47 protein-coding genes, 14 pseudogenes and 1 other annotated feature (1 of these 62 running past the window's edge) are annotated in these 57,671 nt (G+C 45.9%); of the genes and pseudogenes, 7 read left to right on the top strand and 54 right to left on the bottom strand.

The window, feature by feature from the left end; all coding sequences use genetic code 11:
• From JCM19037_RS13635 to JCM19037_RS13630, 4 genes and pseudogenes are all read right to left on the bottom strand, one after another.
• Positions 1-1,056, bottom strand: a pseudogene (locus JCM19037_RS13635) (hypothetical protein); it reaches 77 nt to the left of the window's first position.
• A gap of 5 nt (positions 1,057-1,061) precedes the next feature.
• Positions 1,062-1,520, bottom strand: coding sequence for a hypothetical protein (locus tag JCM19037_RS27420; protein ID WP_238544729.1), 459 nt, complete (start codon positions 1,518-1,520; stop codon positions 1,062-1,064).
• Positions 1,495-2,046 carry a hypothetical protein gene (locus tag JCM19037_RS23040; protein WP_052363896.1) on the bottom strand — a complete coding sequence of 184 codons (552 nt, stop codon included), beginning with the start codon at positions 2,044-2,046 and terminating at the stop codon, positions 1,495-1,497. The genes JCM19037_RS27420 and JCM19037_RS23040 overlap by 26 nt, the downstream gene beginning before the upstream one ends.
• Positions 2,043-3,500, bottom strand: coding sequence for a chromosome segregation SMC family protein (locus JCM19037_RS13630; RefSeq protein WP_052363895.1), 1,458 nt, complete (start codon positions 3,498-3,500; stop codon positions 2,043-2,045). The genes JCM19037_RS23040 and JCM19037_RS13630 overlap by 4 nt, the downstream gene beginning before the upstream one ends.
• A gap of 71 nt (positions 3,501-3,571) precedes the next feature.
• Here JCM19037_RS13630 and JCM19037_RS30155 point away from each other — a divergent pair.
• Positions 3,572-3,840: pseudogene (locus JCM19037_RS30155) on the top strand (DUF1128 family protein).
• A gap of 32 nt (positions 3,841-3,872) precedes the next feature.
• Here the strand turns inward: JCM19037_RS30155 and rnc are convergent.
• The 12 genes and pseudogenes from rnc to JCM19037_RS13570 all read right to left on the bottom strand — a co-directional run bounded on the left by rnc (position 3,873) and on the right by JCM19037_RS13570 (position 15,010).
• Positions 3,873-4,643, bottom strand: coding sequence for a ribonuclease III (rnc, locus tag JCM19037_RS13625; protein WP_042401998.1), 771 nt, complete (start codon positions 4,641-4,643; stop codon positions 3,873-3,875).
• Positions 4,644-4,714: 71 nt separating this feature from the next.
• Positions 4,715-4,951 (bottom strand): acyl carrier protein, encoded by a 237-nt coding sequence (gene acpP / locus JCM19037_RS13620; protein ID WP_042401995.1) that lies wholly within the window; start codon positions 4,949-4,951, stop codon positions 4,715-4,717.
• Positions 4,952-5,054: 103 nt separating this feature from the next.
• Complete coding sequence (gene fabG / locus JCM19037_RS13615; RefSeq protein ID WP_042401992.1) at positions 5,055-5,801, bottom strand: 3-oxoacyl-[acyl-carrier-protein] reductase; 747 nt, start codon at positions 5,799-5,801, stop codon at positions 5,055-5,057.
• Positions 5,801-6,744: pseudogene (fabD, locus tag JCM19037_RS13610) on the bottom strand (ACP S-malonyltransferase). The gene fabG and the pseudogene fabD overlap by 1 nt, the downstream one beginning before the upstream one ends.
• Positions 6,745-6,756: 12 nt before the next feature.
• Positions 6,757-7,746 carry a phosphate acyltransferase PlsX gene (gene plsX / locus JCM19037_RS13605; RefSeq protein ID WP_042401990.1) on the bottom strand — a complete coding sequence of 330 codons (990 nt, stop codon included), beginning with the start codon at positions 7,744-7,746 and terminating at the stop codon, positions 6,757-6,759.
• A complete protein-coding gene (fapR, locus tag JCM19037_RS13600; protein ID WP_042401987.1) occupies positions 7,743-8,348 on the bottom strand; it encodes a transcription factor FapR in 606 nt (201 codons plus the stop codon). Before fapR ends, plsX begins: the two co-directional genes overlap by 4 nt.
• A gap of 83 nt (positions 8,349-8,431) precedes the next feature.
• Positions 8,432-10,465, bottom strand: a pseudogene (recG, locus tag JCM19037_RS13595) (ATP-dependent DNA helicase RecG).
• A 5-nt stretch (positions 10,466-10,470) separates the two neighbouring features.
• Entirely contained in the window at positions 10,471-11,358 is an 888-nt protein-coding gene (sdaAA, locus tag JCM19037_RS13590; protein ID WP_042401984.1) for an L-serine ammonia-lyase, iron-sulfur-dependent, subunit alpha, read from the bottom strand.
• Positions 11,359-11,375: 17 nt separating this feature from the next.
• Positions 11,376-12,038 carry an L-serine ammonia-lyase, iron-sulfur-dependent subunit beta gene (gene sdaAB / locus JCM19037_RS13585; RefSeq protein WP_042401981.1) on the bottom strand — a complete coding sequence of 221 codons (663 nt, stop codon included), beginning with the start codon at positions 12,036-12,038 and terminating at the stop codon, positions 11,376-11,378.
• A gap of 24 nt (positions 12,039-12,062) precedes the next feature.
• Positions 12,063-12,935: a DegV family protein gene (locus tag JCM19037_RS13580; RefSeq protein ID WP_042401979.1), complete on the bottom strand. Its 873-nt coding sequence runs from the start codon at positions 12,933-12,935 to the stop codon at positions 12,063-12,065.
• 30 nt (positions 12,936-12,965) lie between these two features.
• Positions 12,966-14,621: a DAK2 domain-containing protein gene (locus JCM19037_RS13575; protein ID WP_307189812.1), complete on the bottom strand. Its 1,656-nt coding sequence runs from the start codon at positions 14,619-14,621 to the stop codon at positions 12,966-12,968.
• Positions 14,622-14,647: 26 nt separating this feature from the next.
• Positions 14,648-15,010, bottom strand: coding sequence for an Asp23/Gls24 family envelope stress response protein (locus JCM19037_RS13570; protein WP_042401978.1), 363 nt, complete (start codon positions 15,008-15,010; stop codon positions 14,648-14,650).
• A 166-nt stretch (positions 15,011-15,176) separates the two neighbouring features.
• Here JCM19037_RS13570 and rpmB point away from each other — a divergent pair, with 166 nt between their 5' ends.
• Positions 15,177-15,365 (top strand): 50S ribosomal protein L28, encoded by a 189-nt coding sequence (gene rpmB, locus JCM19037_RS13565; protein WP_042401976.1) that lies wholly within the window; start codon positions 15,177-15,179, stop codon positions 15,363-15,365.
• An 87-nt stretch (positions 15,366-15,452) separates the two neighbouring features.
• On the opposite strand, the gene spoVM is transcribed toward rpmB, so the two are convergent.
• The 16 genes and pseudogenes from spoVM to JCM19037_RS13490 all read right to left on the bottom strand — a co-directional run bounded on the left by spoVM (position 15,453) and on the right by JCM19037_RS13490 (position 29,727).
• Positions 15,453-15,533 (bottom strand): stage V sporulation protein SpoVM, encoded by an 81-nt coding sequence (gene spoVM / locus JCM19037_RS13560; protein WP_042401972.1) that lies wholly within the window; start codon positions 15,531-15,533, stop codon positions 15,453-15,455.
• A gap of 115 nt (positions 15,534-15,648) precedes the next feature.
• Complete coding sequence (gene rpe, locus JCM19037_RS13555; RefSeq protein ID WP_042401970.1) at positions 15,649-16,296, bottom strand: ribulose-phosphate 3-epimerase; 648 nt, start codon at positions 16,294-16,296, stop codon at positions 15,649-15,651.
• Between the two features lie 2 nt (positions 16,297-16,298).
• The gene (gene rsgA, locus JCM19037_RS13550; RefSeq protein WP_042402042.1) at positions 16,299-17,162 is read right to left on the bottom strand and encodes a ribosome small subunit-dependent GTPase A; all 864 of its coding nucleotides are present in this window, start codon (positions 17,160-17,162) and stop codon (positions 16,299-16,301) included.
• Positions 17,163-17,177: 15 nt separating this feature from the next.
• Positions 17,178-17,396 carry a hypothetical protein gene (locus JCM19037_RS23035; protein WP_052363894.1) on the bottom strand — a complete coding sequence of 73 codons (219 nt, stop codon included), beginning with the start codon at positions 17,394-17,396 and terminating at the stop codon, positions 17,178-17,180.
• Between the two features lie 2 nt (positions 17,397-17,398).
• Positions 17,399-19,120 carry a Stk1 family PASTA domain-containing Ser/Thr kinase gene (gene pknB, locus JCM19037_RS13545; protein ID WP_052363893.1) on the bottom strand — a complete coding sequence of 574 codons (1,722 nt, stop codon included), beginning with the start codon at positions 19,118-19,120 and terminating at the stop codon, positions 17,399-17,401.
• A complete protein-coding gene (locus JCM19037_RS13540) occupies positions 19,120-19,854 on the bottom strand; it encodes a Stp1/IreP family PP2C-type Ser/Thr phosphatase (RefSeq protein ID WP_052363892.1) in 735 nt (244 codons plus the stop codon). The genes pknB and JCM19037_RS13540 overlap by 1 nt, the downstream gene beginning before the upstream one ends.
• Before the next feature lie 2 nt (positions 19,855-19,856).
• Positions 19,857-20,893, bottom strand: a pseudogene (gene rlmN, locus JCM19037_RS13535) (23S rRNA (adenine(2503)-C(2))-methyltransferase RlmN).
• A 59-nt stretch (positions 20,894-20,952) separates the two neighbouring features.
• Positions 20,953-21,969: a 16S rRNA (cytosine(967)-C(5))-methyltransferase RsmB gene (rsmB, locus tag JCM19037_RS13530; protein ID WP_081829318.1), complete on the bottom strand. Its 1,017-nt coding sequence runs from the start codon at positions 21,967-21,969 to the stop codon at positions 20,953-20,955.
• Positions 21,885-22,307 (bottom strand): transcription antitermination factor NusB, encoded by a 423-nt coding sequence (locus tag JCM19037_RS23030; RefSeq protein WP_052363890.1) that lies wholly within the window; start codon positions 22,305-22,307, stop codon positions 21,885-21,887. The genes rsmB and JCM19037_RS23030 overlap by 85 nt, the downstream gene beginning before the upstream one ends.
• A pseudogene (gene fmt / locus JCM19037_RS13525) lies at positions 22,297-23,240 on the bottom strand (methionyl-tRNA formyltransferase). The gene JCM19037_RS23030 and the pseudogene fmt overlap by 11 nt, the downstream one beginning before the upstream one ends.
• Before the next feature lie 58 nt (positions 23,241-23,298).
• Positions 23,299-25,688: pseudogene (priA, locus tag JCM19037_RS13520) on the bottom strand (primosomal protein N').
• Positions 25,663-26,889, bottom strand: coding sequence for a bifunctional phosphopantothenoylcysteine decarboxylase/phosphopantothenate--cysteine ligase CoaBC (coaBC, locus tag JCM19037_RS13515; protein WP_307189811.1), 1,227 nt, complete (start codon positions 26,887-26,889; stop codon positions 25,663-25,665). The pseudogene priA and the gene coaBC overlap by 26 nt, the downstream one beginning before the upstream one ends.
• An 846-nt stretch (positions 26,890-27,735) precedes the next feature.
• Positions 27,736-27,933, bottom strand: coding sequence for a DNA-directed RNA polymerase subunit omega (gene rpoZ / locus JCM19037_RS13505; protein ID WP_042401962.1), 198 nt, complete (start codon positions 27,931-27,933; stop codon positions 27,736-27,738).
• Positions 27,934-28,551 (bottom strand): guanylate kinase, encoded by a 618-nt coding sequence (gene gmk, locus JCM19037_RS13500; RefSeq protein ID WP_042401960.1) that lies wholly within the window; start codon positions 28,549-28,551, stop codon positions 27,934-27,936. It lies immediately after the preceding gene.
• Positions 28,552-28,569: 18 nt separating this feature from the next.
• Positions 28,570-28,830 carry an extracellular matrix/biofilm regulator RemA gene (gene remA / locus JCM19037_RS13495; RefSeq protein ID WP_042401957.1) on the bottom strand — a complete coding sequence of 87 codons (261 nt, stop codon included), beginning with the start codon at positions 28,828-28,830 and terminating at the stop codon, positions 28,570-28,572.
• A gap of 27 nt (positions 28,831-28,857) precedes the next feature.
• Positions 28,858-29,727: a YicC/YloC family endoribonuclease gene (locus tag JCM19037_RS13490; protein ID WP_042401954.1), complete on the bottom strand. Its 870-nt coding sequence runs from the start codon at positions 29,725-29,727 to the stop codon at positions 28,858-28,860.
• 242 nt (positions 29,728-29,969) lie between these two features.
• Here JCM19037_RS13490 and JCM19037_RS13485 point away from each other — a divergent pair, with 242 nt between their 5' ends.
• Complete coding sequence (locus JCM19037_RS13485) at positions 29,970-30,875, top strand: VanW family protein (RefSeq protein ID WP_052363889.1); 906 nt, start codon at positions 29,970-29,972, stop codon at positions 30,873-30,875.
• Between the two features lie 147 nt (positions 30,876-31,022).
• Here JCM19037_RS13485 and JCM19037_RS13480 read toward each other — a convergent pair.
• Positions 31,023-33,718: pseudogene (locus JCM19037_RS13480) on the bottom strand (calcium-translocating P-type ATPase, SERCA-type).
• Positions 33,719-33,815: 97 nt separating this feature from the next.
• Here JCM19037_RS13480 and JCM19037_RS13475 point away from each other — a divergent pair.
• The 4 genes and pseudogenes from JCM19037_RS13475 to JCM19037_RS13465 all read left to right on the top strand — a co-directional run bounded on the left by JCM19037_RS13475 (position 33,816) and on the right by JCM19037_RS13465 (position 37,235).
• Positions 33,816-35,518, top strand: a pseudogene (locus tag JCM19037_RS13475) (NFACT family protein).
• Between the two features lie 13 nt (positions 35,519-35,531).
• Positions 35,532-35,978 carry a cation:dicarboxylate symporter family transporter gene (locus JCM19037_RS29405; protein WP_307189810.1) on the top strand — a complete coding sequence of 149 codons (447 nt, stop codon included), beginning with the start codon at positions 35,532-35,534 and terminating at the stop codon, positions 35,976-35,978.
• Positions 35,927-36,694, top strand: a complete 768-nt coding sequence (locus JCM19037_RS13470) for a cation:dicarboxylate symporter family transporter (RefSeq protein ID WP_307189809.1) — start codon at positions 35,927-35,929, stop codon at positions 36,692-36,694. The genes JCM19037_RS29405 and JCM19037_RS13470 overlap by 52 nt, the downstream gene beginning before the upstream one ends.
• A 292-nt stretch (positions 36,695-36,986) precedes the next feature.
• Positions 36,987-37,235 (top strand): hypothetical protein, encoded by a 249-nt coding sequence (locus JCM19037_RS13465; protein ID WP_042401952.1) that lies wholly within the window; start codon positions 36,987-36,989, stop codon positions 37,233-37,235.
• 410 nt (positions 37,236-37,645) lie between these two features.
• On the opposite strand, the gene pyrE is transcribed toward JCM19037_RS13465, so the two are convergent.
• From pyrE to JCM19037_RS13360, 21 genes and pseudogenes are all read right to left on the bottom strand, one after another.
• Positions 37,646-38,275: an orotate phosphoribosyltransferase gene (gene pyrE / locus JCM19037_RS13460; RefSeq protein ID WP_042401950.1), complete on the bottom strand. Its 630-nt coding sequence runs from the start codon at positions 38,273-38,275 to the stop codon at positions 37,646-37,648.
• Between the two features lie 13 nt (positions 38,276-38,288).
• Positions 38,289-39,002, bottom strand: coding sequence for an orotidine-5'-phosphate decarboxylase (gene pyrF / locus JCM19037_RS13455; RefSeq protein WP_042401948.1), 714 nt, complete (start codon positions 39,000-39,002; stop codon positions 38,289-38,291).
• 7 nt (positions 39,003-39,009) lie between these two features.
• Positions 39,010-39,921, bottom strand: coding sequence for a dihydroorotate dehydrogenase (locus tag JCM19037_RS13450; RefSeq protein ID WP_042401946.1), 912 nt, complete (start codon positions 39,919-39,921; stop codon positions 39,010-39,012).
• The gene (locus JCM19037_RS13445) at positions 39,918-40,691 is read right to left on the bottom strand and encodes a dihydroorotate dehydrogenase electron transfer subunit (protein WP_042401943.1); all 774 of its coding nucleotides are present in this window, start codon (positions 40,689-40,691) and stop codon (positions 39,918-39,920) included. The genes JCM19037_RS13450 and JCM19037_RS13445 overlap by 4 nt, the downstream gene beginning before the upstream one ends.
• Positions 40,691-43,905: pseudogene (gene carB / locus JCM19037_RS13440) on the bottom strand (carbamoyl-phosphate synthase large subunit). The gene JCM19037_RS13445 and the pseudogene carB overlap by 1 nt, the downstream one beginning before the upstream one ends.
• Positions 43,906-43,907: 2 nt before the next feature.
• Positions 43,908-44,991: pseudogene (carA, locus tag JCM19037_RS13435) on the bottom strand (glutamine-hydrolyzing carbamoyl-phosphate synthase small subunit).
• Positions 44,992-45,894 (bottom strand): aspartate carbamoyltransferase catalytic subunit, encoded by a 903-nt coding sequence (locus tag JCM19037_RS13430; RefSeq protein WP_042402038.1) that lies wholly within the window; start codon positions 45,892-45,894, stop codon positions 44,992-44,994.
• A gap of 11 nt (positions 45,895-45,905) precedes the next feature.
• A pseudogene (locus JCM19037_RS13425) lies at positions 45,906-47,257 on the bottom strand (uracil-xanthine permease family protein).
• Between the two features lie 132 nt (positions 47,258-47,389).
• The gene (gene pyrR / locus JCM19037_RS13420) at positions 47,390-47,929 is read right to left on the bottom strand and encodes a bifunctional pyr operon transcriptional regulator/uracil phosphoribosyltransferase PyrR (RefSeq protein ID WP_042401941.1); all 540 of its coding nucleotides are present in this window, start codon (positions 47,927-47,929) and stop codon (positions 47,390-47,392) included.
• Positions 47,930-48,126: 197 nt separating this feature from the next.
• Entirely contained in the window at positions 48,127-49,035 is a 909-nt protein-coding gene (locus JCM19037_RS13415) for an RluA family pseudouridine synthase (protein WP_193744766.1), read from the bottom strand.
• Positions 49,028-49,576, bottom strand: a complete 549-nt coding sequence (gene lspA / locus JCM19037_RS13410) for a signal peptidase II (RefSeq protein ID WP_307189808.1) — start codon at positions 49,574-49,576, stop codon at positions 49,028-49,030. Before lspA ends, JCM19037_RS13415 begins: the two co-directional genes overlap by 8 nt.
• Entirely contained in the window at positions 49,567-49,821 is a 255-nt protein-coding gene (locus JCM19037_RS13405; RefSeq protein ID WP_152549073.1) for a hypothetical protein, read from the bottom strand. The genes lspA and JCM19037_RS13405 overlap by 10 nt, the downstream gene beginning before the upstream one ends.
• Positions 49,822-49,865: 44 nt before the next feature.
• Positions 49,866-50,171, bottom strand: coding sequence for a TraR/DksA C4-type zinc finger protein (locus JCM19037_RS13400; RefSeq protein WP_052363888.1), 306 nt, complete (start codon positions 50,169-50,171; stop codon positions 49,866-49,868).
• 69 nt (positions 50,172-50,240) lie between these two features.
• Positions 50,241-52,993, bottom strand: a pseudogene (gene ileS, locus JCM19037_RS13395) (isoleucine--tRNA ligase).
• A gap of 37 nt (positions 52,994-53,030) precedes the next feature.
• Positions 53,031-53,257: a binding site (T-box leader), on the bottom strand.
• A 49-nt stretch (positions 53,258-53,306) separates the two neighbouring features.
• Entirely contained in the window at positions 53,307-53,825 is a 519-nt protein-coding gene (locus tag JCM19037_RS13390) for a DivIVA domain-containing protein (protein WP_042401933.1), read from the bottom strand.
• Between the two features lie 18 nt (positions 53,826-53,843).
• Positions 53,844-54,617 carry an RNA-binding protein gene (locus JCM19037_RS13385; RefSeq protein WP_042401930.1) on the bottom strand — a complete coding sequence of 258 codons (774 nt, stop codon included), beginning with the start codon at positions 54,615-54,617 and terminating at the stop codon, positions 53,844-53,846.
• A gap of 35 nt (positions 54,618-54,652) precedes the next feature.
• Entirely contained in the window at positions 54,653-54,874 is a 222-nt protein-coding gene (locus JCM19037_RS13380; protein WP_307189807.1) for a YggT family protein, read from the bottom strand.
• Between the two features lie 22 nt (positions 54,875-54,896).
• Positions 54,897-55,310, bottom strand: a complete 414-nt coding sequence (locus tag JCM19037_RS13375) for a cell division protein SepF (RefSeq protein WP_042401927.1) — start codon at positions 55,308-55,310, stop codon at positions 54,897-54,899.
• Positions 55,311-55,323: 13 nt separating this feature from the next.
• A complete protein-coding gene (locus JCM19037_RS13370) occupies positions 55,324-56,016 on the bottom strand; it encodes a YggS family pyridoxal phosphate-dependent enzyme (protein ID WP_042401924.1) in 693 nt (230 codons plus the stop codon).
• Positions 56,013-56,845 (bottom strand): annotated as a pseudogene (gene pgeF / locus JCM19037_RS13365) (peptidoglycan editing factor PgeF). The gene JCM19037_RS13370 and the pseudogene pgeF overlap by 4 nt, the downstream one beginning before the upstream one ends.
• Before the next feature lie 90 nt (positions 56,846-56,935).
• Positions 56,936-57,181: a YlmC/YmxH family sporulation protein gene (locus JCM19037_RS13360; protein WP_042401922.1), complete on the bottom strand. Its 246-nt coding sequence runs from the start codon at positions 57,179-57,181 to the stop codon at positions 56,936-56,938.
• Between the last annotated feature and the right edge of the window lie 490 nt (positions 57,182-57,671).

Here is a 57,671-nt window from a genome sequence, read left to right as displayed (position 1 = left end):
CTTCCATTGTGACCCCATACAGTGCGTCACAAGACGCCATCGTCCTTTTCTGTGTGTAATGACGATGAATTGGGTTTGGTGAGCGAACGACTGTAAATAGTTTGCAAACCGAGTGACGTTCGCTTCATCTAACGCGGCTTCCACTTCGTCCAATATGCAAAACGGCACCGGTCTCACGTTCAAAATCGCGAACAATAGAGCAATGGCAGTGAGCGCTCGCTCTCCACCAGAGAGTAGGGATAGCGCCTGGCGTTTCTTTCCTGGTGGTCGAGCAAAAATATCAATCCCACTCTCGAGCAGATCATCTGGGTCGCTCAGCTCGAGGTCAGCCTCTCCTCCCCCAAACATTTTCCGGTACGTTTCTTTAAATTGTGCGCGGATTTGCACGAACGTCTCACGAAACTTCCGCGTCATCTCCTCATCCATCTCGCGAATCGCTTCTTGAAGAGTGCGTCTCGCTACTAATAGATCTTCTTGCTGGCTTTTAAGGAAATCGTGACGTTCGGAAATCCGTTCAAACTCATCAATCGCTCCAAGGTTGACAAACCCAAGCTCATCAATCGCTTTTTTTAGCAGCTTCACTTTCGTACGTGCTTCGTCCACAGGAATGGACAGCTCATAGTCACGTCTTGCCGCTTCATAACTTTGTTCATATTCGGATTGCAGACGGTTTAGCAAGTGGTCGAGTTCAATGTCTAACCGGTGAAGGCACAGTTCCTCATCTTGCTTTTTCGTTGCCTCTTCACTTACCCGCACTTCGTAACGTTGAACTTGCTCTTCTAACAATTGAAGTTGTTGTTTCACTTGCTCACGTTTTGCTTTGCCATCCTCAACCTTCGCCTGCTCAGTTTTCTTTTCCTCAGATGTCAACTGAATATCATCATCAATCGTCGATGAGCCTTCTGATAAGTCACCGAGTCTTGATTCTAATGTTTTCCGCTCATCTTTGGCGGCTTCAAGACCTTTCTGATGTTCTTTTACATCCGCTTGCAACCGTTTGACGGTTTGTTGCTGACTTTCGAATTGTTCTTTTTGTTTCGCCCGCTCAATTCTCATCTCCGTCACACGCTCTTGGAGATCTTTCTCCGAGGACTCTTCTTCTTTTTTGAGCGCTTCTTTTTGTTCGATCGACTGCTGGAGTTGTTGTACACGTGTGACGAGTGACTGCTCTTTTTCTTCGGTTCGTTCCACATGCTCTTCGGTATCGGTAAGCTCTTGTAAATAGCTTCTCGCTCTTTAATATACAAGGAATGATGCGCCCCGTCCCGCTCCTTTTGCTGGGCAAGTTTTTGGGCTTGTTCTTTTGCTGTTTCCAACTCTAAACGAATGGTTTCACTTTGAAGGAGTTGTTCCTGTTTCTTTTCTTCAAGTTGAGCGAGTGTCTCTTTTTCAGTCGCAACTCGTTTTTCAAGAGATTGAATCGCTTCCTCAATAGACGTTTGCTTTTCTCGTAGCTCTTCTCGTTCACGCTTCCTACCGAGCAGCTCCATTCCTTTACGCTTCTCGCCCCCGCCAGTCATCGACTCCAGGGTTGATCACGTCACCGTCCATCGTAACAATTCGGTTTTTATAGTTGACCATTTGCGCTAATTGATTTCCTGCTTTTAAATCTGTCGCAATAATGACGGCTCCGAGCAAGTTGCCAATGACCGGTTCGAGCTGTTGTTCATACTGAACGTTTTCTTTAGCCGTCCCTAAATAGCCATCATGGGTTTGCAGCTTTTGTACGAGAGCTTCAGGAATTGTACGCGCTCGCATGACGTCTAACGGTAAAAATGTTGCCCGACCTTCTCGGTGGTTTTTCAAATACTGAATGGCTTGACGACCTGAACGTTCGGTATCAACGACGACGTGTTGGAGCGCACCGGCAAGTGCCGTCTCAATCGCCGTCTCAAACTTCTTATCAGAAGAGACGAGGGATGCGATCGGACCGACAATCCCTGTCAGGTTCTCACGGTCCTTTGCTTGAAGAACAGCTTTAACTCCTTGAAAGAAGCCAGCGTGTTCTTGCTCCATTTGGTCTAGCAAAGCGAGTCGTGACGTCACATCTTCCTCGATCGATACCCACGATAGAGATGATCTTCTGTGTCTACCTTCTTTTGGGTCGCCTGCTCAATCTCTCCATCCAACGATTGCTCATCATCATTGGCTGCTTCGCGCTTGGCTTGAAGTGCTTTCACACGTTGAATCGCCTCTTGATGCTGCTTATCCTGAGCTTTTAACTCCTCATCTGTCCCTTTATTCTCTTCATCCAAGATGCGCAAGCGATGGCGTAGCTTTTTTCGTTGTTCATCGTGATAACGCAACTCATTCTTTGTGGCAGCTTGTTCATTCAAAACATCGATATACGTCGTTTTTAATGTTTCAATCTCTTCTTCAAGATCCTCTTTCGAACGGCTTGCACGGTTCGTTAACTCTTTCCACTGTTCGTCTAACGCCGTTAATTGATTCGTCTTTTCTCGAAGATCCTGATCTTCATCATCCAACTCTGTTTTCTTTCTTTTCCATTCACTTTCAATCGCCGTAATCCGTTTGTCCAACTCATCCAAACGGGTATAGGCATTCGTCCCTCGTTCGTCCATGAGCTTCTTGTGGCCTTCTTGTTGCTGAAGACGTTCACTAGCTTCTAACAATTTCGTCTGAGCAGATTCTAAGTTTTGTTCAATGTTTTGAAGTTTATTTGTTTCTTCTTTTCTCGCATCCGTATACGAAGCCAACTGTTTCTCTTCTGTTTTCAGACGTTCCTGTAAGGTTTCGACATCTTGTTTGGAAACAGACCATTTTTTATGTTTGTCTTCAATGTCAATCGCAAGAAGTGCGACATCTAGCGCAGTTAATTCTTCTTTTTTCTCAATGTATTCTTTTGCCGTTGACGCTTGGATTTCTAAAGGCTCAATTTGCTGCTCGAGCTCATGCAAAATGTCTTCTACCCGATCCAAATTCTCCATCGTTTCTTGAAGTTTCTTTTCTGATTGCTGTTTACGAGATTTATACTTCAATACGCCTGCCGCATCTTCAAACATCGCTCTACGCTCTTCAGGTTTAGAAGAGAGAATCTTTTCTACTTCTCCTTGCCCGATCATGGAATACGCTTCTTTGCCGAGCCCAGAGTCAACGAGTAAATCTACGAGATCTTTTCTGCGACAACTCGTCCCGTTTAACTTATATTCGCTCTCCCCACTCCGAAACAATTTACGCGTCATACTAATCTCCGTATAGTCCGATTGTAAATGACCGTCTTCATTGTCTAACACGAGTGTAACTTGAGCGAGGTTCACTCGTTTTCGCGATTCACTGCCAGCAAAAATGACATCTTCCATTTTTGATCCACGAAGCTGTTTGGCGGACTGTTCTCCTAGCACCCATCTCACGGCATCCGCAACATTGCTTTTGCCGCTACCGTTTGGGCCGACAACGGCGGTAATTCCTCGGTCAAAGTCTACGGTCAGCGGTGACGCAAAAGACTTGAATCCTGAAATTTCCAGTCGTTTTAAATGCATACATGTACCCTCAATTCAACCTTACCCCTTATTTCCTGATCTGACTTTTTTTACGTCTCACCTTTTCAAACATGAAAATCGCCTCTAAAATAAAAGAGAAAAGGAGGCTATTCATGGAACTTCAAGAAGCAACAAAAGAGAATATGACTTACATGTTTGAAAAGCTGCAGGAACGATTAAACGTCGTCAATCGGGCGATTCTAGACCAGATGGCTATTCGTTATCACGATATGATGATATTCGTGATGTGTACGATTACGTCATTCATCATCCTAATCTAAGCGTAAAAGAGATCGATGCGCTCGTTTCTGAGCTTGGGTCCATTAAGGTTAAGAAATAATTCTCAGCACTAACCATTTTCTTAGAAATTGGTTAGTGCTGTTTTTCTACCACATCTTTGCTTAATTCTGCAAGTGCAAGTTGCGCAGCATGCTGTTCTGCAGCTTTCTTCGTCTTTCCTCTTCCTTCACCGTGCAATGCTTTATTTACATACACTTGTGAAACGAACTCTCGACTATGTGCAGGTCCTTCCTCAGCGACAATCTCATATTGAATTCTAGCGCCACTTTCTTGCTGAACGAACTCTTGCAATTGACTTTTAAAATCCATCACATGTGTATAACTGCCACTTTTAATCTTCTGATAGACCGTCTCTTCAAGGAATACGTACACCGAATCCATGCCTTGGTCAAGATAAAGTGCACCGACAAACGCTTCAAACACATCAGCGAGCATGGCTGGGCGTTCGCGGCCTCCACTCATTTCTTCCCCTTTACCTAAAAAGATAAGCGTTCCGAAGTTCAAACGCTCAGCTAAGTCTGCAAGGGATGGCTCACATACAACTGCTGCTCGGAGTTTCGTCATCTCCCCTTCTTGCATCGTCGGGAACCGTTTAAATATATGCTGGGATACGGCAAGCTCAAGTACAGCATCTCCAAGAAACTCCAATCGTTCATTATCTTGGTCCGAACGAAACCTCTGTTCATTCACATAGGATGAATGAGTAAATGCTTGATAGAGAATTTGTTTATTCGTAAACGTAATCGATAAACTTTCAATTAAATCATCAAACCGCCTTGCCAATTGCGGGTGAACATTCGTCTGAGCTTTACGTTTTGGCTTTCGCTCCGTTTGCCGCCGCATAAGCACACTCCTTTCAAAGATCCTAACCGGAAAACAAGTTCTGCACCTTTGTGCAGAACTTGTTCGTTCAGTTACTGTGCATCTATGTAATTGACGACATCAGCAACCGTTGAAATTTTTTCAGCTTCTTCATCAGAAATTTCAAGTTCAAACTCATCTTCAAGTTCCATAACGAGTTCAACAACATCAAGGGAATCTGCTCCGAGATCGTCTTTGAATGTTGCTTCCATTTTTACGTCTGCTGCTTCTACGCTTAGTCGATCTACGATAATCTTCGTTACACGTTCAAGTGTGTTATTCTCTGCCATATTTATTCGCCTCCATTAATCATCTTTCTCTTTTAAGAAAAAGATGGCAATCCTTTTGTTATTATAGATGAAACTTCGAAAAAAAACTAGTGAATATCGTCCTTTATCCCATGTACATACCGCCGTCTACATGCAGGGTTTGCCCTGTCATATAACGACTTGCATCACTGGCAAGAAAAACGACGGCTTCTGCAATGTCCTCTGGCTTTCCGAGTTCATTTAGCGGAATGTTTGCCAACAAACTAACTCGCGTTTGTTCATCAAGTTGGTCGGTCATTTCCGTTGCGATGAACCCAGGAGCAACCGCATTGACACGGATGTTCCGTGCCGCAAATTCTCGAGCTAGCGTCTTTGTTAGACCGAGAACACCTGCTTTTGCCGCTGTGTAATTCGCTTGGCCCGCGTTCCCAATGGAACCAACAACCGATGCAATGTTAATGATCGCTCCGCTCCGCTGCTTCATCATTGGTCGGGATGCCGCTTTGGAGCATAGAAACACCCCCTTTAAATTTGTATCGATGACTGCGTCCCAATCGTCACTTTTCATGCGCATAATGAGGTTGTCTCGTGTAATCCCGGCGTTATTAATGAGCAGGTCAATGCCCCCGAATTGAGATTGCACTTCTTGAAACATGTTCTTGACGTCATCTTCACTCGCAACATCTGCTTGAATGGTGAAAGCCTCAACACCTTCAGCTATACATTCATTTTTTACTTCGTCTGCTTTGGCAGCATTTCCAGCATAGTTAATCGCAACATCTGCCCCTTGTTTTGCAAGAGCGACTGCAATGGCGCGACCAATTCCTCGTGAACCACCAGTAACAAGTGCTTTTTTGCCATTTAACGTCATTATCTCACCGCCTTTACTGCTTGTTTAAATTGTTCAGCTTCTTCGAGGTTGCTGATGGAGAAAACATTCACATCTCGGCGTTGAATCTTTTTTACGAGCCAGACAAAACTTGACCGCTCCCAAATTCAACGAACGTATCTACCTTCACGAATCATAAAGCGGATCGTGTCCTCCCAATACACCGGTGAGGTGAGCTGCTCTACTAGACCTTGCCGCAACTCTTCTCCGTTTGAAACTGGTGCAGCATGAATGTTCGTTACAACGGGGACACGTGCATCTTGGAATTCAATCGCTGTGAGTACGTCTCGCAACTGCCCTTTTGCCGGTTCCATTAACGCTGAATGGAATGGACCGCTCACGTTTAATGGCATCACTCGTCTTGCCCCTTCTTCTTTAGCAGCCGCAGATGCAACTTGTACCCCTTTAACCGTCCCAGAAATGACGATTTGACCAGGAGCATTCAGATTTGCCAATTGAACAGCGTGGCCTGACTCACTTACTCGCTTTGTGATCTGCATGAGCGGCTCACGCTCCATCCCGATGACGGCCGCCATCGTCCCCTCACCCGTAGGAACAGCTGCTTGCATAAGCTTGCCTCGCTCATGAACCGCATAAACTGCGTCATCAAAACGAAGGCACCCGCTGCAACAAGCGCGCTATACTCCCCAAGACTATGCCCAGCCATGTAACTAGGCTCAATCTCGGCATCTTCTAAAAGGGAAAGACTTGCAATACTCGCTGTTAGAAGCGCTGGTTGCGCGTTTGCCGTTTCTTTCAATTGTTCTTCAGGTCCATCTTTCATTAACTCGCTTAAAGAAAATGGCAGCCTGTCATCCGCACGGTCGAGAATTGCTTTTGCACTGTCACTGTCACTCGCTGCAGCATGTCCCATTCCGAGCGCTTGAGAACCTTGACCAGGAAATAAATATGCAATGTTTTTCATCGTTTCCACTCCCTATTCCTCTGAAGAAGTTAGTTCACGTTCAATCACTCCGGGTACTTGTTCTTCAACCATTTGCATCGCCTGTCTGATTGCATGAAATACCGCAGTATGATCCGATGAACCGTGCGCTTTAATAACGGGGGCACGCAGTCCGAAAAGCCCAGCTCCACCATAGTGGGAATAACTCATTTTTTCTTTAATATTTTTGAAGGAAGGTTTCAATACTCCGGCGGCGAGCTTGTTCATCGTTGAAGAAGTGAGCTCGGTTTTTAGTATAGAAAACAATGACTCCGCGGTTCCTTCGATCGTTTTTAGGAGAATGTTACCTGAGAAACCGTCCGTGACGACGACGTCACAAACGCCGTTTAACACGTCCCGTGCTTCTACATTGCCAATGAAATTAAAATCGGCTTCTTGCAAGCGGGCAAACGCCGCTTTACTTAACTCATTGCCTTTGCCTTCTTCTGTTCCAACATTCAATAGCCCAACACGTGGGTTTTTACGGTTTTTTACTTGTCGCAAGTAAACGTCACCCATCACCCCATACTGATAAAGGTGTTCCGGCCGCGCATCAACATTCGCCCCGACGTCTAGCAACAAAAACCCTTCACCGTCTAGCGTCGGAAGCATCGGTGCGAGTGCTGGTCGCTCTACCCCTTCAATGCGCCCAACGTGTAAAAGTCCAGCTGTCATTAATGCCCCGGTATTGCCCGCTGAAATACACGCTTTCGCTCTTCCTTCACGTACTTCTCGAACTGCGAGCACCATCGACGCTTCTTTTTTTCTTCTCACTGCTTTTGTTGGAGAATCTTCAGAAGTGATCACTTCTGTCGTATGCTTTACTTCAATTCTTTCGTGATCTGTTAGGTGAGGCTTGATCAATTCTTCGTTTCCGATCAGTTGGATCGTAATATGATCAAACGCTTTAACCGCAGCCAGGGCTCCAGCTACTTGTGCTTTAGGAGCGTGATCTCCACCCATGGCGTCTACCGCTATTTTCATTGCCGATCCCCTTTTCTCCGCATCTTGTTTGATAAGTTTTCCACTTCAATCGCCTGTCCTCGTGACATAATAAACTCACCGGAAAACACAACCGATTGGTCGACTGTGCTCGTCACTTCGACGACCGACCAGCCGTCATCTGTCTTGACTACCTTTGCTTTAGCGATGACACGGTCCCCTGCTTTTACTGGCTGAGAAAACCGAACTTTTGCACTGCCGGTAACGACAAACTCATTATTAATAATGGCCACTGCAAGTGAATTCGCTTGGGCGAACATATGGTGCCCCCGAGCAATCCCATTTCTTGAGAATACTTGTTCATTCGTAATTTCCATAATTGAAATGGCTTTCTCATCTAATTCTAGATCAACGACCTCACCGATAACTTCTTCGTTTGTCAGTGCCTTCACGTCATCGTGGTGACCTCTAGCTACAGACTTTATTCGCTCCCGAAGTTCTGGAATTTGTAGTTCCATACGGTCCAAACGGATCGTTTGAATACTAACAGAAAACCGTTCCGCCAACGCCTCATCTGTAATAAATGGATCGGCTTCGATCGTTTCTTTCAGTTCGCTTTTTCGAATATGTTTAGGCTTTTTCATTCTTAAAGAGCACCGCATTTCTATGACTAGGTCCTAATAGTAGTTTGCAACAGTCCAAAGATAAAATCAACCGTTGAACATTGTTAATCAAGCTTGTCTTCTGACAACGCTCCTGAAGTGACCAAGTCCGTTCGCAACGCTTCGTACTCAGGGTCTTCCCAAAAAGAGGAGGATTCAAACAGCGATTTTGCATCTTGTCTAGCCGTTTCTAACGCCCGGTAATCATGCACCGGATCGGCAAGTCTAAACTTCGGCATGCCACTTTGCTTTTTCCCGAGTAACTCACCAGGTCCACGTAATTTCAAATCTTCTTCGGCAAGTACAAATCCGTCAGTCGTTTCTGTCATAATGCGCATACGCTCTTTCCCGGTCTCTGATGACGGGTTGGCGAGCAAAATGCAATACGACTGGTTGTGACCTCTACCGACGCGACCACGAGCTGGTGCAACTGCGCTAGACCAAATCGATCTGCATCATAGATGACCATGCATGTTGCATTTGGAACATTCACACCGACTTCAATCACTGTCGTCGCAACGAGAACATCCAAATTTTGGGATGTGAATTGTTCCATCACTTCTCGTTTTTCATCATTGTGAAGGCGTCCATGAAGCAAACCGACGTGGTCCCCCGAAAGAATTGCTTGTAACTGCGAATGCAAATCGATGGCATTTTGGACATCGAGCTGTTCTGACTCCTCGATGAGCGGGCAAACGAAATACACTTGCCGTTTGTTCTGAATCTCTCTCTTAATGAAGTTAACAACCCGCTCAAACAAAGACATGTTCACCCAATACGTTTCCACTGCTTTTCGACCCGTAGGTAACTCATCGATCCTTGATACGTCCATGTCACCATACGCCGTAATCGCCAAAGTTCGAGGAATAGGTGTTGCGGTCATGAATAAAACATCAGGGTCGCCTTTTTCTTTTAGGGCGCGACGTTGCTTCACCCCAAACCGGTGTTGCTCATCAGTGACGACAAGACCTAACTTCGGAATTGGAACATCTGGCTGAATGAGCGCATGCGTTCCAATAATCATGTCCACTTCTTTGTTTTCCAGTTGTTCAATGATGTCGCGACGCTCCGCCGCTTTCGTTGACCCTGTGAGCACCGAGACATTCACTGGATCGTCAGCAAACATCTCTTTAAAAGCTTCATAATGTTGACCTGCTAGAATTTCTGTTGGAACCATTAATGCGGCTTGCTTCCCAGCAGTAACAGCAGCATACATTGCGATGGCTGCAACTGCTGTTTTGCCTGATCCTACATCCCCTTGTAAGAGACGATTCATTCGATGCCCACTGCGCATATCAAATAGAATTTCTTGTAGAGAACGCTCCTGCGCTCCTGTGAGTGTAAAAGGAAGCCCTTGAATAAACGTGCTCACTCGCTCTTGGTCATCTTGTAATCCTTCTAAGTATTCACTTTTTCTTAGCGCATGCTATAGGCGTGCATGCGTAGCTGAAACGTCAAAAACTCTTCATAAATAAACCTGCGCCTTGCATGCTTTAGTTGCTCTGCATCTTGTGGTTGATGCAGTTGCCTTAACGTTTCTTCTATTGATGGCAGCTTGTACTTCTCTCGAATAGAGAAAGGAAGCATCTCCAAAGGAAATACTTCTCTATTACGGGAAAGATCCGCAATCCATGTTTTTAATTGTCGATTTGTAAGTTTGCCTGTCAATTGATAGATCGGATCATACGGAGTACGTTCTTGACGCTCCCCGATTTCAATGTGTTTGGCTGTTACTTGTGCACGGCTTCGATTCCATTTCCCGGTTACTGTGATCGTCATCCCTGGTGAGAGTTTCCCTTTTAGGAATGCACGATTAAAAGCAGTCACCTCTATTGCGTGACCGCCGCTGTCCAATCGAAAGGTAAGAATGTTTTTTGCTTTACTGTAGCGGCGCACTCGCGCCTCACCGATCATCTCACCGGAGATGGTTGCCTGTTCATTATGTTCAATGTCTTCAATCGGTCTGATTTCGATATTTTCATAACGAAAGGGGATGTGAAACCATAAATCTTCGATTGTGGATATGCCGAGCGCTCCAAATCTTTTTCTGCTTCTGGTCCGACACCTTTTAATTGCTGGACTTCTGAGTGGCGATCCATCCCATTCACGACCGCTCTAGCGATATATTAAAGATTTTGGTCTCAAGTTCTCTACCTGTCGGTGTCGCGGCCAGACCACCCATTGCTGTTTCTTTGAGTGACTCAGACATACTTTCGCCAATCCGGTACATTGCATCAATGACCTCATCACATGGAATTCGGCTTTCAATACCTGCTAGAGCCATGTCAGCAGCTACCATAGCAATGGCCGCTCCAGCTGCATTTCTTTTAACACAAGGAACTTCTACGAGTCCAGCTACAGGGTCACAAACGAGGCCGAGCATATTCTTTAACGCCATCGCCATCGCTTCAGCAGATTGCCTTGGTGTCCCTCCAGCAAGTTCAGTCGCTGCCGCAGCAGCCATACCTGCTGCCGAACCGACTTCAGCTTGGCAACCACCTGCTGCACCAGAAATGGATGCATTGTTGGCGACAACAAGTCCGAAAGCACCTGACGTTAATAAATACCTTTGCATCGCTTCTCTTGAAGGGTTTAGCTTGTCCTTAAGACTAAAAAGCGTACCGGGTACAACTCCAGCAGACCCCGCTGTTGGCGTCGCACAAATCATGCCCATAGCGGCGTTCACTTCATTGGTCGCCATCGCACGACTGACGGCATGGAGCACCGTGTCCCCACTTAGCCCTTTGCCTTCGGCAATGTATTGTTCGAGCTTCTTACCATCACCACCGGTGAGTCCAGACACAGAACGAATATCCTCTTCTACCCCACGCTTTGCCGCATCTTCCATGATCTTTAATTTCTCATCCATATCTTCTAAGACCGCTTCTCGACTTCGTCCGGTCACTTCAACTTCTTGGCGAATCATCGCCTCTGAAATCGAGATCTGGTCACGATCCGTGCGTTCGATCAATTCAGCTACATTCCGAAACATTAGTGATCACCTCAATATCATTCATTCAGCTTCGCTACTTGTGTAATGTGTTCGAGACGTTCTAACGATTCAATCATGTCATCTGTGACGGATTGATCCATTTCAATCACCATTAACGCTTCTCGACCTTTTTCTTTACGTGAAACTTCCATATGCCCAATGTTTACTTTGTGCGCTGCTAAAAGGTTGGCGACGTTAGCAATTACGCCGTAACGATCTTGATGGACAATGAGAAGGGCAGGATGATGTCCTGATAAATTAAGTTGAAAGCCATTAAGCTCCACCACTTCAATCTTCCCACCACCAATGGATATCCCAACGAGTTCCATTGATTTCTCCTTCGCCTCAAGACGGAGCTTAACTGTGTTTGGGTGGTCCATTATCGCATCTTCTTCATGGAATCTGACACGCATTTTTCTTTCTTTTGCAAGCTCTTTCGCTTGTGGGATTCGCTCATCAAACGTGTCGAAATCCAACAATCCACCGATAAGAGCAACATCGGTTCCGTGACCTTTATACGTCTTTGCAAACGACCCGTATAGGTGGATGTTCACGCGCTCAGGTTGCTCATGAAACAATAATCTTGCGAGCCGACCAATTCTTGCCGCACCCGCCGTATGTGAACTAGATGGACCGATCATAATCGGCCCTATAATTTCTGTTACACTCCGATACTTCATGCTAATCCCCTCTCAACCGAAGGTTTACTTGTTTTCATCTGCAGGGATCACCATGATTGCGATGGTTCCCGGCCCTACGTGTGTACCGATGACAGCCCCAATTTCTGTTTTGACTGTTGACACCGTATTAAGCCTAGACGAGACGGTTTCAAGAACAGAATCACCGACATCACTCGCGACTGCATGTGAAAGACCAATCTTCACGGGCTGATCGTTATACTCCGCAGCGAGTGTCTCGACAATCTTATCAATTGCCTTCTTGCGGCCTCGTACTTTTTCAAAAGGGTACACTTCCCCTTCTTTCGAAAGTGATAAGATCGGTTTCATCTTTAATAGCGAACCGATAAGTGCTGCTGCCTTTCCAATACGTCCGTTTTTTTGCAGATATTCAAGTGTCTCGACAAGAAAGTATACCGATGTTGATTCAAGCAACTCATCAATTCGCGCTTGTACCTGTTCCGCACTCGCCCCAGTTGCAGCAAGTCTAGCAACATCCTCTACGATAATCCCAATGGAATAACTCGCCTTTTTAGAATCAATCACATGAACACGAATCTTGTCTTCAACTTCTCCTGCTGCAATGCTCGCCGCTTGGTAAGTACCGCTAAGTTTGGATGAAAGGTGTATCGAAAACACGATCGTCTCTTCATCTGCATCTGTGCTAATTTTTGAGTAGAGCGTTTCAAAGTCATAAGGTGACGGCTGAGAAGTTGTCGGCATCACACTCGTCTTCCCCAACTTCTCATAAAACTGCGCCGGTGAAAGTTCTTCCCCGTCCAAGTACGTTTCTTGCTCAGAAAAGTTCACCTTTAGTGGAATGACCGTAATATCTAGTTCTTCAACAAGATCTTTAGGAATATCCGCCGTACTGTCTGTGACGATCTTCACACGTGTCATCGTTCAACCATCCCCCCTGCTATTCAGCAGCTATAATATAATGATACAGTGGCTGTTTGCCTCGTGTACTTCAGTCTCAACGTCTGGGTGATGGCTTTCAATATGCTTAATGAGCGCATCTGTACACGACTGTTCCGCGTCTTCCCCGCTAATGATGGTGACCATTTCCGTGTCTTCATCGATCATCTTCTCGGTCACTTTTACAAGTGTCTCGTTTAACGGATCACCTGCACTAACAATTTTATTCTCAACAAGCCCCATGTAGTCGTCTTTTTTAATGTCGATGCCTTCGATGGACGTGTCTCGAATTGACGTCGTCACTTGTCCACTACGGACATGTTGAATACTATCGGTCATCTCCTCTTGGTTCTGATCAACATCTTGCATGCCATTAAACGCAAATAAAGCGCTTAACCCTTGTGGCACAGACTTTGTTGGGATGACTCGAACATCTTTATCGCTCACTTCAGCGGCTTGCTCAGCCGTCATAATGATGTTGCTGTTATTTGGAATCAAAAAGATATGCTTCGCATTAAAACGTTCAATGGACCGAGTCAGCTGCTCAGTACTCGGGTTCATCGTCTGTCCACCTTCGATTACTTCGTCAACGCCAATGCTCTTAAATAGCTCACTGACACCACTTCCCATCGCAACGGTAATGAGCGCAAAGTCTTTTTGCTCACCTGGCGCCGCGGCAGGTATGTGACCATCATAATCGTTAGAAAGAGCCGCATGCTGATCTCTCATATTATCGACTTTCACGTGAGTAAGATCGCCATACTTTTGCGCTTCGTTCATCACAAAGCCCGGATGCTCAGCATGAATATGAATCTTAATGAGGTCCTCATCACTTACGACGAGTAGTGAATCTCCGTATTGACTCAACGTGTTACGAAAATCATCTTCCACATAAGGATTCTTCTTCACTTTCTCATCGTCAAAGCGAATCATTACTTCTGTACAGTAGCCAAACTCGATGTCTTCAGCAGCCATATCGCCTTGAATATTATGGTGTTCGACCGTAACGAGCTCTTCCATTGTTGGTTGCTCTGTTGCGTAATCATCGGTCGTTTCGCCTCGCAGAGCCGCCATCATTCCTTCGTAAATGTAAACGAGCCCTTGGCCACCAGAGTCAACAACGCCGACTTCTTTAAGCACTGGCAACAAGTCTGGTGTTCGCTTAAGAGACGCCTTCGCTTCTTCAATGACAATGGCGAGTAACTCTTCGGCGTCCCGATGCTTCTTCACAGCTTTCTTTGCAGCTGCTGCTGCATCTTTAGCTACCGTAAGAATCGTGCCTTCTACAGGCTTCATAACCGCCTTGTACGCCGTTTCTACTCCAGCGTCTAATGCTTCGGCCAAATGCGTACCGTCTAGTTCTTGCTTTTGCTCAATTCCTTTGGCAAATCCGCGAAACAGTTGAGACAAAATCACACCAGAATTGCCTCTTGCTCCCATAAGCAATCCTTTCGAAAATCGTTTTGCCACTTCACTTGCTGAAGCTGAATTGCCTTGGTTCATTTCTTTGACACCTGACCGAATGGTCAAGCTCATATTTGTTCCTGTATCACCATCTGGCACAGGAAATACATTTAGAGCATCGACGCGCTTCGCATGTTTCTCAAGCGACGCTGCTCCCTCAGTAAACATGGCCAGAAGCATCTGGCCGTCTATCTTATTCGACACTGTATACCACCTCATTTATCCATACGCTACGGGTTTGTAACACGAACACCCTGTACAAAAATATTGACTGACTCCACATTTAAGCCGAGCAGCTTTTCAAGTTGATACTTCACTTTCGTTTGCACGTTATACGCCACCTCGGAAATCTTCGTTCCGTAGCTGACAATAATGTACATATCAATAATTAGATCTTCATTTTCTTCTCGAATGACAACCCCTCGAGAAAAATTATCTCTTTTTAGTAGTTCGGAAATGCCGTCTTTAATCTGCTTTTGAGAGGCCATGCCTACAATTCCGTAGCAATCGGTCGCTGCTCCTCCTGCAACGGTAGCAACAACTTCCCTAGAGATGTCAATGGTACCTAGTTGTGAATTCATTTCTAAGGCCATAGCATCCTCCTTTCGTCAATCTGTAATGAGAACTATCGACAGTTTACTATATTTCTGGACTTTTATAAAGCGACTGTTAAGAAAACCATATTGATTTTTGTGCACAATCTATGCTAAGATGTTTCAGTGCAAGTAAGGGAAGTGTTAAGGTAAAGGAGGGAATATGATGGCACGTAAATGTTACGTTACGGGTCGTGGACCATCAAGCGGGAATAACCGCTCACATGCGAACAACTCATCAAAACGTCGTTGGGGCGCAAACGTACAAAAAGTACGTATTCTAGTAGACGGTAAACCAAAACGAGTTTATGTATCTGCAAAAGCTTTGAAAGCCGGCAAGGTGGAGCGCGTATAATCCGCGTCGCCAGCCGGTTTTTTACGACCGACGAAAGAAAAAGCCTCGCATAACGCGAGGCTTTTTCTTTCCAGGGTGTTGTGGCGCTCAATCTTTTTTAAATGAGTTCAGCATTGCACGAACAACTCCGCCGAGAAACTTAGGAAGCTTGATCGTATAAAATTTCATGACTATTCCTCCTTGAAGGCCAGCTATTACCGAAGAATAATTACTGACGGGCACATACGGATTCTTCTATATGTATATTCACCCAGAAGGAAATAGTACATCGTTTTTAAAAAAATTATTTTACTGCGTGACGAAGTTTTTCAATCGTTTCGTTTCGATTCGGTTGTTTATAAATAAAGGAACCGGCAACGAGCATGTTTGCCCCCGACTGTACACAAGCTTTCCCCGTCTCCTCATTCACTCCCCCATCAACTTCTATGAGAAGCGATTCATTTTTTTCATCCGCCATCTGCTTTACTTCTTGAATTTTCGGGAGAACAGCGTCAATAAAATGTTGCCCGCCAAATCCAGGGTTTACCGTCATAAGTAGAACGAGATCAACATCTTGAATCACATGGCGCACGACGTCAACAGGTGTATGTGGGTTTATTGCAACGCCCGCCCGGACACCAAAGCTTTTGATCAAATGAATGGTGCGGTGTAAATGTTTTGTCGCTTCGGCGTGAACCGTAATAATGTCTGCTCCTGCATTTACAAAATCCTCTACATATTTGTCTGGATCTTCAATCATCAAGTGCACATCAAGTGGCAACGCTGTCGAACGTTTTGCCGCCTCACAAATCATCGGACCGATTGTGATATTCGGGACGAACTTCCCATCCATTACATCCACGTGAATAAAATCGGCATTGTCAACCGCGCGAATGTCTTCGCCTAGTTTGGCGAAGTCCGCTGATAAAATCGATGGGGCAATATAGGTCATGTCTAGTACCTCCGTTTTTCTTCTTCTTCTTTTTCTGTAAAGAATGTTATATAGTTTTCGTAGCGAGAATGGGCAATCTGTTCAGTTTCCACAGCTGCTTTCACAGCACAGCCGTCTTCTTTTCGATGGGTACAACCTCTATACTTACAAGCTTTGCCTGTTTCATGAATTTCAATAAAACAATCGGCCAATACGTCCAGTTCTATGCCTGTAAAATCAAGCGAGCTAAATCCTGGTGTATCCGCAACTTGCCCACCTTCTACCGATAACAATTCCACATGGCGCGTCGTATGCTTGCCCCTTGCAAGATGTTTTGACACTTCTCCAATCGTGAGGGCTAGCCTTTCGTCAATACGATTCAAAAGCGTTGACTTGCCGACACCTGATTGGCCGGCAACGACCGTCGTTTTTCCTGCCAACGCTACTTTCACTCTCTCTGTCGTGTTGTCGTCAGACATCTGAATGACTTCATACCCGAGCGCTTCATAAAGACGCACAATTGCTGCTGCTTGCTGCAGTTCTTCTTCACTTGCGATGTCAGCTTTTGTAAGTACAATGACGGCTTCGACGTCCATCGCCTCGGTATGAACGAGAAGCCGATCCAATAAATACGAGGACAAGGCAGGTTGGACAATGGATACGACGAGCAGCGCCTGGTCAACGTTTGCAATGGGCGGTCGATGCATTTCATTGTCTCGTGGCAAGACCTTTTGCACGTAGTCATCTTGAAACTCAACATGGTCGCCGACGAGGGGCTTTATATTTTGTTTTCTAAATAATCCACGAGCTCGGCATCGCACGACTTCTGTACTCGTCTTTACTTCATAAAATCCACCGACTGCTTTGACGATTTGACCTTTCCTCAAATGCTCCACCTCAACTTAATCACCTTCGTATTCCAACGTATTTGACTGTCTCTCTTCATCATTTACATACAACGTATATGAACCGGAAACACTCGGACTTACTTCAAGAGGGACGAGATACACTTCGGATTCAGTAATCTCCTCTTCGACAAATACATCGGTTTCTCCGTCTGTACTTAAATCTTCATACTCTATGCGAATCGTGAACACATCACCAGCATCTGGATTCGTCACATTTACTGGGATTTCTGCATAACGCGTCTCGGTTGGCTCTTCTTCGACTGGAGGGGGCCTTCAGAAACAACGAACGTAATTTCACTGCCTTCTGAGACCGTTACAAACGGTCCTGGATCATGAGAAATAATGTTTCCAGCGGGAACAGAATCAGAATGTTCCCGCGTGAAATTCCCGCTTAAATTATGAGACTCAATATAATTGCTTGCGGCTTGCTCACTCGACCCTGTTAAGTCACTAATCGTGAACTCTGGCGTTTCGCTCACGACCAACTGCACGACTGTTTCGTCGACAACGACCTCTTCTCCGGGATTTGGGGTTTGACTCATGACCGTGTTCGGGTCAACATCGCTAGATTGTTCAAAACTGACATCAAGTTCAAAGCCGTCTAGCACATCTTCAGCTTCTTCCAAACTCATATCCGTCACATCTGCCATTTCCACTTGCTCAGGCCCGTCGCTTACTCTGAGCATTACAGAGCTATCAACTTTCACATTTCTCCCTGATGAAGGGGTCTGATAGTAAACGATATCCTCTTCGTATTCATCATGAAATTCTCGTTCAATGTTAATGAGCAAGTTGTTTTCTTCTAACAGCGTCTCCGCTTCACTCACATCCATTCCTAACACATCCGGGACTTGAACTTCATCAACCGCTAACCAAGACGGGATGACGACAAGTGCTAGAACGAGGGCTGCAGGAAACAGAATAAAAATGATAATGAGTGGGATAAGCCATTTTTTCTTCTTTTTTTTCTTTTTTGGTGCAGGTGCTTCTGCTTGTTCTTCATCTGCTCCAGAAGCAACAATCGTATCTTCTTCCGATTGTAAATCTGATAGAGCAGGCAACACACGGGTTTGGTCATCGTCTACTTCTTCAATGACTAGTGGCTCTTCATTTAACCGCTCTGGCAAAAAGGCAGTCTCAGCATCTGCGCGCATCTCTTGGACACTCGCATAGCGCTTGAGTGGGTCTTTCGCCGTCGCTTTACGAATGATATTGTTAATGCTCTCTGGCACATCTGGTCGAAAATCCTTCGCATTTGGAATGGTTTCTTGTAGATGTTTAAGAGCAATCGAAACAGCAGAGTCTGCATCAAAAGGCAATACACCTGTAATCATTTCATACAGAATAATGCCAAGCGCATACACGTCGGCTTGAGCTGTGACATGTCCTCCCCGTGCTTGTTCTGGCGAAAGATAATGAACGGAGCCGAGCACAGAATTTGTATGAGTGATCGTCGCCGCGGAAACTGCACGTGCAATCCCAAAATCCGTCACTTTTACGGTCCCATCATGATCAATCAAAATGTTCTGAGGCTTTAAATCTCGATGGACAATGCCTTGTTCGTGGGCATAGCTAATCGCTGCTGTAAGTTGATCGAAGATCTCAAGAACTTCAGTGAACGGCAACGATCCTTCTCCGATAATTTTATCTTTTAACGTACTGCCACCAATATAGTTCATCACAATATAAAATGTCTGGTCTTCTTCACCGACATCATAAATATCAACAACATTCGGATGAATCAAGCTGGTCGCTGCTTGCGCTTCTCTTCTGAAACGGCGAATGAACTCCTCATCATGAATGTATTGCGGTTGCAGTACTTTAACCGCCACTTCACGCTCTAAAATGACATCTTGGGCGCGATACACATTGGCCATGCCCCCGCCACCAATCATGTCTAGCAGTTCATAACGACCATCAATTCTCGAACCGATCATTACGCACTCCCCTCCTGCCGAAGCAAGATGAAGGTGATATTATCTTCTCCACCACGAGTGAGAGCAAGTTGCAAAAGCTCATCAGCGCTCTCTTCAAGTTGCGGTGAAGCAAGCGCACCCTCTACGTCGTCAGTCGTCAGCTTGTCACTAAGGCCATCCGAGCAAATAAGAAGTTCGCGAGTCCCTTCTAACGGGTGCGTACCTATATCTACTTGCACATGCTCTTCAGTTCCAAGTGCCCGAGTGACGACATTTTTACGAGGGTGAACCATCGCCTCAGCTTCCGTAATCTGACCTGATTTGACGAGCTCATGAACGAGGGTATGATCATTCGTAATTTGCAGTACGCCATCCTCTGTTCGTTCATAACAACGACTATCTCCAACATGAGCCGTAATAAAACGATCGCCAAACACGAGCGCACAGATGAGTGTCGTTCCCATCCCACTCATTTCTTCATGTTCGACAGATGCCTCGTAAATCCGGCGATTCGCAGCTTCAACGGTTTGGAGGAGCCATTGTTTGATGGCTTCCTCCTCAGCTGCTGGTGGTGCCTCTTGCCAGCGTTCTCGCACTGACTGAACCGCCATTTCACTCGCCACATCTCCAGCATTGTGCCCGCCCATGCCATCAGCCACGACGGCAAACAATAACTCGTCGGTCAGAAAGTAATCTCCGGCATCTTCATTATGCTCACGTAGTTTCCCTACATCAGTACGAAACGCAATCTCCACATTTACTCCCTCGTTTCTTCCGCACGTTCTTTCGCGCGTAGTTGTCCGCATGCAGCATCAATATCATGCCCTTGCTCCCTGCGTATCGTCACGAGTACCCCTTTATCTTTGAGTGTTTTTTCAAACGCGAAAATATCTTCTCTTGATGTTCGGACATAATCTCTTTCAGGCACGTCATTAACAGGAATCAAATTCACGTGACAGCGAATATCTTTAATCAGCTCTGCCAATTCTTCAGCATGTTCAACCTGATCATTTACGCCGCCAAACAGGCCGTATTCAAACGTGACACGACGCTTCGTTTTTTGTTGATAATAAACGATTGAGTCCATCAGTTAGAGACTGGGAATGCTTTATTAATCGGCATTAACCGGCCACGAATTTCAGAGTTTGGTGCATGTAAAGAGATCGCAAAGTTAATTTGCATTCCTTCATCGGCAAACTTATAAATTTTCGGTACCATACCACTCGTTGATACGGTGATGTGACGAGCGCCTATGTTCAACCCTTCATCGTGATTGACCGTTCTTAAAAAGCCCATCAAGTGATCGTAATTGTCAAACGGCTCGCCAATTCCCATGACAACAATCGAGTCGACCCCTTCTCCCGTCTCGTCTAACGCACGTTGAACATCAAGAACTTGAGCGGTAATTTCTCCTGCTTCTAAATTCCTTTTTAAACCTCCAAGTGTTGAAGCACAAAATGTACATCCTAGGCGACAACCAACTTGAGTGGTAACACAAATGCTGTTTCCGTAATCGTGACGCATGAGTACGGTTTCGATCGAATAGCCATCGTGTAATTCAAACAGAAACTTTTCGGTTCCATCAACAGATGTTTGCCTAAGCACTTCTTTCAGTCTTGTAAACATAAATTCTTCATTTAGTTTCTCACGTAAATCTAACGGTAAATTCGTCATTTCATCGACGCTTTCTACCCGCTTTCGATACAGCCACTCATACATCTGTTTCGCACGAAATTGCGGTTGGCTGTTCTCACTCATCCATTGCTTCCAATCATCAAACGTTAATGAAAAAATCGACCGTTTCGAACCTTCAGCAGTAGCGGTTACGTCTCGTTTATTTTTTGTTACGGTTTTCACGAATCGGCACTTCCTTTCTTTATTAGAGCACAAATATAAAATCCATCACTTCCGTAGTGGTGAGGAAGTATCGTACATTGCCCCGTTTTTGCGGCTTCAATCGTCAAACGTTCGCTAAGTGTGCGATCGAATGCAAATTCAGGGTGAGTTTCCATAAACTTACGAATAACATGTTCATTTTCTTCAGGTAAGACGGTGCACGTACTATAGACGAGTACACCAAAATCTTTCAGCAAAGGAGCGACCTGTTGCAAGATTTCTTGCTGTACGACAGGTAAGCCTTTAATTCTCTCTTCATCGGTATTCCATTTGATATCTGGTTTATTTCGTAGAACTCCTAAACCACTGCAAGGAGCATCAACTAAAATCCGGTCAAACGTTTGAGAGGGAAACTGGTCGGGCAACGTTTTTGCGTCACTCGTACGCGTCGATACACACGTTAATCCTAGACGGTTCACTTGTTGATTAATGAGCCGCTGTTTGTGTTCGTGAATATCGTTAGCAACGACCGTCCCTTCATCATTCATGAGCTCAGCGATGTGTGTTGTCTTTCCACCAGGTGCAGCACATGCATCTAAAACCGTCATGCCGGCCTTAGGATCTAGTGCTCTTGCGACGAGCATGGAACTTTCATCTTGAATGGTGAATCGCCCTCGTTCGTATGCCGAACTACTTCGTGCATGTCCTTCCAATACGCGAAGCGCTTCAGGTGCGATGTTCCCTTCATGAGTTTGAACGTGTTCTTCACTTAGTTCAATCTGAAGATCAGACCTTGATACCTCTCTCGTGTTCGTGCGAAGTGTTGTAGACCCCCGCTTCGTATTTTCCTCACACATACGAAGGGTTTCGACTTCGCCGTAATCGTTCAACCACCGATTGACGAGCCACTCCGGGTGAGAAGTCGTTAAGCTAATCCGTTCCGTTACGCTCAAGTGCTCAAAACTCGGTTGCCCTTTTCTGGACACATTACGTAAAACACCGTTAATGAGCCTTTTAACCCTTTGCGCCCCCATCGGCTAGCGAGTTCTACCGCTTCATGAATGGCGGCCCGCTCAGGCACTCGGTCCATATAAAACATTTGATATACAGACAATCGTAAGATCGTCTGTATGCGCTTGTCATTTTTTTCGACCGGTTGCTTAAGCTGAGCATTCAAGATGTAATCAATTGTATTTTTCCGTTTTACTGTACCATAAACGACTTCAGTGACAAATCGTTGGTCTGCGTTTTCCAAGCTTTTACTACGTAATTCCTCATCCAACGCTAAATGGCTGTATGAACCCTTAAAGAAGACACGGTGAAGCACCTCTGCTGCAACAAACCGAGCATTTTGCTTGCCATCATTTGTCATCAAAACAATCTCCTACTCGAATGTCTTGCCCTTTGCCTCGTAAATAATCTTCCACCTGCATTCGCTTTTTCCCGGATGGTTGAACGACTCGCAACTTCACGCCTTGACCATCCCCTGCACGTATGATCAATGTGTCTCTGTCCACGTGAACCACTTCTCCTGGGACACCTTCATAAACGGATGATTCGATACTTGCTTCCCAGCATTTGACCATTTCCTCACGCCAGTGCGTATGTGCAACCGGCCACGGATTCATGCCGCGAATTTGGTTATAAACAGCTTGGGCAGAATTCTTCCAGTCAATACGTTCAGCAGCACGAGAAATATTCGGTGCGTACGAAACTTTCGTTTCATCTTGCTCGGTTGCTTTCGCTGTCCCTGTCTCAATCTGCTTGACGGTATGAAGCAACAGCTTTGATCCAAGCTCACTTAACTTGTCATGCATCGTACCAACGGTGTCTGTTGGCTCAATCGCTATTCGCTCTTGAGAAAGCATCGCCCCGGCATCGAGCTTTTTAACCATGTACATAATGGTTACGCCGGTTTCACTTTCGCCATCAATAATTGCCTGGTGGATCGGGGCACCGCCGCGATACTTCGGGAGCATGATGCGTGGACATTAATCGCTCCATGCACCGGTGCTTCGAGCAACGACTCCGGTAACAATTGCCCGTATGCCGCCGTTACAATCAAATCAGGATCGCCAGAAACGGCGTGCTTAACAGCAGCTTCCTCCCTGACTTTTTCAGGTTGAAACACTTCAATCCCATGTTTTTCTGCCTCGACCTTCACAGGTGTTTTCACCCGTTCACGCTTTCGACCTTTCGGTCGGTCCGGTTGGGTAACGACGCGAATGATATCATGCCCCTCTTCGACGAGTGATTGAAGGACAGGAACGGCAAAGTCAGGTGTACCCATAAACACAATTTTCATTGATTTACACTTCCTTTATTATGCAACTTTCGTGCAAAAACCCCCAACAGCGTGGGGGCTACATGAATAAGTTAGGGTGGCGATCAATCGCCATAAACCGGCTGTCTTTATGAATTTCTTGTTGGTAATGAGCAAACAACTCACGAAGCTCATGAACGAGATGAGGCTCATCTTTATATTTTATCAAACATTGGCATCGATATCTATCTTGGATCCGACTAATTGGTGACGGTGTTGGTCCTAAAATAACCGCACCCTCACTGAGGCGCTCCTTTAACCGTGAAGCGGCAAAGCTACATGCATTCATCGCCTCTTTTAAATATTCGTGAGAAAACGTGATCAAACACAAATAATAATAAGGCGGATAACCAGCGACCTTTCTTTGCTGCATCTCCCGGTGAAAGAAACGGACATAGTCATGACCTTCAGCGAGAGCGACTGCGTAATGCTCCGGTGTGTACGTTTGGATAATGACTTCTCCTTCCAATTCGTCACGACCGGCTCGACCACCTAGTTGGGTAAGCAATTGAAAGGTTCTCTCTGGTGCTCTGAAGTCTGGAAGGTTTAATAGTGTGTCCGCAGTTAATACGCCCGCGAGTGTAATGTTCGGGAAGTCGAGACCTTTGGCAATCATCTGGGTGCCGAGCAGGATGTCGGCTTCTTGATTGCCAAATGCTTTCAACAGCTTTTCATGTGAGCCTTTCTTTTGCGTCGTGTCGTTATCCATACGAATAATCTTCGCTTCGGGAAGAAGTTTCTGCAATTCTTCTTCCACCCGTTGAGTACCTGTCCCAAAATAACGAATTTGATCACTTTCACATTCAGGACACGTCTCATACATCCCTTCTTCATAGCTGCAATAGTGACATTTTAATCGCTCTCCTCGTTGGTGATACGTAAGGGAGATTTCACAGTGAGGCACATGCCAACAAACCCACAGCTTCTACACATGACAAATGTAGAGAAACCTCTTCGATTAAGAAACAATACCGTCTGCTCTTTTCGTTCGAGGCGCTCTTTAATCTTGTCTAGCAATTCTTTAGAGAAAACAGAACGATTTCCACTTCGCAGTTCATCACGCAAATCGGCAAAGTGAATGTCTGGCAACGGTTTCTCATTCACACGTTTAGGAAGCTCCAACAGTTGGTAAACTCCTTTTAACGCCCGTGCATAACTTTCCAACGCCGGAGTCGCACTACCTAAGAGCACCGGACACTGATGATTTTCACTACGACGAATCGCAACCTCTCGTGCATGATACCTCGGGTAATCTTCTTGTTTATAGCTACTTTCGTGTTCTTCATCAATCACAATGAGGCCGATGTCTTCAAAAGGAGCAAACACAGCGGAACGCGCACCGACGACAACTTGCACTTCTTTTCGTTGAATTTTCATCCATTCGTCATACCGCTCTCCCGTTGATAAGGCACTGTGCATGACGGCTACGGCATCTCCAAACCTACGTTTAAACCGGTTGACCATTTGCGGGGTAAGGGAAATTTCTGGAACGAGAACAATGGCCTCTTTGCCAGCATGAATGACTTCCTCAATCGCTTGTAAATACACTTCAGTCTTCCCACTACCGGTCACTCCGTGAAGAAGCATCGTTTTCGCTTGATTTGATTTCACGCCTTGTATTAGTGCGTGAACTGCTGTTGTTTGATCCGTTGTCAGTGTCGCTTTTTGCTCTTTACCGTCCCCTTCTGCAGCAGTATAAGGGTTTCGTTCAATTACAACATGCTCTTCAATTAAAAAACCATTTTTTACTAACGTTTGAATCGTTGAGCGGCTTAGAGACTCATCGTTGATGAGCGATGCTACGGCGACGGGCTGCTCTTTTTTTGTAATCAGGTTAAGCGTCTTCTTTTGTTGGTCCGTGCTTGGCGTTTCGTCCGTCTGTACGACCCGGACCGCTTTTTGTTCTCGATGTTTGGCACTGTCTTTCAGTTTATAACCTACGCGCAATTGACCAGCTACAATCCCTGTTTGAATTTGCGTGAGGATCTTCTTTTGTTGAGGCACGTCTTTCCAATCGATCGTCGTCTTCTGTCCGAATAACGCTTGAATTTCCATAGGCAAGCGCGTAACTTCGTCATCACTCCGATGCAATTGTTTTTGGGCCTTTGCCCGCATTGCCGCAGGAATCATCGCCTGAAACGCCGTAATTTGAAAACAGATCGTTTCTTTTGCGAGCCATTGCCCGAGTTCAAGCAGTTCACCATTGAGGACAGGGGTCACATCGAGGAGCTCATGGATTGATTTGACCTTTTTCACCGTTGAGGAAGAGGTGATTTCAGTAATAAAACCCGTTTGCTTTCTTGCTCCAAACGGCACGAGAACACGCATACCCGCAGTTGCCACATTTATGTGTTCTTCTTTTAAGCGGTAATCAAACGTGCGATCCACGCCACCGGCCGGCACATCAACGATCACCTTCGCGTACACGATTACCGGCTCCTTCCAGTAACTGACGTGCTTCTTCCACAATTTTCTGAGCGAGTGCGGACTTCTCTGAACGTGCTAGCGGTTCGTTGGAGCGGTCTTTTCGGATAATCGTAATTTCATTCTCATCGCTTTCAAATCCAATGGTGTCGTCATTCACATTGTTGGCGACGATCAAATCCAAGTTCTTTCTTTCTAACTTGTCTTCAGCATACCGAATCACGTCTCTTGTCTCGGCAGCAAACCCGATAAGAACTTGGTTCGTCTTCTTTCTTCCGAGTTCTTCTAATATATCTTTCGTTCGCTCAAATTCGAGTGTGAGCGTGCCGTCTTGCTTCTTCACTTTATGCTCATCTCGATCGACAGGTCGATAGTCAGACACTGCAGCGGTTTTTATAACCACATCAGCTTCGTCATAATAGGCAAGCGTTTGTTCATACATTTCTTCTGCACTCGTTACAGAGACACGTGTCACACCGACCGGAACGTCTAAAGTGACAGGACCACTGATGAGTATGACTTCTGCCCCTCGTTCTGCTGCTGCTCGGGCAATGCTATACCCCATTTTTCCAGATGAGCGATTGCTAATAAACCTTACCGGATCAATCACTTCTCTCGTAGGACCTGCAGTAACGACAAATGTTTTGCCTTTAAGGTCGGATGTTTCGGCTTCAAGCTCTTGCTGTAAATAGGCCAATAAATCTTCAGGTTCTGAAAGCCTGCCTTTGCCGATCCAGCCACACGCCAAATAGCCAGCGCCTGGCTCAACAAACTTCACGCCACGGGACCGAAGACGGTCCATGTTTTCTACAACAGCTGGATGTTCATACATGTTCACATTCATCGCCGGCGCAAGATAGACAGGGGCTCGTGTGGCAAGTAACGTTGACGTGAGCATATCATCGGCAATCCCATTCGCGTACTTCCCAATAAAGTTTGCTGTAGCTGGAACAACGATAAACGCATCCGCCCAGTCCGCTACGTCAATATGAGCAATAACTTCAACATCTTCTTCTATAAATGTATTTTCATACACACGGTCTCGTGTTAACGATTGGAATGTAAGTGGCGTGACAAATTGCTTTGCGCTTTCTGTCATAATGACTTTCACGCTCGCGCCTGTTTGCTTTAACTTCGAAGCAAATGCCGCGGCTTTAAACGCCGCAACTCCTCCTGTCACACAGAGTACAACCTTTTTGTTTTTCATCATGCCACTCCTTTCTCTTTGTCCTTGTTGCTAGTATAACACCATTATGTACCTTTCATCGCGCCTGATGCTTTCGCTCGTTTGCTTCTATATATAATGTTTAAAAGAAATTCATCTGACGGCAGAGCAGGGTTTATTCGTTACTAGTGAAGCAACTACAAAGAGCTACATAGACTTGCCGAGCATGCGGGCTGAACGTTGGAGCGGGGAATGGATCGATAATCTTACCATAGCAGCTAGAAATCACATCCCATCAAGCCCAATGGTACAATATCAGCCGAGCACGTGGTCAAATCTGAGAAAGTCATCCCATACCGGATGACGACCCTATAAAAACTCCTACATCCTTCTTTCGCGGAGATCGATATCGTGAGAATTTTAGATTTTCCTGATTTGCGTTGTTGGTACTTGATTCCCATCACCTTTCCAAGGGGGATCATCGGGCGAAGTCTCCATAGGATTTTGGGGTAGCTGAATACTTTTTTTGCTTCCAAAGAGCTTGGATTGGAAACAGATTCACCGACCATACCCGTTTTGGTCCTGTTTTAGTTCCAATCCATGGACGTCTGCTTCCAAACAGACGTTTATGGAAGCAGATCGCCCGCCTTTACAGGAAATGAACGACAGTCTCCTCCCAATCCCTTTTTTAAGGTTGAGTCAGACGATTTAAGTAGAACCAGTTGGAGTAGTACAAAATCCTAGAACAACACCTAACCTACAATTGAGTGACATTCATTAGTTCAACTTATATAGCGCCCATATGGCAAATCTAACGTTCAACGTATCTAAACTTGAAAAAAATCGAGAAAGGCGGCGAACCACCCTTCTCGATTTAGAAAACCCCTGTTACTTTTTAATGCTCAAGTATCCGTCTTCGATTTCCTCTAGAGCAACACCGACATATTTTCTTGATACCGGTTTTTCAACACCTTGTGATCCTTCTTCTGTTTCTTGAAGTGCTCGCGCTCTCTGCGCTGAGATCGTCACTAGTGAGTACTTGCTATCAATTCGTTTTAACAATGAATCAATGGATGGATATAACATTTATTCATTCACCTCCACTTGGTTTCGATAATGGTCAATCACACGCTCTTGCCTTAAGTGCTCCGCTTGTACAATCGCTTGGATTCGCTCAACAGCACGTTCAACTTGATCATTTTCGACGACGTAATCATATTGCGCCATCATCTCAATCTCGGCTTTTGCAACGTCCATTCGCTGATTGATTAAGTCCATTTCCTCCGTACCTCGGCCTTCAATCCTTTTTCGAAGTTCTGCCAAGTTCGGTGGGGCAAGAAAAATAAAAATACCGTCTGGGTACTTTTGTTTCACTTTCGCTGCACCTTGAACTTCAATTTCTAAAATAATGTCGGACCCTTTTTTCACTGTTTCTTGAACATAGTGGAGCGGCGTGCCGTAGTAATTATCCACGTACTTTGCCCATTCCAGCAGTTCATCATGAGCAATCATGCGCTCGAATTCTTCTTTTGATTTGTAGAAGTAGTTGACGCCTTCTTGCTCGCCTTCACGTGGTTCTCTTGTTGTTGCGGACACGGAGTAGGAGACCCGTTGGTCAACACTTCGAAGAGCATTGCAGACCGTTCCTTTACCGACCCCTGCTGGTCCTGAAAGAACAATCAACAGACCTGGATCTTTTTTCAAGCTGTTCACTTCCTTCGGTTAATCTTCTTCAGATTCGTCTTTTGAGTGCAGTCTTTGTGCGACCGTTTCTGGTTGTACTGCTGACAAAATGACATGGTCGCTGTCGGCGATGATAACCGCCCTCGTTCGTCTTCCATATGTAGCATCAATCAACATATTGCGGTCTCTGCCTTCTTGGATAATTCGTTTTATCGGTGCAGATTCGGGACTTACAATCGAGATGATGCGGTTTGCAGATACCATATTACCAAAACCGATATTAATTAACTTTACATTCAATAGAAACCCTCACTCTCTGCACATCGGTTACTCGATGTTTTGCACTTGTTCCTTTAGCTTTTCGAGCGTTGCTTTTACTTCAATGACCAAACTAGGAATGGCTGTTCCCTTTACTTTGGAACCGATTGTATTCGCCTCACGATTCATTTCTTGTAAAATAAAGTCCAACTTGCGCCCAATCGGTCCAGCTTCACCCATGACTTGTTCGAACTGCTCTGCATGAGATGCTAGTCGAGTCAATTCCTCGGAAATATCACTTTTTTCAGCCATAATCGCAACTTCTGTCATTAACCGATCATCGTCAATGTCAATGCCAACACCCATTTCCTTCATTCGGGTCGTTAACTTCTCACGAAACTGTTCGGTCGCTTCATGTTGGTGGGCTGAAATTGCCTCCGTATATCGTCTCACACTTTGTAAGCGTTTTTCAATATCTGTTTGCAAGTGCTTGCCTTCATCACTACGCATCGACATCATTTCGAGTATCGCTTCTTCTACGGCTTTGAATACGTCCGCTGCGAATGTTGACGTCCTATCCATGCTCGTACTTTCGAAAATGATATTTGTTCGAAAAAGCCACTCACCAAAAGAGAGCTGCTTTTCTATAATTTCATGACGATCGATCATGTTTTTAGCTACCTTTACATACTGATCAAAAAGTGCCCAATCAACAGACACCGTCTGCTTTTGATGTTCACTCGCTTTGACCGTAATCAAAACGTGTATTTTCCCTCTATGAATCTGCTTTTTTATTCGTGCTGTAATGGCTGACTCCATTTCCAAATACTCATCTGGAAGTTGCATTGACACGTCAAAAAAGCGGTGATTCACACTCTTTATCTCAACAATGACATGTTCACGGTCGCTCGAGAAGTTGGAACGACCATATCCGGTCATGCTTTCATTACAGTCATCACATCCACCCGTTTATTGTATACGTTTTTCAAGAGAACAACAAGTACGCGCCTATTTATGCGTGTTCTGACATGAGAAAGGAGGATTTTGTCGGCATATGTCAATGATCAATCTCACAATTTCATACCAATTTATGGTATATTAATGACAGTGACATTACAATTATATGTAACTTTTATTTCAAGATATCGACAATATAGATAAGATATATATGGAGGTTTGTGATGAAGAAACATACCTTATTTCCAATGATTATTTGTACAGCATTTCTAGCAAGTTGCGGGACGGTAGACCAACCTACCTCTGTCGCATCCGTCTCCTCGGTTCACGCCGAGAATGAGATGAAGACAGCTCCGGAGAAGAAAGTCGTCGTATACGAAGAAGGCAATGACGATTTTCGAGTTGAATTAGAGGCAGACCAACTCAATGAGGATTATTTATCCGGCTGGGCGAAAAACTTGGCCAGAGGCGAAGAGGGTTATGATCGTTCCATGCAAACCCCTAAGAATATTGACGGCGCTTTAGAAGGTGGAAGAAGCGAAGTCATTCTAAGAGAAGGCGAGCTCGTAGAACGCGTGCTTGACGCTTCTTACTATGGGCGAGAGATTCAACTTCCACTTGACATTAACGAACCAAACGTATCAGAAGATGATTTAGAGAATATTGGTGCCGAAGTGATCGGCTCCTTTACAACTTCTTTTAACACCAATACGACCGGTAGAGTCGAGAACATCCGAATATCGACGGAAAGTATCAATCGTGTCGTCCTCGGTCCAGGGGATTCTTTCTCCTTCCATGAAGTCGTCGGGCAAGCGAGTGCTGAACGAGGGTATCAAGAGGCAAATGTTATCGTAGACGGTGAATTTACGAACGGCATGGGTGGAGGCATTTGTCAAACGTCAACAACGTTATACAATGCCATTGCCGATGCTGGACTGGATGTTACCGAACGTCATCACCACTCCTTACCGATCGATTACGTCCCTGAAGGCGAAGATGCGATGGTCAGTTGGGGATGGGCGGATCTCAAATTTCAAAACAATCATGACATTCCGGTAATGATCACAGGAGATGTGGATGCATCAAGCGGTAACGTTACATTTAACGTGAGGGCATCGACGAGTTTGTAAAACAATTACCGGGGTTCGGGGCTAATGATGCCAATATGGCCGTTAGCCCTTTTTCTTTTATATTTCGTAAACCTAATCGCGTCAGCTCTCACTTTCTCACAAAAAAAGCAGCCCATCCTAGGGCTGCTTTTTGTTTACATAATGTTATTATTGTTTCCTTCTTAAACCAGACCAGCTTAGAGCAACGGTTGGAATTGCTGCGAGACCGATAATTAAGAACCATTCGTTTAGCGATAATGCGGTTGTATAGAAGATCGGTTGTAAGAATGGTACGTATACGACCGCAAGCATCATGATGAATGACAGAAGTACAGCAAATACGAGCGTTCGATTACCGAACGGGTTTCGGTGAAAGACTGAATACTCGCTTCTGCAATCAAATACATGGATGAGCTGGGCAACGACGAGTGTTGTAAACGCAACCGTCTGTGCTTTCGTTAAATCTGGCAATCCACCACTTCCATAAAGTGTAATGACAAATGCTGCTAACGTTGCAAGACCAATTAACAACCCTCTCGTAATGACTTTCGTTCCTAGCCCTCTAGCAAAAATCCCTTCATTCGGATGCCGTGGAGCGCGTTTCATTACATCACTTTCTGCACGGTCAACCCCAAGTGCCATCGCTGGCAAGCCATCGGTAACAAGATTTATCCATAGAATTTGTATCGCCACAAGTGGGAGTGGCAAGCCAAGCAACAGTGCAAATAGCATAACAAGAATTTCTCCGACGTTGGAAGCGAGCATATAACGAATAAACTTTCGGATGTTATCGTATATATTTCTTCCTTCTTCAATCGCCGCTTTAATCGTCGAGAAATGGTCGTCAGCAAGTACGAGTGCCGCTGCTTCTTTGGCGACATCTGTCCCCGTTTTCCCCATGGCAACCCCGATATCCGCCGCTTTTAATGCTGGGGCATCATTCACACCATCACCTGTCATCGCAACGACGTGGCCGTTGGACTGCATAGACTTTACAATTTTTAATTTATGTTCAGGGGTTACACGAGCAAAAACATACGTTTTTCCGACTTCTCGCTTAAAATCTTCTGTGCTCAATTGATCGAGCTGTTGCCCAGTCATGACTTTGCCGTGGTCAGGCAACATGTTCAAACTTTTAGCCACTGCCCGCGCCGTTTCCACGTGATCCCCAGTAATCATTACCGTTTTAATTCCTGCCTCACGGCACTCATGGATGGCATCCTTAACGTCTGGTCTTGGTGGGTCCATCATGCTTCTAGTCCGATAAGTGTCATATTTGACTCCACATCAGCCGCTTCATGGTTCCCTTCTGGCAACGGCCGGACCGCAACCGCAATTGTCCGTAACGCTTGAGAAGCAAATTGACTAACACTTCTTTCCCACTTTTGCTTCATTTCTTTCGTTAGTGGTTTGACGTGGCCATTTACTTGGATCGTTGTACACCTTGAAATGAGTACATCTGGTGCCCCTTTTGTGACGACGAACTTTTTGCCGTCTTTTTGTTTCATCACGACGGTCATTCTTTTTCTTGTTGAATCGAATGGTAGTTCATCGATTCTTGTTACGGAACGGGACACGTCTTCATAAAACCATCCCCCACGGGCCGCTGCTAGTACGAGGGCGGACTCCGTTGGTTCTCCACTCAATGTGTACTGTTGCTCCGTCGTAATGTTTGATTTGCGATCTTCCTCGGTCGTCCGTTTTAGTTCTGCATTATTACAAATTAATCCATAATAAAGAACGTCTTGAATATCTCTAGACCCTTTTGTCGGTACGCCGTTATTCGTAAATGATCCGGTCAAACCTACACCGTCCAGAGCGACGTGTTCCGACCAAGTCCAAACTTCCGTGACCGTCATGTCATTTTTCGTCAATGTTCCGGTTTTATCAGAACAAATGATGGACGCGCATCCGAGTGTTTCTACCGCCGGAAGTCTTCTCACAATGGCTTTATAGCGAATCATCCGTTGTACTCCTAGTGCTAAAGCGACGGTCACAATCGCAGGCAATCCTTCAGGAATCGCAGCAACGGCAAGAGACACACCCGCAAGAAACATTTCATACGTCGGTTGCCCTTGCAAAATACCAAGCACTACAACGAGAATGGTGAGCAAAATCGCACCGATAATTAGCACTTTGCCTAGTTGTGCAAGACGGCGTTGTAACGGAGTCATGACCGTTTCTGTCGTTTGCAACAAATGGGCGATCTTTCCCATCTCGGTTTTCATGCCGGTACCCACGACTATTCCCCTGCCTCGCCCTCTCGTTACGAGCGTTCCGGCAAACGCCATGTTATGTTGGTCGGCTAGTGGCGCTTTCTCATCATGCAATAACCCTTCGTATTTCTCCGCTGCCACTGACTCTCCCGTGAGGGATGACTCTTCAATCGCTAGCCTCATCGTCTCAATGAGACGAATGTCTGCACTGATTCGGTCGCCATTTTCAAGTTGGACAATGTCCCCAGGCACCGCATCTGCGGACGGAATGCTTTGCCACTTCCCGTTACGAAGCACCGTCACTTCGGGGGCAGATAGCTCTTTTAACGCATGTAGCGAGCGTTCTGCTTTCCGTTCTTGAAAGAAGCCGAGCAATGCATTGACGAGCACAATCCCCATAATGACGAGCGCGTCGATGTATTCACCTAGAAGCCCAGATACAAAAGTGGCCACAAGTAAAATCATGACCATAAAATCTTTGAATTGCTCCATGAACAAAATCGGCCAAGGTGTGCTTTTTTCTTCCATTAAACGATTTGGACCGTGGATGTGTAATCGTCTAGCCGCTTCTTCTTTACTTAACCCTTCTTCACTGTCCGTATTTAACGCTTTGTATACGGCATATGGATCCGTCTGGTGCCATTTCATCTCTTCCCACCCCACAGCTTGGACTTCTCAATAATCCATCCTATTCAGCAATGGGACAAAACATGCTATACTGTTCATTGCAAGAAAGGGTGATTCGATGTCTTTTGATGGATTGGTGCTTCGTTCTGTCATAAACGAATGGCAAGAAGCATTACTCAATGGAAGAATTACAAAAATAAAACAACCAACCAATACTGAAGTGTACGTAACGATCCGTAACCACCGTCAAAATCATACGGTGCTTTTTTCTATTCACCCAAGTTTCGCAAGAATGCATTTTAGCGAAGCCCCTGAGGCGAGCCATAAAGAACCACCGATGTTTTGCCGGATTTTACGAAAGCATCTGGAAGGTGGATTCATTCGCGACATTTCACAAGTTGGGATGGAGCGAATCGCACAACTAACAATTGAAGGAACTGATGAAATTGGCGATCGCGAAGAAAAGCGATTGCACATTGAGATTATGGGTAAGCATAGCAACTTACTTTTAATTGATGACGAGGACCAGCTTATTGACGCTATTAAGCACGTATCTCCTGCTGTAAACCGTCATCGAACACTGCTGCCAGGACAAGCGTATACCCCGCCGCCAAGCCAACATAAAAACAATCCTTTTTCCGCAAGTGACGAGGATCTGCTTCGTAAGATCGATTGGAACGGCGGGCGCCTGGACAAACAATTGTTAAACAGCTATTCAGGATTAAGCCCACTCATTACAAAAGAAATGGTTCATGTCGCTGGATCAGGAGGACGACAATCACTCGTTCGTGCCTTTCTAACGACGATGGACCGTGTTCGAAATCATCAGGTCGAACCTGTCGTCATGACCCATCATCAAAAAGAGTACTTCTATCTTTTCCCTCTTGAGCATCTTGGTGGTGAAACGAGCCGATACGAAACGGTGAACGAAATGATTGATGGTTCTATCGAGGCAAAGCGGAAAGAGATCGCGTAAAGCAGCAAGCGTACGACCTTGATCGCTTTATTCGAAACCAACTGCAAAAGAACGAAAGAAAGCAAAAGAAATTATTCGCTACGTCTCGTTCAGCAGAAGACGATTTGCAAAATCAGAAATACGGGGAACTTTTGACTGCGCATATGCACCAACTAAAGCTTGGCGATTCAAAAGCTGAAGTTATGGACTATTATGACCCTGAAGGTGCCACAATTGTGATCGAGCTTGACCCAGAAAAAACGCCGGCAGACAACGCTCAAATGTACTTCAAAAGATACAATAAAGCGAAAAACGCCCAAAAAGCGGTTGTCGAACAGCTCAAACAGACGAAAAGTGAGATTGACTATTTTGATGGTCTGTTGCAACAGCTACAATCGATCGCTCAAGCAGATTTACGAGAAGTACGAGAAGAATTAGAAGAAGAAGGTTACTTGAAGAACAAACAGCAAAAAAACAAAAAGAAAAAAGTTGAAAAACCAAAACCCGATCATTTTCGCTCAAGTGAAGGTATAGACATCTATGTAGGGAAAAACAACAAACAAAATGAATATGTGACGATGAAGTTTGCTAGAAAGACGGATACGTGGTTGCATACGAAAGACATTCCTGGTTCACATGTTGTCATTCGCGCCGAAGAATATAGTGAGGAGACCCTTCAGGAAGCCGCTCAACTCGCCGCCTATCATTCAAAAGCGAAAGAATCCGGGTCTGTCCCAGTCGACTACACGCTCATTCGGCATGTGAAAAAACCAAACGGGGCAAAACCAGGGTTTGTTACTTACGATGAACAGCGCACCGTCTACGTGACACCCGATCCGGCTGTTGTAAACCAACTCAAGCAATAGAGAGGAGAAGCGAATGAAACTCATCATTAAATTGCTCATCGGGATTGTCGCCGGGATTGTTATCGGACTCGTGGCGACCCAACTCCCTTCAGCTGTTATGGAAACTGTCGTCACCTTTCAGATGATTTTCGGTCAGTTTTTAGGTTTTATTATCCCTTTTGTGATTCTATTTTTTATTACGAGTGGTGTCGCTAGCATGGGCGCTGACTCAGGCAAAACGTTAGGATTAAGCGCAGGAATTGCTTACATCTCATCTGTGCTCGCCGGTGTGTTATCGTTTGTGATTGCACTTATTGTTCTTCCTTTATTCATTACCGAATCACAACCCAATGTTGGTGAAGAAAGTGGCTTCTCTCCGCTGTTCGAACTTGAAATCGACCCAGCACTAGGGTCATTACCGCTCTCGTCATGGCCTTTGTTTTCGGGATCGGCATTGCGAGAACCGAATCTCCAACATTGAAGCGATTCTTCGATGAAGGAAAAACAATCATCGAAAAGCTGTTATGGAACGTCGTCATCCCGTTATTGCCTTTTTATATTGCAAGCATCTTTGCAGAAATGGCCGCAGACGGTACAGTATGGGAAACACTCGCTTCCTTTGCACTCGTTCTTATCCTTGCAATTGGAACGCATTGGATCTACTTGCTCGGCACGTTCACGACAGCTGGAGCGGTTACTGGTAGAAACCCGTTTACGTCCATTAAAAACATGCTACCTGCCTATTTCACCGGGCTCGGAACGATGTCGAGTGCAGCGACGATTCCCGTTACCGTAGAGGCCGCAAAGAAAAATAACGTCCGACACAGCATGGCAGAGACCGTCATCCCACTCGGGGCCAACATCCACCTCGCAGGCAGTACGATAACGATTGTTATGGCTGCTACGACCGTTATGATGATGTTTGGTGATTTAGCTACACCGACATTTGCGAACATGTTGCCGTTTATCTTTGCGCTTGCTGTAATTATGATTGCCGCTCCAGGCGTACCTGGCGGTGCCGTCATTGCCTCCCTTGGACTGCTCACGACGATGCTTGGCTTCACTGAAGCCGCTGTTGGCATCATGATCGCACTTTACATGGCACAAGACAGCTTCGGAACAGCAACAAACGTGACCGGCGACGGCGCGATCGCCATGCTCGTCGACCGATTCGTTCACGGAAAAAACCGAGGGTAATGAAAAGTCATCTAGTTGCAGAAATTACTGAAAGCCCAACATATAAGATTATATGTTGGGCTTTTTCTAAGTGAAAGTTTCAGAAGGTACACGTCGTTTCAGAACGAACCCGCCACGCTAAACGTGAACGCAGAAAGTGTAAACTTACGTGCAAAATGGCACCGCGCTATCCCATCCAACCCAACACCCAACAACTGAACAAATCAGGAAAATGTTACGTTGATCCTAACTATATAAGTTGAACGAAAGAATTTCATTGAATCGGATGACCGAGAGGGGTCTTTGCGGGTGAGTGCTTTCGTATTGCGTGTTGAAATTCACCTCGTTGCCGATCGTTGTTCGTCACCGCAAAGGTTGGGGCACGAAAACGTATGCCGAAGGGTTAAAAATCGCGACCGAGCTCATCACCTGGCACAAGCATGTGATGGCCGGGCACGTATGTGACAATCCAGCCCTCAAACCGGGCACTTTCGGCGCGCAACTGTCACAAATCGCACGATTTGTGACAGTTGACACCATTTATGTGCACATTCACGTGTAAAATCATGATTTTTCTTTCTCAAGTGTCACAAATATGAATATATGGGGCATTTGGACTTTTTCAACACACCGTAGCCAGGAGGCAGCACCGAACCGATGTCGCACTTGTGCTACGGAGTGTCAAAAAAACACGGTAGGCGTACTTTGACCACCGATGTTGCACTTATGCTCTGGAGTACATAGAAAACACGGTGGCTGTCTTTTGGCTACCAATGTTGCCCTTGTAGTCTGGACTACAAGCAACCGCCTGCAGTGGAAAGCAACAACAAACTGCGCAACTAGGAAAATGTTAAGTTGATCCTAACTAGCTCGTTTTCGGTGACAGCTTAATAAACGTTCACACATATAACAGGCTCTGCTACCAAGCCCCTTCACCTCTACGAAAGCTTTTGTATGTAAGTAACTACCGTCTTACGTTTGCCAGTCATTTGGTGCTTGTTGCCATCTTACTAATTTGTCGTACTCTCGCTTTGAGAGTGTGCCTTCCGATTGGGAAACGTCAAGCAACGTCTGGAAGTCAGTGAGCGTATATAACGGCACGTTTTCCGATTCCATATTGTTTATGGCTGCATCTAAGCCGTAAGAGAAAATGGCCACAATCCCGAGCACTTGCCCCCCTGCATCAACGACTGCTTTTGCGGCTTGCAAAGAGCTGCCTCCCGTTGACACGAGATCTTCAACTATGACAACCTTTTGACCGGCGAGTAATTGTCCTTCGATTTGGTTCCCTTTTCCGTGGGCCTTCGCCTTTCCTCGCACGTAAATCATCGGCAACTCCATGCGCTCAGCGACGAGTGCTGCATGGGGAATGCCTGCTGTTGCTGTTCCAGCAACGACGTCAGCTTCTGGAAACTTCGCACCGATGAGTTCGTTGAACTGATCAGCAATAAATGTCCGCAGTTTCGGGTGCGATAACGTTAAGCGGTTATCACAATAAATGGGCGCCTGAATGCCTGATGCCCACGTGAATGGCTCGTTCGGTTTTAAACTTACTGCTTGAATCGCTAACAACTGTTTTGCAATTTCTTTATTTGCTTCCATCATTTTCTCTCCTTTACGACAAACCGTGCCATCGTTCATAAATCTGGTCATACGTGGCAACAGGGTCCACACTTTCGGTAATTGCCCGTCCGACGACAATCGCACTGCTCGCTTCGGCTCTCGCGGTTTCAGGTGTTGCCGATCGCTTTTGGTCATGAGTGTCCGCACCGGCCATACGTATGCCTGGCGTAAGCGTAAAAATATCATCTGCTACGCTCCGTCTTAAGTCACGGACCTCATGTACGGAACAAACGACGCCGTCCAAACCGGCAGTGATCGTCTCTTTCGCCAAGTGGCGAACGGTTTCATCTAGCGATGTTTGGATGAGTAATTGTTCATGCAACATTTGTTCAGTCATGCTCGTAAGTGCCGTTACCGCAATACATTTTGTACGCGCTTGACCGTGGATTTGCCCTTGTTCCAATCCTTCTCTTGCTGCCTCCATCATCTCGGTACCCCCAAGCGCATGGGTCGTCACAAGATCGACACCTAATCCGGCAATTTGCTTCATCGTGCGTTCCACAGTTTTCGGGATATCATGACACTTCACATCTAAAAAGAGAGGGTGTCCTCGTTCTTTCAGGTTATGAATAAAGGCTGGTCCTGCAGTATAGAAAAGTTCCATTCCCACTTTTAACGCGGGTAAACGACCGTCAAATCGCTTCAAAAAATCTTCAGCTTCCGCTTTCGAACTCATATCTAGAGCAATGAATAACGGGTGTTCCATTAAGACATCACCCGTTTGCCATAAGTTCTGTCACGTGGTCCACGCCCATTTCGTCGAGCCACGTCTCCAGCTCATTAATGATCGTTGGGCATGCAAACGGATCTGTAAAGTTAGCCGTTCCTACCGCCACTGCGTTCGCTCCAGCGATAAAGAATTCCATCACATCTTTTGCGTTTGAAATGCCGCCCATACCAATAATCGGTAAGTCCGATACTTGGCGGACATCATAAATCATGCGTAGGGCGACAGGCTTAATCGCAGGTCCTGACAAACCGCCTCTTTCGTTGGCAAGTATTGGCTGTTTCGTTTTCCAGTCAAAGCGCATCCCTACGAGCGTATTGATCATTGACAACCCGTCTGCACCGGCCGCTTCCACAGCTTTGGCAATGGCTACTACATCCGTTACATTCGGTGACAATTTCACATAGACCGGCTTATCCGTTACTTGTTTTGCCAGTTGCGTTAAACTAGCCGCTTGTTCTGGGTCGGTTCCAAACTGGATGCCCCCCGTTTTCACATTCGGGCACGAGATGTTTAGTTCAAATGCACCGACATTCTCAGCTGCTTTCAGCGTATCAATGACGTGCAAATATTCTTCTGGGGTCGACCCCGATACATTCGCCAACACTGGCAAATCATACGCATTCAAAAACAGAAGCTCTTCATCTCGCACCGCCTCTGCCCCAGGGTTTTGCAAGCCGATGGCATTGAGCATGCCCGAAGGACTTTCTGCAACTCTCGGCGTTGGATTGCCAAGACGCATGTCTCCAGTCGTCCCTTTAATCGCAATCGCTCCTAAACAAGACAGGTCATACAACTTCGCATATTCTCTTCCGAAACCAAAGCAGCCAGAAGCTGGCATGATTGGATTTTTCATTGACAAACCAGGAAGCTCAATCGCCAATCTTTCTCGATTCATAGATATACCTCCTCCGCTCGGAAAACGGGTCCATCTTGACAAACTTTAAAATAAGACCGTCGATCACTTGACTCACAGATGCACGCATAACAAGCACCGATCCCGCACCCCATATGTTCTTCTAAAGAGACATAACAGTTCGTTTCATCCGGCACTTCTTCCTTTAGTGCACGCAGCATTCCTCTCGGACCGCAGGCAAACAGCCAGTCTGCTGCTGGCTGTTTCTTTAGTATGTCGATGACGGTTCCTTTTTCACCGTGACTGCCGTCGTCGGTAACGATCGTCACGTCACTGTGGGGAAGTTCGTAAAATGCTTTCTCATAAAACACGGATTCCTTGTCTGCATAGCCGGCAATAATTGAAACTGGGATGCCTCGTTCTGTCAGTTGCCTGGCTGCAAAGTAGATAGGAGGAATTCCGACCCCTCCCCCGACGAGTAAAATTCGGTCAGCGTTCTTTGGCAGCGATACAGGAAATGTGCTCCCACCAAGGGGGCCGAGCACATCGAGTCGATCGTTTGGACGAGCAGACGTAATCCGCTCTGTCCCGTCTCCGACACGTTTATAAATGATCGTACACGTTCCGAGTTCGTGATTCACCGCTGCTAAACTAAGCGGCCTGCGTAATACGAAGTTCTCCTCAGGCACGCGAACGTGGAGAAAGGTGCCTGCTTCATGTAGATGCTGAACGAGTTCACCACTTAAAATGAGCTCGTACGTATCTTTTGCGATCTCACGATTTCGTATGACTTTCATTGGTTTTGAGTGCATCACTGAACACCTTCTTTCACTTGCACTCGCTCTAAGCGTGGGACAGGCTCCGTCGCGAAAGACATCATTTCTAAAACGTGTAACAATGCAAACGCGGTATCCATTGAGGTTAAGCAGATGATTTCATGTTCAACCGCTTCTCTACGAATGCGGAATCCGTCACGTGCGGGTTGTTTCCCTTTCGTGAATGTGTTGATGACCAGTTGGGCGTCTCCGTCTTTAATGAGTGACGAGATGTTCGGCGTACCTTCTCCAATTTTATGAACGGTCTGAACAGAGATCCCTTCAGATTCAAGTAGCTTTGCTGTCCCGCTCGTCGCCATTAACGTAAATCCAAGGCGCTCGTAGCGTTCTGCAAGACGTACGGCTTCTTCTTTATCTTTGTCTGCAATCGTAAAAAGCACATTTCCTTTTCTCGGAATGTTCATGCCAGAGGCAACAAGTCCTTTATATAACGCTTTCTCTAAATTTAAGTCTCGCCCGAGCACTTCCCCAGTAGACTTCATTTCTGGTCCGAGATGAATGTCCACACGGCGCAGCTTTGCAAAAGAAAATACGGGCGCTTTTACCGATACACGGTCCGATTCTGGATGATACACGTCGGTGTAGCCTAAATCAGTAAGCTTCGAACCTAGAATAACTTGGGTAGCCAGTTGTGCCATCGGTACACCTGTCATTTTGCTAAGAAAAGGTACCGTACGACTCGCCCTCGGATTCACTTCAATCACGTAAACGTTGTTTTCGTGTAAGACGAACTGAATGTTTAACAAACCGATAATGCCAAGCCCTTTGGCAAGTTTCTCTGTTTGGCGTATGACTTCTTGTTTCGTCTGTTCGCTAAGCGTTTGTGGAGGATAAACGGCTATCGAGTCACCAGAATGCACGCCCGCTCTCTCGATATGCTCCATCATGCCAGGGATGAACACGGTGTTCCCGTCAGAAATGGCGTCCACTTCAATTTCTTTTCCAAAGAAATATCGATCAATGAGGACAGGATGCTCCGCGTGTACGTGCACTGCTTCCTTCATATAGCGAACGAGCTCATCCTCAGTATCAACGATTTCCATCGCCCGTCCGCCTAGTACGTAGGATGGGCGCACGAGAACCGGATAGCCTAGCACGTTCGCCGCCTCAATCGCACCGTTAACTGACGTAGCGGTTTTTCCTGGAGGCATCGGCACATCCAATCCTTTTAGCGCACGTTCAAACTTATCTCTGTCTTCAGCCGTATCCATCGCTTCAAGCGTTGTGCCAAGAATGTTCACGCCTGCTTCGTGTAATTTTTCTGCGAGGTTGATGGCGGTTTGACCTCCAAACTGAACGACAACACCTTTTGGCTTTTCTAGATCAATAACGTTCATCACATCTTCAAACGTTAACGGTTCGAAATATAGTTTGTCAGACATACTAAAATCGGTTGACACGGTTTCGGGGTTATTGTTGATGATGATCGCTTCGTATCCAGCTTCTTGAATCGCCCACACGCTATGAACGGTCGCATAATCAAATTCAACACCTTGCCCGATTCGAATCGGTCCTGAACCAAGCACGAGTACCGATGGTTTTTCGGTTTTGATGGATTCGTTTTCCTCCTCAAACGTGCTATAGAAATATGGAGTCTCCGAGGCAAACTCCGCTGCACACGTATCGACCATTTTGTACACTGGCGTCATGTTCTGTTGCTTTCTAAATGCCCGTATTTCTCCTTCAGTCGTGTCCCACAATTGAGAGACCGTCAAGTCTGAGAAACCATTTTCCTTAGCTGTTTGCAACAATTCCGCATCCCACGGCGCATCATTGAGGGCGAGGTGAAGGTGAACAAGCCCTTCGATATGCATCAAGTAGAACGCATCAATCGCTGTATGTTTGTGGAGCTCAGCTACCGTGAACCCTCTTCGAAACCCTTCAGCGACGGCGAACAATCGTTCATCATCGGCATTTTCCCACTGGTGAATGAGTGCTTCATCCGTTTCTTTTTCATAGCGAGGCAAAAGCAGATGGTCGTCTTTCATATCTAGTGAACGAATGCCTTTGAGTAGTGACTCTCCAAACGTCCGACCGATCGCCATCACTTCGCCGGTCGCTTTCATTTGTGTGCCTAGTTTCCGGTTCGCTGACGAGAACTTATCAAACGGCCAGCGTGGAATTTTCGTAACGATATAATCAAGAGCAGGCTCAAAGCTTGCGTATGTTCGTTTCGTTACTGGGTTTTTTAATTCTTTCAGATGATAGCCAACAGCAATTTTTGTGGCGATTTTCGCAATCGGATAGCCGGTTGCTTTCGAGGCAAGCGCTGACGATCGGCTCACTCGCGGGTTCACTTCGATCACGTAATATTCGTCGGAGTGTGGATCATGAGCAAGCTGTACATTACAGCCCCCTTCGATTTTAAGGGCACGGATAATCGTAAGCGATGCATCGCGTAACCGTTGATAATCACGGTCTGTGAGTGTTTGTGATGGGGCTGTCACAATCGAGTCTCCTGTGTGTATGCCAACCGGATCAAGGTTTTCCATGTTACATACAACAATCGCATCATCATTTCGATCACGCATCACTTCATACTCGACTTCTTTCATACCCGCAATGCTTTGTTCAACGAGGCATTGGTCAACGGGACTATACGCTAAACCAGAAGCGAGTGTTTCTTTTAATTGCTCCATCGTTTTGGCGATTCCACCACCCGTCCCACCTAGTGTATACGCAGGACGCACGATGACGGGCAGACCGATTTCTTCAGCAAATTGTACACCTTCTTCAACCGAATGAACAATTTCGCTTGCTGGAACGGGCTGGCCTAGTTCGTGCATAAGTGAACGGAACGCTTCACGGTCTTCGGCTTTTTCAATCGCCTCAAGGTCTGTACCGAGCAATTCTGTACCGTATTGCTGCAACACGCCATTGCCTTCAAGTTCCATTGCCAAGTTCAATGCCGTTTGCCCACCCATTGTAGCAATGAGCCCGTCTGGACGTTCTTGACGATGATGCGCGAAACGAACTCAAACGTTAACGGTTCAATATACACTTTATCGGCCATATTCGTATCGGTCATGATCGTTGCGGGATTTGAGTTAATAAGAACCGTTTCATACCCTTCTTCTTGAAGTGCTTGGCACGCTTGCGTTCCTGAATAGTCGAATTCAGCAGCCTGCCCAATGACAATCGGTCCCGAGCCGAGAACGAGGATTTTCTTGATGTCTTCACGCTTTGGCATGGTTAGCTCAACTCCTTCACTGGTTTTCTAATTTGCTGCAAAAACTGATCAAACAACGCATTCGCATCACTTGGACGGTGCCGCCTCTGGGTGATATTGCACGCTAAATGCGCTCCCATCTTCCAATGCAACCCCTTCGACCGAACCGTCATTAACGGCTTGATGAGTAACAAAAAGCGGGGTATGCAGCAACGATTCCGCGTCAATCGTATACCCATGATTTTGTGCAGTCAGGCTTACTGTTTGCGTTCTCAAGTTTACTACAGGGTGATTTGACCCCCGGTGACCAAACTTCATTTTTACTGCACGCCCGCCAAGCGCGAGGCATAAAAGCTGGTGGCCTAAACAAATCCCGAAAATTTTTGTTTTTCCGACAAGATTATTTACAACGTCCACACACTCCGGAATATCCCTCGGGTCTCCAGGTCCATTGGAAAGCATCACGCCATCAGGGTTCTCTTTAAGAATGTCTTTGGCCGATGTATTGTATGGAACGACATGCACTTCACAGCCCCGCTTTAACAATTCCCGCATAATGTTTTGCTTTGCGCCGTAATCAATCAAAACAATTTTCGGACCGTGGCTACCTGGTACGCTAAATGGATGTGTCGTACTCACTTTTGCCACTTGGTTTTTCGCAGCATCTTCAGATTGCAACTGCTCAATTACGCGATTAACACTCGTCTCTTCGTTGCAAATTACCGCGCGTACGGTCCCTTTGTCTCGAATTAATTTCGTTAGCTTTCTCGTGTCAACACCTTCAATTCCTGGAACATCAAAACGTACGAGTAAATCATTGAAAGACTCGCTATGTTTCCAATGATTCGGATAAGGGGAAAGAGATTTCACAACGACGCCGTGCAACGAAGGGGCAATTGTCTCAAAATCTGAACGGTTCGTGCCGTAATTTCCGATCAGAGGATATGTAAATGTAATAATTTGTCCGCTATAAGACGGGTCAGACATAATTTCTTGATAACCCGTCATTCCTGTGTTGAAAACAATTTCGCCACTTTGTTCTTTTTTACTTCCAAATGCTCTTCCTGTAAATACATGTCCATCTTCTAAAATGAGTTGACGTTTCAATTACACCACTCCTTCAAGGGCATGAATGTTTTTTTTCTGTAGAATTTCTTGGAGAATCGCCATCCGGCAATACACACCATTTTCCACTTGTTGAAAAATTCGTGATCGTTGGCATTCAACGACTGAGGAAGCGATCTCAACGCCTCTGTTAAACGGTCCAGGATGCATAATAATGCTGTTTTTCTTCATTTGTTTTTCGCGTTTCTCGGTGAGGCCATACTGCTCGTGATAGTCGTTCATTGCCGTTCGTTCGTCATGGCGTTCGTGTTGTACCCGAAGGAGCATGACGACGTCACTCGTTTGAACGGCTTCTTCCATGGAAATGTGACGACAGTGGTGCGTCTTCTCGTTAGACCAAGCCTTCGGGCCTGCTGTCATGACATTTGCGCCTAACTTTTGCAAAGCGATCATGTTAGATGCGGCTACTCGACTATGGACGATATCACCTACAATCGTCACGTTCAGGCCGTGAAAGCGGCCAAACGATTCTTGAATTGTAAACAGGTCGAGAATCGATTGGGAAGGGTGCTGGCCGCTCCCATCGCCAGCATTAATAATCGGAATGCCAATCCCTTGCAGTGACTCATAAAAGGCCGTCGTTGAATGGCGAATGACAGCGGCCTCTGCGCCAATGGCTTGCAATGTTCGTACCGTGTCGTACAGCGACTCCCCTTTTTGAACACTGGAATGGTCAGCATCTACATTGAGCGGGGAGAGACCGAGACGCTTTTCTGCAGCTTCAAAAGAAAGCTTCGTTCGCGTACTCGGTTCATAAAAGACGTTTGCGATAAAACCGCTACCCCCAACATGCTCCTTCTCCCCTTGCTTAAAGCGTTTAGCTGCTTCTAGAAGCTTGCCGATCTCTTGCACTGTTAGATCTTCCATTGACGTAAAGTTTTGCACTGTCATACCCATCACTCCTCTGTATTGTCTTCATCCATGCTATCGAACAGCTTCCCATTTCCATAGCCAAGATCTTTATTTGGCAAAATTGCGTGGAGAAACATCCCAATAAATGTGGCGAGTGCCATAGATGGGATAACGAGATCATCGGTGATTTCAATAAAGGCACCACCAATCCCAATCACTAAGATGACGGATGCGATGACGAGATTTCGGTTCTCTGACATGTCTAAACGATTTTCCACCATAAGTCGAAGCCTGATGAAGCGATAATTCCAAACAGTAAGATCGACACACCACCCATTACGGATGTCGGTATGCTTGCAATAAACGCTTCAATCTTGCCTGAGAAACCAAACAAGATGGCAAACACCGCCGCACCCCCGATGACGAACACGCTAAAGACGCGCGTGATGGCAAGCACCCCAATATTTTCACCATACGTCGTGTTCGGTGGACCTCCAATTAAACTTGCAACGATGGAGGCAACACCATCGCCGAGTAGCGAGCGATTTAACCCCGGGTTCTTAATGAAATTCTTTCCTGTAATTTTACTGAGTACCATCTGGTCACCGATGTGCTCTGCCATTGTGACAAGCGCAATCGGGGCCATAATTCCGATGATCGTTAACGAATAAATCGGGTCAACTGTGAGGTAAGGGATGGCGAAGTCAGGCACATGAAACCATGCGGCTTCCCTTACCGGTGTCAAGTCGACAATTCCAACAACAATGGATAGCAAGTAGCCGGACACAAGACCGATCAGTACTGGAATCAGTCGGAAAAAACCTTTAAAAAACAATGAGGAGACGATGGTTACTCCTAGTGTGACAAGGGCAACGGTAAAGTGTAACGGTGTATCAACAAACTCTCCTGTATCTTGGTTATAATTCATCGCCATCTCAATCGCCGTTGAGGCGAGTCCGAGCCCAATTACCATAATGACAGGACCGACGACAATCGGAGGTAATAATCTTAGCAACCAGTTTACGCCAAAGGCGGTAATTAACATCGCTGTCGCACCATACACCACACCGGCGGAGAACGTCCCGAGCATCACAGCCCCGGGTCCGCCAAACGCCATCGCACTGATGAGGGGGCTAATAAAGCAAAAGATGAGCCGACATATGCAGGAATTTTCCCTCGGGTAACAACGAGATAAGCGAGCGTCCCTAGTCCGCTCGAAACGAGAGCGACAGAAGCTTAATCCTGTCAAGATTGGAACTAAAATGGTTGCTCCAAACATGGCAAATAAGTGCTGCATGCTGAGGATGATCCATTTCGCAGGTTTAGTCTTTCGTGTACGTCGAGTATTGCGTTTGGATTGCGATTCATGTTGTTTCCTCCACCTCATCATTTTCATAAAAAAACCCTTTGCCCAAGGAGCAAAGAGTTGACCGCACACTGACAAAAAGGGAAGCGATGTTCGCCACACTTTCGACAGGATACAACCTCTTTACAGCCTCACGGGACCATTTTAAAGAGAAACGTAATGTTATTGATTTTGTAGAAAGACGGAGTCTGAATGATCCACCTCTTGTAAGCTCACGTGAATCGTCTCACTGGACGAAGTCGGAACGTTTTTGCCTACGTAATCCGCTCGGATTGGAAGCTCACGATGGCCTCGGTCTACGAGAACAGCTAGCTGAATTTGAGACGGCCGTCCAAGGTCCATCAAAGCATCCATAGCTGAGCGCACGGTTCTGCCTGTATAAAGCACATCATCAACGAGTATGACACGTTGATTTTCAATGGATGTTGGAATTTCAACTTGGTGAATTTCTGGGTCTTCTTGCTTTTTATGAAGATCATCTCGATATAATGTGATGTCCATACTTCCGACGGTTACATTCACATTTTCAATGCGTTCGATATGCTCTTTTAAACGGAGTGCGATCGGGTATCCTCGTGTTTTGATTCCGACGAGAATCGTGTCACTCATCCCTTTATTTTTTTCAATCATCTCATGTGAAATACGCTTTAGCGCCCGATTCATGGCAGCTTCGTCAAGTAAAATCTGCTCTCCTGAGCTCATGTGTACACCCACTCCTTTACGTAGTACATAAAAAACTCTCCAGTACGGAGAGGTTTTGGGCATACTCAACTGCAGGCAACCACAAGTTGGTCGTTGCTTTTCGCCAGGTTCCTTCTCAGCCTCTCCGGACTGTGTTAAAGGGCTATTCATTTCTTAAATCATTATTTCAGATAATAGAGCGACTGTCAATCCACTCTTTAATGTTCTAAATTGTTAATTAAAGACTGCATATCATCTGGAAGTTCCGCCTCAACGGTCATCGCTTCGCCGGTCGTCGGCTGAATAAACGTCAACGCCCGAGCGTGTAACGCTTGTCCTGCAATCGGTAAGCTATTTCTTACCCCGTACTTCGGGTCTTCAGCAAGAGGATGACCGATATACTCCATGTGCACCCGAATTTGATGCGTTCTACCCGTTTCCAATCGACATTCGACAAGCGTGTATTTAGCAAATCGTTGCATCACTGAAAAATGTGTAATGGCTTCTTTTGAATGCAAGTCGGTCACCGTCATCTTTTGTCGATCTTGCACATCTCGTCCTAGTGGAGCATCAATCGTGCCATTTTGGTGAGAAATAATGCCGTGGACAATCGCTACATACGTCCGTTTCAACGTGCGTTCTTGCAATTGTTTAGCAAGCGCTTCGTGACTGGTGTCATTTTTAGCGACAATTAATAACCCACTCGTATCTTTGTCAATCCGGTGGACGATCCCCGGACGAACGGTATCATCGTTAATGGATGACAACTGCTGCTTCATGCCGAGCAGGCCATTCACGACCGTGCCGCTCGTGTGACCCGGGGCTGGGTGGACGACCATGCCTCTTGGTTTATTAATCACAAGTAAGTCGTTGTCTTCGTAACGAATGTCTAGCGCTATGTCTTCCGGAACGGCTCGGATTGGTTCACGCTCTTTCGGTATTACATGAACACGGTCGTCTTTCGTTACTTTATAATTGCTCTTCGACGCTTCGCCGTTGACCGTGACATGGCCCTCAACAATCCATTGTTGAACGAGCGTTCTCGATACCGTCATTTTTTCTGCGAGGAACTTATCTAAACGGTAATTAGCTTCTTGCTCATCAATGATCCATTCTGTTTCATGCAGATTCATGATTCTTCTCCTTTTTCTCTTTACGATCTTCCACGAACATGAGCACTAATAAAACGATGACACCGATCGTTAAAGCCGCATCTGCCACGTTGAAGATTGGAAAGCTATAACTTCCAATGTACACATCAACAAAGTCAACGACTTCATTACGAAATAGGCGATCGATAAAGTTCCCGAGCGTTCCTCCTAGAAGGACACCAAGCGAAATACCGTACCATTTGTTTTGCTTTGCGAGCTTTGGCATATAATAAATAATCCCGACCGTTACAATGACAGTTACGATGTAAAATAACCACATTTGTCCTTGCAATATCCCAAATGCAGCACCCATGTTTCGATGCGAGGTAATATGTAACACGTTTTCGATAATTGGAATAGTCTCAGCAATTTCCATGTTCCGATCAACAGCAATCTTCGTGATCTGTCGATGCCAATAATAATTAGTGCCAGCAAATAATATAAAATCATTCTGTTTGTTCGCTCCTTTACAATGAAAGAAGACATGAAAGGAAGGCGGTAAACACGTTACCGCCATTCATTGTCTCGTTCTAGGTGGCGATGATGGCTAGAGACGATATGCACGTGCTCAGCTCCAGTGTAACCTTCAATACCTGTGCTTGCATAGCGCTCATACTCTTCCGTAAACCCAGGGGCATCTTCTACCCATCCATCATCGGTCGCCGTTTCCCTATATCCTTCATCTTCGGTTGTGTTTAACAACTCTTCCCAAAGATCCGTGGCTGAATCAAATGTTAAAGCTTCGCTTGGTGGCGCATGCATCGCCGGTTCCACGTGCCTCGTATCATTCGCTTTTTCAATAATCGTCAGGCTGTCGGGCTCGCTAGCAACCGCTCAATTGGGATTTGCTGACCTGTCGCTTCACAAATGCCGTACGTCCCTTTTTCCACTTTCTCGATCGCTCGCATCACTTGATCGTACTCTTGATGACGAAATTCTTCTAACACCCGGTCTTTACTCGCTTCAAAGTAAATATCACTTGAATCCGCCGGGTGATTGTCGTACACCGACAATTCATTATCTCTGCCATCCACTCGATCGTGTAAAGCATGTGTTTCAATTTCTTTTTTACGCCTGTACAAAGCTTGAATCGCATCATGAATAGAAGCCATTGCCCACATCCCTTTCACGTGACCGGTACACGCATAGCTTCTGACAAATGAGGGAACGTTACTCCATACTTATTTTGCCGGCTCTTCCAAAACAGCACGATCATACGTCGCAACGACGTCAGCACAACGCTCACAGAGCATAGGGAAAGATTGGTTCTCTCCAACATCATCTTTAACATGCCAGCAACGTTCACACGTATCTCCTGATGCTTTTTCAACACTCACGTGCGTTTCTTCACCTTCCAAGACATCGAGCTTGGATACGATAAATAATTTTTCTGGTGCACTCATTTGCTGGAGCATCTGCTTCATTGATGGAGACACTGTAAGTGATACGTGAGCTTCTAGTGACTTGCCAATTACTTTCTCGGAACGCGCTTCCTCAAGTGCCTTCAACACGACGGTACGCACTTGCAAAAGCTCATTCCAGCGCGCTTCCCTGTCAGCTTCGCCTTCAACTTCAAAGCGACTAGGCATGTCAGAGAGCTGAACAAATGCTTCGTTCGTATCATCAATGAATGACCACGCTTCTTCCGCTGTATAAGGCGTAATCGGTGTGAGCAATTTCGTGAGGGTAACTAGACTGTCGTAAAGAACCGTCTGCATTGCACGGCGGTGCACATCATTTTCATGATCACAGTAGAGGGCATCTTTAGCGACGTCCATATAAAACGCACTCAAATCAATGGAGCAAAAGTGGTGAAGTGCTTGATACGTCGCACCGAAGTTGTATTCACGGTATCCTTTTTGTGCCGTATCGATTAAACGATTTAAGCGTTGGTACATGAATCGATCCATATCTCCAAGTTCATGATCAGCGACACGGTCGGTTGCTGGGTTAAAGTCATGCAAGTTGCCGAGCATAAAGCGTAACGTGTTACGGATCTTACGGTACGTCTCTGACACTTGCTTTAAGATATCATCAGAAACGCGAACGTCAGATTGGAAATCTGTTGATGATACCCACAGCCGTAAAATATCGGCCCCCAGTTGCTTCATCACCTTGGCCGGATCTACCGTATTTCCCAGTGATTTGGACATTTTTTCGCCTTTACCGTCCAGTGTAAAACCGTGGCTTAACACTTTCTTATAAGGAGCGTCGCCTGTAACAGCAACGGCGGTGATGAGGGATGAATTAAACCACCCTCGGTATTGGTCAGATCCTTCGAAATACAAGTCTGCTGGACGGTGTTGATCGGCTCTTTCTTCCAAAACGCCTTGATGCGAAGAGCCAGAATCAAACCATACGTCCATAATATCGGTTTCACGTGTAAAGTTTCCGTTCGGGCTTTTTTCAGACGTGTAGCTTCTGGCAACAGATCTTTCGTCTCCCAATCAAACCAAATGTTCGATCCGTGAGTTCTAAACAACTGTGCCACATGATCAATCGTCTCCGTAGAAATGATCGGTGACCCATCTTCTTCATAGAACACCGGAATAGGAACGCCCCATACGCGCTGACGACTAATGCACCAATCGCCACGATCTCGAATCATATTGTGGAGACGTACCTCTCCCCACTTCGGTTGCCACTCCACGCGAGCAATCGCATCGAGTAAGTCTTGTCTCATATTATCAACACTCACGAACCATTGTTCGGTCGCTCGATAGATGACAGGCTTTTTCGTTCTCCAGTCGTGTGGATACGAGTGTGTGATGAACTGCAACTTGAGTAAAGCCCCGTTTTCATCCAACTTTTCCGTAATCGGTTTATTCGCTTCGTCATAGAAAAGGCCTTCAAAACCAGGAGCTTCGTCCGTCATTTTTCCTTTATCGTCGACGGGACAAAGTGGCGGTAAACCGTAATGTTGACCGATGATAAAGTCATCTTCACCGTGACCTGGTGCGGTGTGTACAGCACCCGTACCCGCTTCTACAGTAACGTGGTCACCTGTCATGACGAGTGATTCACGATCATAAAAAGGGTGCTGAGCGGTAATGTTTTCCAATTGGTCGCCAGTGACTGTCTTTACGACGTTCATAGCGTCCCACTCCAACGCCGTTTGAACTTGCTCAAGAAGCTCTTTAGCAACGACGAATCTGCGTGCATCCGCTTCAACGACGACGTATTGAAATTTGGGATGCACAGAAATCCCAAGGTTCGCTGGCAATGTCCACGGCGTTGTCGTCCAGATGATAAATTCATCCGTTTCATCGAGTACGCCTCGTCCATCTTTCACCTTCATCGCTACATAAATAGACGGTGAACGTTTGTCGTGATACTCAATTTCCGCTTCTGCCAATGCTGACTCTGAAGAAGGGGACCAGTACACCGGCTTTTTCCCTTGATACACGTGACCTTCTTTCGCCATTTCGCCGAATACTTTAATCTGATTCGCTTCGAAATCAGGCGTCAGCGTCACATAAGGGTCGTCCCAATCCCCAATCAGACCGAGTCGTTGAAATTGTTCTTTTTGATTTTCCACTTGCTCCCACGCATACGCCTCGCAAGCTGCCCGAAATTCTGAAATCGACATTTTCTTACGATCGACTTTCTTCGTTTTCGTAAGCGCTGTTTCAATCGGCAATCCGTGCGCATCCCAACCAGGGACGTATGGCGCTTTATACCCATCCATATTGCGGTGTCTCACGATCATATCTTTGACGATACGGTTCATCGCATGGCCGACGTGGATGTTCCCGTTTGCGTAAATCGGTCCGTCATGCAAAACGAACATCGGCTTGTCACTGTTCTTCTCCATCACTTGATCATATAAATCGGCTTCGTTCCATTCTTCCAACCTGACTGGCTCTCGATTTGGTAAGTTCCCTCTCATTGGAAATTCAGTTGTTGGCATTCGTAATGTCTTCTTAAAATTCATCGTATCCTCCTATAAACATAAAATAACCCCGTCCACAAAAAGGGACGAGGTTTACCCGCGGTACCACCCTGATAACTGCTCGTTCGCAGCCACTCAAGCCCAATTATCGCTTGGTCACGTCGTAGTCTACCACTATAAGTTCATAGCTTCTTTACGATAGCTCCGAGGTGATCTTCACAAAAACGGCTCGTATTGGGCTCCCACCGTCCCCAACTCGCTTTGCCAAGCTCGTGTTTTTGTTACTGTCCTCATCTTTGCTTCATATTACGTGTAATTTGCATGTAGTATATTGGAAAATGGCGCAAACGTCAAGTCAACGACTTTCACGATCATCATATGTATGCTGAAGTTCCTGTTCGTCTTCTTCTTGTACATCTGTAAGACTATCCCAATCTTCATCATCCAACAATTCCAGTTGCGCTTCGATCAGCATCTTAAAACGCATCCGATAAACAGCCGCTTGTTTCTTAAGCTCTTCAAGTTCTAGTGCAATCTTTCGCGACTTAGATAGCGCATCATTAATAATCCGATCCGCGTTTTTCTCAGACTCTTTAATGATCAGCTGTGATTCTTTCTTTGCGCTCCGCTTCACTTCTTCTGCAGATTCTTGTGCAACGAGAATCGACTTGTTCAGCGTTTCTTCAATATTGGAAAAGTGATCCAATCGACTTTCAAGCTCGTTCACCTTTGTAAACAGTTCTTCCTTTTCTCGAATGACCGTCTCATAATCTTTAATCACCTGGTCGAGAAATTCATTCACCTCGTCCATATCATACCCTCGAAAGCCTTTTGTAAACTGTTTATTATGAATGTCCATCGGTGTTAATGCCAAAACCTACCACCTCCGTATTTATTTTTGTTCTCCATAGTGAATACGCACATTGCCTTTTTTTGTTGTCGAGCCAAGTGACAACAGTTTTCGCCTGCCGTATTGACGAACCGACAGTGTATCACCTTCTCTTAGCACAAAGGCAGGTTGGTCGACGACCTTCCAATTCACTTTCACTCGCTCTCGTTCTACTAACGCTTTCGCCTTAGACCTGGATAGCTTGAAAAGCTCTGCAATGACCGTATCAAGACGAAGGGACGATACAAACCCTGAGCGCTCTTCCCATACTTCACGCATCGGAACAGCCTCGTCTAGCGACACGACCTTCGGTACGATACTCGTATTTCCCGCTTGATTAAAATGGGTGCGGACGAAGTCTTCCATCTCTCCGGTAACAAACCATTGTACAAACGTATCAAACACGTGTAAATCGCCATACATCTCTCGTTTAACACCAAGACCCATGAGTGCACCTAACAGATCCGGATGACTCAACGAAGTGAATTTCGGGTCAAATGACGCCTGGAACACCGTAATGTGAAAGCGACTCCGTTCCGGGGACTCAAAAAACGGATAGACGAGTGCGCGCTGTCGCTCCGCCTCGTCCACACCTCCGAAAAACGCCACTTTTACATTGTCGTCTGCACCGATCACATCGCGGACGATGTCACATTCTCGAGGGTCTAAAAACCCAGACAGTTTGGCTTCATAAACCGTTCCGACCGTTTCTTTCCAATCTTGCACGAGTTCAATAAACCCGTGTTCTTCTTGACGGTAATGCTGAAAAATGTCCATCCGTTAAAAGAAGATGCTCATTGCGCCGTAACGCGCTAATTGGAGTGCCAGTAATGCACGATCGGCGAAATGTCAATCATGCCGATGGGGGGGATAATCTTTCGAAATGGCTCCATTACCGGTTCAACAACTTTGCCGAGTGCTTCCCCGAATTGCGACTCTCTTAACCCAGGAAGCCAACTCGACAACACGTAAATAAACACAGCCATTTGCAATACAAATAACGCCATCACAATAATGTTACCGATTAATGCCATTTATTGTTCACCTCAACCTCATTTACTCAAATTCTTGTTGTAACACTTCAGAAATCGCCCCTGAAATTTCTACGTTGTCCGGAGTGACTAAAAAGATGTTGCTTCCGACTTTTTGAATGTCTCCACCGATCGCATAAACGGTCCCACTAAGAAAGTCGACAATTCGTTTCGCTTGATCGCGCTGAATGCGTTGCATGTTTAAAATAACCGAACGTCGATTCTTTAAATGGTCAGCTACATCTTGAGCTTCTTCATAGGTACGTGGTTCAATTAACACCATCTTCGCAGACTGCTGCACGCTTTGCAAGCTCACGACGTTCTTCTTATTCTCTGTTGAAGACGAATTCGAATCTTCGGTATGTGGAACTTCAATTTCTTCTTCAATATAATCTTCATCCACATCGAAAAAGCGTTTGAATCTTGACTTCATACTCATGCGAACGCCCCCTTTACGATTCGTTTCGTTCATCGCCGACGAGTGTTGATCCGAGTCGAATGTATGTTGCTCCTTCTTCAATCGCTAGTTCAAAATCATTGGACATGCCCATCGACAATTCTGTGCACGGCGCGTGCTGCCATTTGTGGCTCTGAACCGTCGACTGCAGTTCTTTCAACTGCTTGAAATACGGCCTCGTTTGTTCAGGATCATCCGTGTACGGTGCCATCGTCATCAAACCGACAACTTCAATCTTGTCAAACTCAGCTAACGATTCAACAAAAGAAATTGCCTCTTCGGGATGAAGGCCTGACTTCGACGCTTCGCCTGAGACATTCACTTGCACAAAGCAACGAAGAGATTCGTCCTTCGTATAACGCTTTTGAATCTCTTTCGCTAACGAGCGTCGGTCCAATGAATGCAAATAGTCAATCCGGTTGACGACATCTTTCACTTTGCGGCTTTGAAGTTGACCGATAAAGTGCCAGCTTGCTTCACGACCTTGAAGGGCATCTTGCTTTTCAACCAAGCCTTCAGTTCGGCTTTCTCCAAGATGACGAATGCCAAAGTCCAGCGCTTGTTGTGCCGTATTTGTTGATACGTACTTCGTAACAGCAACGGTTGTAACCGCTTGTCCAAAACCGCCACGCTCACGAGCATTCGTGATCCGCTCTTCCACGAGCTCTACATTTTCTTTCACGCTCATTGGTCAGTAACACTCCCACAGTTCAATCCGATAAATGCTGCCATTCTCCCAGTCTTCGCTCCGTCTCGTCGATGTGAATAAAACCAATCTGCTTCTTTGTATGTACAATACGTACTCACATGGAGATTGGCCTCTGCACTCCGGCACTTTGGAGCAACACTCTGTTCGTCTCTTTTAGATCCAATTGATACTTACCCGGGTTTGTCGGGTAGTAAGGTCGTCGTACCGAATGAGGCAAACAAGCATCCACACTCGTAATAATCGTATCGTTCACTTCATAATTTGCTTGTCCGATCGACGGACCGATGTAAGCATGCACCGTTTGCAGATCCACACCTTCTTCTTTCCAAGCTCCGAGCATGTTTGAGCCGATCTGACCTACCGTACCCTTCCATCCCGCATGAGCTAAACCGACAATCTTCCCTTCCTCTCCAATAAAGAAAAGGGGAACACAGTCTGCGTAAAGACTCATGAGGGTGACCGTCGGATCAGTCGTATAAAACCCATCTGCCCCCGCAATTGCCGTTGCCAACGTTTCGCTGCCTGCCCCTCGGTCGAGGGAACCGACCCGTTGCACGTCGTTGCCATGTACTTGCTCAGCAAATACAAATGATTGTTCGTCACGACCGATGCTGGCTGCAAATCGTGACCGATTCTCCAAGACGTCTTCGTTACGGTCACTAACGTGAAGACCGAGATTTAATGAGTTATAGGGTGCTGAACTTACCCCTTGTTTTCGCGTCGAAAATCCAGCTTTCGCATCTCCTGGAGGAGATGGAAGTGTAAAAAATTCATTTGTATCATCTAATACGAAAGGTTCTTTGGACATAATTCGCCTTCCTTTTCATATTCTCCTCTATATTTTAGCACATTTCCCCTACTGTACGGTAGTAATCGTCATGATATTCAAAAACTCGGGTCACGCGTCCTGCCCGTAAACATAAACGAGTATTACATCAGTCCCGATTTTTGCGATTTGATTCCAAGGAATCACCATTTCATCATCTTTGCCAAACATTCCGAGCATGCGACCGGAATTGCTAATAATTAACGATTCAATCATTCCTGTTGACAAGTTAATATCTACATCTCCAAGCATACCGAGACGTTTCCCTGTTTGGACGTTAACAACTTCTTTGGATTGTAGGTCTGTAATCTTGAGCATTGCCAAACCTCCTTTGCTTATCCATATGATGAGTTTCAATGGATTATCTCACTTAAATTGCAACTCAATACAGTACGTGAAATTATTGATATTTGTAAATTACACGGTAAAGACAGATGAAATGAGTAGCGCTAGTTTCAAGCCGACGTTTACTAGATAAGTTGAACGAAAGAATTTCTTCAAGACCCAATGGTAAGCTTGGGAAAGTGAAAACTGTGCTCCAGTTGGGGGGACCGCAGCAAAAGCGATATATTCTCATAAACTAGGGAACAGATTACCGGGTCACGTGTACAATCTCTGCCCCGAAGTACCTAAAAGACGCGGGCGCGGTTCGCGCCGAACCGCGTGCGGTTTGGCTTCGGCCCCGCTGGGGCCGACAGGTTTCTTGCTTCTAGGCATTGAATCTGGGCGCAAGTTGGAACAAACTGCGAAGGAGTTTGGTGAAATTGGAGCTAAAATTGGTCAAAAGCGCAAAATGGCACCCAGCACC

This window comes from Geomicrobium sp. JCM 19037, assembly GCF_000698105.1.
In the GTDB taxonomy this organism is placed as follows: domain Bacteria; phylum Bacillota; class Bacilli; order Bacillales; family Marinococcaceae; genus Geomicrobium_A.
This window is presented reverse-complemented; position numbering and strand designations above follow the sequence as displayed.

Coding starts and splice junctions, on each gene's coding strand:
- sdaAB (WP_042401981.1), bottom strand. CDS start 12,038: ATGAAGTATCGGAGTGTAACAGAAATTATAGGGCCGATTATGATCGGT.
- spoVM (WP_042401972.1), bottom strand. CDS start 15,533: ATGAAATTTTATACGATCAAGCTTCCTAAGTTTCTCGGCGGAGTTGTT.
- rpoZ (WP_042401962.1), bottom strand. CDS start 27,933: ATGTTATATCCATCCATTGATTCATTGTTAAAACGAATTGATAGCAAG.
- JCM19037_RS29405 (WP_307189810.1), top strand. CDS start 35,532: ATGAAACTCATCATTAAATTGCTCATCGGGATTGTCGCCGGGATTGTT.
- JCM19037_RS13570 (WP_042401978.1), bottom strand. CDS start 15,010: ATGGCCTTAGAAATGAATTCACAACTAGGTACCATTGACATCTCTAGG.
- pknB (WP_052363893.1), bottom strand. CDS start 19,120: ATGATCGGTTCGAGAATTGATGGTCGTTATGAACTGCTAGACATGATT.
- plsX (WP_042401990.1), bottom strand. CDS start 7,746: ATGAAAATAGCGGTAGACGCCATGGGTGGAGATCACGCTCCTAAAGCA.
- sdaAA (WP_042401984.1), bottom strand. CDS start 11,358: ATGTTTCGGAATGTAGCTGAATTGATCGAACGCACGGATCGTGACCAG.
- JCM19037_RS13490 (WP_042401954.1), bottom strand. CDS start 29,727: ATGACCGGATATGGTCGTTCCAACTTCTCGAGCGACCGTGAACATGTC.
- rpmB (WP_042401976.1), top strand. CDS start 15,177: ATGGCACGTAAATGTTACGTTACGGGTCGTGGACCATCAAGCGGGAAT.
- JCM19037_RS27420 (WP_238544729.1), bottom strand. CDS start 1,520: ATGACTGGCGGGGGCGAGAAGCGTAAAGGAATGGAGCTGCTCGGTAGG.
- JCM19037_RS13380 (WP_307189807.1), bottom strand. CDS start 54,874: ATGGCATTAATCGGTAACATTATTGTGATGGCGTTATTTGTATTGCAA.
- pyrR (WP_042401941.1), bottom strand. CDS start 47,929: ATGAGCTCAGGAGAGCAGATTTTACTTGACGAAGCTGCCATGAATCGG.
- JCM19037_RS13405 (WP_152549073.1), bottom strand. CDS start 49,821: ATGCATGCGCCACCAAGCGAAGCTTTAACATTTGATTCAGCCACGGAT.
- JCM19037_RS13470 (WP_307189809.1), top strand. CDS start 35,927: ATGGCCTTTGTTTTCGGGATCGGCATTGCGAGAACCGAATCTCCAACA.
- fapR (WP_042401987.1), bottom strand. CDS start 8,348: ATGAAAAAGCCTAAACATATTCGAAAAAGCGAACTGAAAGAAACGATC.
- pyrF (WP_042401948.1), bottom strand. CDS start 39,002: ATGGAACACCCGTTATTCATTGCTCTAGATATGAGTTCGAAAGCGGAA.
- JCM19037_RS23030 (WP_052363890.1), bottom strand. CDS start 22,307: ATGACAAATGATGGCAAGCAAAATGCTCGGTTTGTTGCAGCAGAGGTG.
- JCM19037_RS13445 (WP_042401943.1), bottom strand. CDS start 40,691: ATGCACTCAAAACCAATGAAAGTCATACGAAATCGTGAGATCGCAAAA.
- JCM19037_RS13485 (WP_052363889.1), top strand. CDS start 29,970: ATGAAGAAACATACCTTATTTCCAATGATTATTTGTACAGCATTTCTA.
- acpP (WP_042401995.1), bottom strand. CDS start 4,951: ATGGCAGAGAATAACACACTTGAACGTGTAACGAAGATTATCGTAGAT.
- rpe (WP_042401970.1), bottom strand. CDS start 16,296: ATGACCTATATTGCCCCATCGATTTTATCAGCGGACTTCGCCAAACTA.
- JCM19037_RS13630 (WP_052363895.1), bottom strand. CDS start 3,500: ATGCATTTAAAACGACTGGAAATTTCAGGATTCAAGTCTTTTGCGTCA.
- JCM19037_RS13400 (WP_052363888.1), bottom strand. CDS start 50,171: ATGGCTTCTATTCATGATGCGATTCAAGCTTTGTACAGGCGTAAAAAA.
- JCM19037_RS13370 (WP_042401924.1), bottom strand. CDS start 56,016: ATGAGCGTGAAAGAAAATGTAGAGCTCGTGGAAGAGCGGATCACGAAT.
- JCM19037_RS13360 (WP_042401922.1), bottom strand. CDS start 57,181: ATGCTCAAGATTACAGACCTACAATCCAAAGAAGTTGTTAACGTCCAA.
- JCM19037_RS13580 (WP_042401979.1), bottom strand. CDS start 12,935: ATGACACGTGTGAAGATCGTCACAGACAGTACGGCGGATATTCCTAAA.
- pyrE (WP_042401950.1), bottom strand. CDS start 38,275: ATGGAAGCAAATAAAGAAATTGCAAAACAGTTGTTAGCGATTCAAGCA.
- JCM19037_RS13375 (WP_042401927.1), bottom strand. CDS start 55,310: ATGAGTATGAAGTCAAGATTCAAACGCTTTTTCGATGTGGATGAAGAT.
- JCM19037_RS13450 (WP_042401946.1), bottom strand. CDS start 39,921: ATGAATCGAGAAAGATTGGCGATTGAGCTTCCTGGTTTGTCAATGAAA.
- fabG (WP_042401992.1), bottom strand. CDS start 5,801: ATGACGTTAAATGGCAAAAAAGCACTTGTTACTGGTGGTTCACGAGGA.
- lspA (WP_307189808.1), bottom strand. CDS start 49,576: ATGGCGGTAACGTGTTTACCGCCTTCCTTTCATGTCTTCTTTCATTGT.
- JCM19037_RS13385 (WP_042401930.1), bottom strand. CDS start 54,617: ATGGACATTTTTCAGCATTACCGTCAAGAAGAACACGGGTTTATTGAA.
- rsmB (WP_081829318.1), bottom strand. CDS start 21,969: ATGGGGGCGCAAAGGGTTAAAAGGCTCATTAACGGTGTTTTACGTAAT.
- rnc (WP_042401998.1), bottom strand. CDS start 4,643: ATGCGGCGGCAAACGGAGCGAAAGCCAAAACGTAAAGCTCAGACGAAT.
- coaBC (WP_307189811.1), bottom strand. CDS start 26,889: ATGAAAAACAAAAAGGTTGTACTCTGTGTGACAGGAGGAGTTGCGGCG.